Here is a 44871-nt window from a genome sequence, read left to right as displayed (position 1 = left end):
CACCGCCATCCCCGGCTTTCCAACAAAACAAACATTAAGGCTAAGCTTTACACGGCAAACAGCCTTAATTATCCCCCAGACCCGGCCTTACATAATATAGCGCCTATATAGGGGTGGCATTTACTCTGGCAAAAAAACAGGTAAATCTCACTTCCGGCATAGTGCACCTATTTTTAAGGCTTTTCATGGTGGATTACTATTATTTTACACGAAATTCACATAAAAAACAGTCCTATTTCACATTTTTCACGAAATAGGACTGACCAGACTGCATTTACTTTGATAAAGTTGCATTAACCCTGAAATTCAACCAATTTTTTCAAATTTTTTTTCAAAAATTTATTTTAACGGAGGCACTTATTATGACACTTGTATCAATGTCTTAAATGCCAAAAATACACCTGCAAACAAATGCGCACCCTGGGGATTCATGATCTGGAATTATAATTCAGCCGGAACAATTGCCGATACAGCATTAACAGCATCCGCAGCTCCCGCCCGGATGCACCCAGCCTGTCCGGAATGCGGGACGCATGTCCGAAGCGGGAGCCCTACGGCAGCCCGGGAAACTTTCGTGCCCCTTTCCGGGGGCATAGAGAGCGCCGCTGGACTCACTTGGTAAAAACCGCATCGTATGGGGAGGCTAAAATCTGCTTCCGAAGCAGATTTTAAGACGGCCTGAGCCGCGCAATTCATCAGAATTGCACGTTGAATGCCGTCGATGCCTCCCCATACGATGCGGTTTTTGCCTAGTGAGTCCCGGCAAACGGAAAGCCCCCGGAAAGGGGCACGAAAGTTTCCCGGGCTGCCGCAGGGCTCCCGCTTCGGACATGCGTCCCACGTTCCGGACAGGCGTCCCTCCGCCCCTACACCCTCATCATATCAACCAGTACTTTTTTTGCCAGCACCCCGCTTGCCGCCGACACCGGCTTTCCTCCCTTAAATACAACAAATGTCGGGACAATCTCAACCTCAAATTCTGCCGCCAGGACCTCGCTTTCATCAATCTCAATCTGACAAACTTTGACCCTGCCGTTATATTCTCTGGCGATCTCGTCCACAACATCTTCCATCATGGCGCACTTCCCGCACCAGACAGCAAAAAACTCAACCAATACAGGCGTTTCTGACTTCAGAACCTCCTGTTGGTAATTTTTCGCAGTCACTCTGATTTTCATAGACAACACCTACATTCCTTCGCAATTTATTTACCACGGCATTTACCGCCGTTATTCAATATTTCACACACCTCGTCAAGTGAACGCTTCAGACACATCAGCTTGCGGTTCAAATCGGGTCTGCAGTACATCTTGCCACAAACAAAATTCTTCCATCCTCTTCCTCGCATAATACTCCTGACGGCCTACTTAAGGCCTGCATCTCCTCACAGTTATAATATGTAAGATCCGCCGAAATGTGAAAGAGGACGTAACTTTTCCTCTAAGTTGCGTCCTCCTGTGATTCCATTACTTTATTTTCTCCTAGCTATCATCTTGTTGATCGGGTTCCCCTTGGCGGAAAACTTTTCCTCATACTCTGTCATTACATTTCCTTTGCTCATCAGTTCATGATGATGCAGATCATATGTATAATGCTCCAGGGTCCACGATGATTCCCTTACCTGTTCCAGCGAAAAGTTAAACAGCTCGGTATTATCTGTCTTAAACTCCAGTACCCCTCCATGGATAAGAATCTGTTCGTAACGATCAAGATATTCCCGTGATGTCAGCCTTCTCTTCTCATGTCGTGCTTTCGGCCATGGGTCCGAAAAGTTCAGGTAAATCTTCTGCACTTCATTCTGCGCAAAAACGTCTGCCACATCGCGGGCATCCATGCAAACAAAACGAACGTTTTTCAACATATTAAACTCTTCCGTATCGAACTTTTCCACGGCCCTCAGCAGCACGCTGGTATACCTCTCAATGCCGACAAAATTAATGTCCGGATTCAGGGACGCCATCTTTAGCAGAAACCGGCCCTTACCCATACCGATTTCAATATGGATAGGATTCGTATTGCCAAATACCTGACGCCAGCAGCCTTTCTGTGCTTCCGGACGTTTAATCACTGCCGGATGGTTCTGAATTGTTCCATCCGCGCGCGGTATGTTCCTTAGTCTCATAATATATAGCTCCTTTTTCTTTGCTTCTTTTTCCGTTACTTCACCTAAATCATGTTTTTTATTTTCGTTTATGGTAAGTATAATACAGTACAGCCAAAAATCAATCCTCTTACTGCTAAAAATTTATTTTTTTCTATTCCTTATAAAAATTAAAATTTTTCTCTATTATATATAATATCATGCCTGATGGTGCAGGTCAAAGTGCACTTGCATTTACTGCCGAATTTTAAGCTGCATACTCTTAAAATCCGCATAAATCGCCAAAAACCAAGGAAATTTGCATCTTTTTAATCGCCCGAAAACGACATTTGCTTAACTTGATTTTTTTTTTAAAAGGTGTATTATAAATACAACTACTATCAATAAATAACGGGAGGCAAATTATGGACTCTATTGTAAAGAAATTATCCGAAATAGAATCTGCCGCCGCTGCTATCGTAGAACACGCAGAAGCGCACAAAGCAGTCCTTGATGACGAATTCCAGGGAGCGCGCCGCAAGTTTGATAATGAGCTGGAGGCAAAAACGCAGACCAGGATCAAAAAGATACGGGATGAGCTGGAACGCAGCACGACAAAGCTTCTCGACAGCCAGAGCGGAGCAAACACTGATTCCATCGAGGCTCTTCAGAAAGAGTATGAAGAAAAGCATACGATCTACGCCAGGCAGATTTTAAAACGTATCACAGAGGTGTAGCCTATGGGAAATATATTAGTTTACAGCGGTATCGTGACTAAGATCCGCGCTATGGAAGCCAGACTTTTGACACCCGAACAATTTGAAGAGATTGCAAATCTCCACACCGTACCGGAAGTCTATTCCTATCTGAAAGATCATTCCGCCTATGCGGATGTCCTCGATGAGATTGATGAAGACCGGCTTCACCGCGGTGATATTGAGAAAGTCCTGATTCAGTCACTGTACAGGGATTATACTAAGATTTACCGTTTTTCCAGTCTGGAGCAGAGGAAGTTTTTAAAACTGTATCTTAAACGCTATGAGATCGATCTGATTAACTACTGTTTCCGAATTGTGATCAACCATTATGCCGAACCGTTTGATTTGAACTATAAACGGCCATTTTTCGATCGCTATTCACAGATATCCATTGAGAAGCTGATTACCTCAAGAACCACCGATGAGCTTGTGGAGAATCTGAAGAATACGGAGTATTATGAACCTCTTCATAAACTGCGGGATTCGCAGGCTGTAACATTGTTTGACTACGATCTGGCCCTGGACTTATATTATTTTACAACCTTGTGGAAAAACAGAAAAAAAGTATTGCGGAAAAAGGAACTCGCCATCTTTACAAGGGACTGTGGTTCTAAGATAGACCTCCTGAACCTGCAGTGGATATACAGGGCAAAGAAGTATTATAAGATGGCGGCGGCTGATATTTACTCTCTTTTAATTCCAATCCACTACAAGATTTCCGTGGATCTTATTAAGGAACTCGCAGAGGCTGCTGATTTAGAAGAGTTTTATACAGCCGTACGCAAATCTTCGTATACACGCCACTATGATTTCGAACAGAAGCTGACCATCGAGCAGATGTATGCAGACTGTCTTTATCATCTATATACTGTTGACAGAAGACGCAATCCTTATTCTATTGCTGCAGTTAATACGTATTTATTCCTGAAAGAAGAAGAGCTTAGAAAGCTGACTACCGCCATGGAGTGTATCCGTTACAGCCTTTCTCCGGGCGAGACGTTAGCGTACGTTGGAGGTAGAACTCAATGATAGTGAAAATGAAATTTGTCAATATCTCCGGTCCAAGGGATGATATTGACCGTGTAACAGACCTCTATCTTTCCAGATATGAGATTCAGCTGGAATCCGCTCTTTCTGAGCTTAAGACAGTTGATAATCTGAGGCCTTTCGTGGAGCTCAACCCCTACCGGGATGCTCTGAACAAGGCCATACAATTTGCCGGATTTCTTCAGAATGCAGATGAAGTTAAACCAGACGAATCCATGGGCCTGAATGATATGTTTGACATTGTTCGCAGATCAAATATCAGCTATATGGACATGCAGGACCAGAAAGAGAAACTGAAACGAAATATTGAGGATCTTCGGAAAAGACAGCAGATTATTGCCCCCTTCAGGCCTCTGGAATGTGAATTAAATGAAGTCCTTCAGTATAAATATATAGCCTACCGGTTCGGCCGGATTGCCGTAGAGTATTACCACAAGATGGAAAAGTACCTGATGGATGACCTGGGAGCTATTTTCGTGGAAGGCGAACGTGACGAGAGTTATGTGTACGGGGCATACTTCGTATCTCCCGGTGAAGCTCAGAAGGCAGATGCTGTTTTCCGATCCCTGCATTTTGAAAAAATAGATCTGCCCCCGGATTTCCAGGGAACACCCGCTGATGAATACCGTAAGCTGGTCCGCGAGATCTACAATATGGGGCAGAAGATTGAAGAGCTGGACAACAAGGCCGGAGAAATGCTCGCCAAACGGGCGCCTCAGCTGATTGCAGCCAGAAACCGGCTGGAAGAGCTGGCCAATAACTTTGATGTCCGCAAAATGGCCGCCCGCATGGAGGACAAGAAAGAAGATTATTACATCCTGTGCGGCTGGATGGCCGAGGACGATATTGAAATGTTCCTGGATGAAATCAAGGACGATGAGAAGATCTTTGTTGTTGTCGAGGATGACCACGATACTTACTTCGGAGAGCCTCCGACCAAACTGGAGAATCCGAAGATATTCAAGCCTTTTGAGATGTTTGTTCAGATGTACGGCCTTCCATCTCATAATGAGATGGACCCAACCGTATTTGTGGGGCTGACCTACTCCTTTATATTCGGCGTCATGTTCGGAGATGTGGGACAGGGGCTTCTGCTTTTAATCGGAGGCGGTCTGATCTACCACTTCAAGAAGGCACCACTGGCCGGCATTATAGCAACGGCAGGAATCTTCTCTGCCATTTTCGGATTCATGTTTGGCAGTATCTTTGGATTTGAAGATGTCATCCCCCCATTGTGGCTGAGGCCCATTGACCATATGACTACGCTTCCTTTCATCGGAAAGCTGAATACCGTCTTTATCGTTGCCGTTGCTTTTGGTATGGGAGTCATCCTGGTGGCCATGATCCTGCACATCATTAATGCTGTGCGGTCGCACGATCTGGAGAATATATGGTTTGACTCAAATGGAGCCGCCGGATTTGTATTTTATCTCTCCGTGGTGGTCACAGTCGTGTTATTCATGACAGGACATAAGACTCCGGGCGGAATCATTCTGGCCGTAATGTTCGGTATTCCGCTGTTGTTAATATTATTTAAGGAACCCATCACAAGAAAGATCCAAAAACGAGCGGATACCATGGAGGCAAACGCCGGGATGTTCCTTGTCCAGGGATTTTTCGAATTGTTTGAGACTTTGCTCAGCTATTTTTCCAATACGCTGTCCTTTGTCCGTATCGGAGCTTTCGCCGTAAGCCATGCTGCTATTATGGAAGTTGTCCTGCTCCTGTCGGGCGCGGAAAGCGGCTCACCCAACTGGGTAGTAATCGTTCTGGGCAATTTATTCGTATGCGGTTTTGAGGGGCTGATCGTGGGTATCCAGGTATTGCGTCTGGAATACTACGAGATGTTCAGCCGTTTTTATAAAGGAAGCGGAAGAGCTTTTGATCCATATACTAAAAAATCCAAAAATACCAAGAAGAAGTAGGGAGGACCTTAATTATGACTTTAGCAACAAAAATCGTTTTTATCGCAGCTTTAATTTTAAGTATTATCATTCCATTTGGCTATTATTTAATTGGACAGAAGAACAAGAAGCGTTATAAAAGGACGATTGGGGTAAATGCATTCTTTTTCTTTGGCGCATTTGCAATCGCATCCATTATGATGCTGGGCGGAGAAGTCCATGCAGCTGAGGCAACGAATGCTGCCAATTTTACCGCAATAGGACTTGGCTATCTCGCAGCCGCACTGGTTACCGGTTTATCCTGTATCGGCGGAGGTATTGCCGTGGCAAGCGCTGCCAGTGCAGCCCTCGGAGCGATCAGCGAAGATTCCAGCGTACTTGGTAAGTCCCTGATTTTCGTAGGTCTTGCAGAAGGTGTTTGTCTTTATGGATTAATCATCTCCTTCATGATCCTGGGTAAACTGTAATATGAAGATGTATTTAATCAGTGATAATGTCGATACCTATACAGGAATGCGTCTTGCAGGTGTGGACGGCGTTGTTGTCCACGAGCGCACAGAGCTTCACGAAGCGCTCCAGAAGGTTCTGCAGGACAAGACAGTGGGCATTGTTCTGCTGACGGAAAAGTTTGGAAGAGAATTCCCTGACATAATCGACGAATTCCGCCTTGAAAGAAAGATGCCGCTGCTGATCGAGATTCCTGACAGACACGGAACCGGCCGTAAAAAAGACTTTATCACATCCTATATCACTGAGGCCATAGGTCTGAAGCTGTAGACCAGTATTGAAACAAATGGATATTAAAAAAAGAAGGAGGTACCCTCTTGACTCTGGAAGAAAAATTTGCACACCTGCAGTCTACCTCCATGGAGGAAGCAAGGGCTGAGGGCAATGCTATCATAGACACTTACCGTGAGGCGCTGGAAAAAGTTTTAGAAGATCACAAAGAAGAGGCGCTCCGCCAGTCCGAGACCCGTATCAAGGCTGAAACAGTCAGCGCCAAACAGCAGCTGAACCAGGCCATGGCCAAATCACAGCTGGAATTGAAGCGTATGCAGGGTAAGGTCCAGCAGGATTTAAAAGATAAAATCTTTGCAGAGACCGTTGCGTTAGTTCATGATTTTATGAAAACAGAAACGTACGAAGACTATCTTATAAAATGCATCCGCAAGGCAATCAATTTTGCTGACGGAGAAGCAATGGTCATATATATCAACCCCTCTGATGAGAACCGCCGTTCCGATCTGGAGGACGCTTTAAGTACTAGGCTTACGATCAGCGCCGAAGATTTTATCGGCGGTATGCGTGCGGTCATCAGAAGCCGTAATATTCTGATCGACAATTCATTTAAGACAGCACTTCGGAATGAATATGATAAGTTTGTCTTTTTAGGAGGTGACGGCATTGCTTAATACTGGAGCTATATACGGAATCAACGGTCCCGTCATTTATCTGAAGGGCAATACGGGTTTCCGCATGTCGGAGATGGTATACGTAGGTAAGGAAAAGCTGGTCGGTGAGGTAATCGCCCTGGATAAGGACCTGACGACAGTACAGGTTTACGAGGAGACAACCGGGCTTTGTCCCGGAGAAGAGGTTGTCGCAAGCGGCAGCGCCGTTTCCGTCACGCTGGCTCCCGGCATCCTGAATAATATCTTTGACGGCATTGAACGTCCCCTCGAGAAGATCGCCGAGAACGGCGGCGCGTTTATTACCCGTGGTGTCAGCGTAGATTCGCTGGACCGCACAAAAAAATGGCCCGCACATATTGTTGTCTCAAAAGGTGATTATCTCCATGCCGGGGACATTATAGCGGAAGTACCTGAAACCCATGCTATTACACATAAGTGCATGGTTCCTCCCAATATGGAGGGTACCGTAACGGACACCGCAGAAGACGGGGAATATACAATCGACGAAACGCTGATTACTCTGGAACTTGCTGACGGAACGCGCAAAAAACTGACCATGACGCAGCACTGGCCGATCCGCGTGGCCCGCCCTACTCATCACCGTTTTCCCGCATCCACACCGCTGATTACAGGCCAGCGTATTATCGATACCATGTTTCCTATCGCAAAGGGCGGTACAGCTGCCGTTCCCGGCGGATTCGGAACCGGTAAGACTATGACGCAGCATCAGATAGCAAAGTGGTCAGATGCCGATATTATCATCTACATCGGCTGCGGCGAGCGCGGCAATGAGATGACCCAGGTTCTGGAAGAGTTCGGACAATTGACCGACCCCAGAACCGGCAATCCGCTGATGGACAGAACCACGCTGATCGCCAATACATCCAACATGCCTGTGGCTGCCCGTGAAGCCAGTATTTATACAGGCCTCACACTGGCCGAATATTACCGGGATATGGGATATGATGTGGCAATTATGGCAGACTCCACTTCCCGCTGGGCTGAAGCCCTCAGAGAGCTCTCAGGACGTCTGGAAGAGATGCCCGCAGAGGAAGGATTCCCCGCCTATCTTGCATCCAGGCTTTCCGCTTTCTATGAGCGTGCCGGCATGATGCACAATTTAAACGGAACCGATGGTTCTGTAACGATTATCGGTGCGGTTTCTCCCCAGGGCGGCGACTTTTCCGAACCGGTAACACAGAATACCAAGCGGTTTGTCCGCTGTTTCTGGGGATTGGATAAAAGTCTTGCCTACGCCAGACATTTCCCGGCCATCCACTGGCTGACCAGCTACAGCGAGTATCTCGGGGATCTTGCGCCCTGGTATCAGGATCATGTCTCCCCCAAGTTTGTAGATTACCGTAACCGCCTCATGGCACTCCTGAATCAGGAGAGCAGCCTGCTGGAAATCGTAAAGCTGATCGGAAGCGATGTGCTGCCCGATGATCAGAAGCTGGTTCTGGAGATCGCCCGTGTCATCCGCCTTGGGTTCCTGCAGCAGAATGCATTCCACAAGGATGATACCTGCGTATCTATGGAGAAGCAATTTTTGATGATGGACATTATTTTATATCTTTATAAACAATCCCGTGCACTCGTAACTATGGGGCACCCGATGTCCGTACTGAAATCAGAGAACATTTTCGATAAAATCATCTCGATCAAATATGATGTGCCTAACGACAGGCTGGAAATGTTTGCCCAATACAGACGTGACATCGATGCTTTCTATCAGCGTGTACTGGAAAAGAATGCTTAAAGGGGGAAAACAATCTCATGTCAATAGAATATTTGGGACTCAGCAGTATTAACGGCCCTCTGATAGCACTGGAGGGCATCCAGGATGCCTTTTTCGATGAAATCGTAGAATTCGTCGTGGACGGCACAGAACGCAAAATTGGACGTATCGTAGAGATTTATGAGGACAAAGCTGTCATACAGGTATTCGAAGGTTCCGAAAATATGTCCCTGAAGAATACCCATACCCGCCTTACCGGCCATCCGATGGAAATCGCTCTGTCCCCGGATATGCTGGGACGTACCTTCAACGGGATCGGGCAGCCTATCGATGATCTGGGTCCGATTACATCCACATTAAAGAGAGATGTAAACGGACTCCCGCTGAACCCTGTCATGCGGGAATATCCGCGAAACTACATCCACACAGGAATCTCCGCCATCGACGGGCTGACCACTCTGATCCGGGGACAGAAGCTTCCGATATTTTCAGGAAACGGACTTCCCCACGACCAGCTGGCGGCTCAGATTGTGAAGCAGGCTTCCCTGGGCGAGAATTCCGAGGAACAATTTGCCATTGTATTTGCCGCCATGGGCGTCAAGCATGACGTTGCCGACTTCTTCAGGCGTACCTTTGAAGAAAGCGGTGTTGCAGACCACGTAGCCATGTTCCTGAACCTGGCAAACGACCCGGTCGTAGAACGTCTGATCACGCCAAAAGTAGCGCTCACCGTAGCAGAATACCTGGCCTTCGAGCAAAACATGCATATCCTGGTTATCCTGACCGATATGACCTCTTTTGCCGAAGCCATGCGTGAAGTCTCCTCCTCCAAAGGAGAGATTCCCAGCCGTAAAGGCTTTCCCGGATACCTCTACAGCGAACTTGCCACCATCTATGAGCGGGCCGGCATCGTGCAGGGTGTGAACGGTTCTGTAACCCAGCTGCCGATCCTGACCATGCCCAACGATGACATCACCCATCCGATCCCCGACCTGACCGGATATATCACGGAGGGCCAGATCGTACTGGAGAGAGAGCTGCACGGACAGTCCATCTACCCGCCGATCAACATTCTGCCGTCCCTGTCCCGTCTGATGAAAGACGGCATCGGAGAGGGCTACACAAGAGAAGACCACCAGGACCTTGCAAACCAGCTCTTCTCCGCCTACGCCAAGGTAGGAGACGCCCGAAACCTGGCTTCCGTCATTGGTGAGGATGAACTTTCCCCCATTGATAAAAAATATCTGGAATTCGGAAAAGCATTTGAAGAAAGATACATCGGCCAGGGGCAGAACGAAAACCGCAGCATGGAAGAGACTCTCAACCTGGGCTGGGAACTGCTCGGACTGCTGCCGAGAGAAGAACTCGACCGCGTCGATACCAAGATACTCGACAAATATTATTAGGGGTCAGACCCCTTTGCCAAAGGGGTCTGACCCCAATGAGCACCGTATTCAGAATATTCTGACTAATCAAACGTAAAAAGGAGGAGTTTCATGGATCCGCGTACCTTCCCAACAAAAGGAAACCTTATGCTGGCAAAGAATTCTCTTGCCCTGGCAAAGCAGGGTTATGACCTGATGGATAAAAAAAGGAATATCCTCATTCGGGAACTGATGGATTTGATCAATGAGGCCCGCGATATACAGGATGAGATCGACACCACGTTTACCTACGCGTACCAGTGCCTGCAGCGAGCTAATATTGAGCACGGGATCAATATGGTCGCTCAGCTTGCTTACACCGTGCCCATTGAGAACTCCATTACAATACAGACCCGCAGTATTATGGGCACTGAGATTCCCCATGTTAAGTATACCCCAGGAAATAGTGCCCCCACGTATTCCTTCAGCACAACCCGGGAATCCATCGACCTGGCAACGGAAGCATTCCGCAAGGTAAAAGACCTGACCGTAAAGCTTTCTATGGTTGAAAATGCAGCCTACCGCCTAGCCTCTAATATAAAGAAGACTCAGAAGCGTGCAAATGCCCTGCAGAATATTACGATTCCGATGTATTCGCAACTTGTTTATAATATCACCAATGCACTGGAGGAGAAGGACCGCGAGGAATTCACGCGCCTGAAGGTTATAAAGCGAATGAAACAGAGAAAAGGAGCCTGACGTCGGTCAGCGCTCCTTTTTTTGTCTTAATACTTTTAAAACTCCCATCCTCTCTTTGCACTTATTTGGTATTTTTCCACTCTTCCTAATGCTGTATTAATCTGTTTTTTCCATTGATAAGGACTTATCCCGACAATCTTCTTAAAGTTCCGGTTAAAAGTAGAAATCGTTTGATAGCCTACCCGGGAAGCCACTGTCTCCATATGACAGTCATCTTTTTTCATGTAATCACATGCCGCCTGCACACGTATAAAATTAATATACTCTACAGGTGTCATATTCATATCCGCCTGAAAAAGCCTGCGAAAATGTGTTTCACTCAAATGACTGCATTCTGCAAGACCGCAAATCGAGATATCCTCCCGATAGTGATCATGAATGTATTCCAGTGCACACGCAATCCTGCTTATGTTCTCCAAATCCATTGGCGGTGCATCTTCCCCCTTAATCCGTAATACCTGCAGCATAATATTAACGAGTGCACATCGTATAGAATCTTTCGCATAATTCCCTCCCTGACTGATCAACTCAAAAATCATCAATACCAAATTTCCCACATGAGGCGTCTCTATCGCAGAAAAAATAAATGCGCTCTTATTAATGCCTGTCCTTATTTTTTCCCCTTTATATATGTTTCCACTGAAAGTCTCCAGTATAAGTTCTTCTGCGTCAAAATACAGGAACTCCCAATGACTGCGTATATCACTGTTCGTAGTATGCGGAAAGTTCTGAGGAATAAAAGTAAATGATCCGTCTTCGTAATCATAACAGTTTTTATTTAATACCACCTGTCCTTTTCCGTGGCGGCAGTACCCAATCTCAACCATATTATGAAAGTGAAGACCGCCGTTTCCTTTCCCGTAGTCACGGTTCCAGCCTTCCCCCATCAATGCAAAAACCGGCTCCTTCCCCGGCTTTTCATAAAATCGAAATTCAGCATATTCTTTTTTATTCTTCCCCATAATAAAATCCCTCCGAACGCCTTAAAACACCTGCCATTACATATAAAGAGGTACCGCACAATAACTGCAATCAGATATTTTGCGGCACCAAGATAAAACTTTATAAATTCAATTTTACTTAAATCCCTTAGAATTCAAATACAGCAACTCCATATCCCGGCAGAGAATATGCAAAAGAGTATTTTCTGCCATCACAGTCCTGCTTCTCAGCCTTGTAAATCAGAGGTCTCTCCTCACCGCTTCCGCCGTACTGCTCATCATCACCGTTCAATACAAGTTTATACTGCTTCCGCCTCGGCACTCCAACCCTGTAATCCGGCCTGTCAACCGGCGTAAAATTGCACACAAACAGCAGATTCTTCTTATTATCCTTTGAATGCCTTACAAAACTGAAAATACTGCGGAATGTATCATCCTTATTGATCCATTCGAACCCTTCCGGATCTGTATCCAGTTCATAAAGCGCTTTATTCTTTCTATACAAATGAAGCAGATCCCGGTAGAATCGCTGTATCTGCTGATGCGGTTCCTCCGCCAGCAAAAACCAGTCCAGTTCCCGTTCCTCGCTCCACTCTCTGAGCTGCGCAAAATCCTGCCCCATAAAGAGCAGCTTCTTCCCCGGATGACCGATCATAAAGGCATAGGCCGCCTTCAGGTTCGCAAACTTGTCAAACCCTTCTCCCGGCATCTTATTGACCATGGAGCACTTCAGATGCACCACCTCATCATGGGAAAGTACAAGAATATAATTCTCACTGTAAGCATATTCCATAGAGAATGCCATCTGATAATGTGCGTTCTTTCTAAACAGCGGATCCAGCTTCATATACTCTGTAAAGTCATGCATCCATCCCATATTCCACTTCAGGCTGAAGCCCAGCCCGTCATCCTCGGGAGCACCTGTTACCTTCGGCCATGCAGTGGATTCCTCTGCGATCATCATTGCACCATGATTCCTGCCCAGCACGACGGAATTCAAATGTCTAAAAAACGCAATCGCCTCCAGATTCTGATTGCCTCCAAACTTATTCGCAATCCACTGACCGTCCTGCTTGCCGTAATCCAGATACAGCATGGATGCCACAGCGTCCACTCTCAATCCATCCACATGATAATGCTCAATCCAGAACAGTGCATTGGCAATCAGGAAATTCTGAACCTCCAGCTTCCCATAATCGAAGATTTTCGTACCCCAGTCCGGATGCTCTCCCTTTTTTGGATCTGCGTATTCAAAAACCGGCGTGCCATCAAAATCAGCCAGCCCATGCGCATCTTTTGGAAAATGTGCGGGTACCCAGTCCAGGATAACACCGATCTTATTCCTGTGGAGATAGTTGATCATATATGCAAAATCTTCCGGTGTACCGTACCTGCAGGTAGGTGCATAGTATCCCGTCACCTGATATCCCCATGAACCGTCAAAAGGATGTTCTGCCATCCCCATCAGTTCCACATGAGTATATCCCATCTCTTTGACATACTTCACAATTGCCCTGGCAAAATCTCTGTAGGTATAAAACCCTTCATCTTCCCTGCCCGGGTGTCTCATCCAGGATCCCAGGTGCACCTCGTATATTGCCAGAGGATTCTCCTTACTGCTCCATTCCTTCCTGGCTTCCATCCATTCCCCGTCTGTCCATGACAAATGTGAAATATCGGTAATCCTGGAAGCTGTTCCGGGGCGCAGCTCTGCATAATTTGCAAATGGATCTGCCTTGAAAAGCCGTTTTCCCTGCATCGTTTCTATACAGAACTTATATAAATCCCCGTCCTGAACCCCTGGAATAAAACAGGTATATATACCCTCAGGATCCTGACGTTCCATATAATTCTCTTCGAAATCCCATTCGTTGAAGTCTCCCACAACAGACACGCGCCTTGCATTGGGAGCCCATACTGCAAAGTAAACTCCGTCTTTTCCCCTTACTGTCACCTTGTGGGCACCAAGCTTCTTATAGATCTCATAATGTGTCCCCTGGCCGAACAGATACTGGTCCAGTTCCCCAATTTCATAAGGCTTTACTTTCTTTTGTACGGTTTTTTTATTTCCCATAAGCCCACCTCACTGCTCGTATTTTATATGTACAATTATACTTGATATGTCCTGAAAAAGAAAGGGAAATCCGCCTCATGGCATAAAATAGACAGACTCCGCAGAATCTGTCTATTACATCACATTTTAAATATTAAAGTCCTTTTCCGAAAGGATAATTCTGTCCGCATCATCCGTATTTTTTCCAAATACACGTTTTACCAATTTCTTTGCTGATGCCTTCTGAGAATGCTCCATAGCCTCATCCATGACTTCCTTCACTTCCGCAACTGTCACGGCATGGTCCTCTCTCTGAAGCGCGTCAATCCTGCTGTAGAGTGCAAGAATTCCCATCTCATCGATGCGGTATCCATTTTCCTGAGCATATGTCTGGCCGAATGTTACAAGTTCATCATTAATGAAAATCGGTACTTCCAGACGGCTCGTAAACTTCCTGCGGAATTCCCTGTTGGAGGAAAGCAGTCTGTCCAGAGGCTTCCTCTGCTCTTCAAGAACAACCATCATCTCGCCTGTATCTCTTTCCATCGCCTTATTCAGCCTTGCCACGGTCTTTTCATTCAGCTTTCCAGCCTTCTCGATAATCAGAGCGCCGCCGTATAATTTATCAAAAATATCGCTGATCTTTTTCTTATTCAGAGAGTCGCCCGTTACAATTGCGACCTTTCCCTGCCTGATATTCCTCTGCTTCTGGATTGCTTTGACAACATCCACAGCCAGAACAGTCTTACCATTTCCTTTATTACCAATGATAAGGAGGTTGCCGGTTTTGGAAGTGCCGTTCCGGTTCGTGCAGTTATTGTCCTGCTCAAGTACATCCACAAGCTGCTCACTCATACCGCGTACCGGCACAAAGTATGAGAATAACTTTTTCTGCTCATCTGTAAGCCCGGCCCGTGTCCCGATACCGCTCTGTGTCTCCAGATCGTATCTGCCATGGACAACAAATCCCGTGTCTGACATGGAAAGCGCATCTGAGATCTCGTTCAGCGGAAGAGGTGCTGTCTTACCTGTTGCAATCAGCTTTGCCGTTTCCTTACGGCTCAACGGAGTTGTAGCCGACATGATATCTATATCATCATCTTCATCCGGGATCTCTCTATCGTCAAATTCTTCCACTTGTTCCGGGTTCGGTCGGAACTCTTCCTCGAAACCAGCTGCTATATCTTCTATATCCTCGGCAGGCTCCTCGGTATCATATTCAGCAAGTTCCTCTTCCTCATACTCATCGTAGTAATCCTGGTCATATTCCTCTTCATATGATTCTTCCTCGATCTCATCGTAGTCTTCCTCATACGCTTCGCCATCATCATACTCATCTTCCAGATATGTTTCTTCTTCGTATTCCTCTTCACCATATCCGTCATCATAGAATTCTTCGTCAGCTTCTTCATATTCTGCCGTAAATTCTTCCTCAGCTTCCGGTTGAGACTCTTTTATATCATCATACTCTTCATCATAAGATTCTTCTGCATCGCCGTACTCCTCGTCATAAGAATCCTCATACTCGTCTGCATAATCATCTTCATATACTTCTTCGTCTGACGCTTGAGCATATTCGTCTACTTCCTCCGGAAGGTCATCAATGAAGCCTTCCAAATCTTCTTCAATACCATCGTCTGAAGCATCAAGGAACTCCGCGATATCATCAATTCTGAGCTGCTGCGTTATTGCCCCCATATTTTCACGAGGTTCTTCATCCCTTCTGGCAGGTGTCCTCACAGTTTTGGGTTCCTCAGGCAGCACTCCTTCAATCTCGTCAATCAATCTCTGAATATCCGGCGGCAGTATCGGCTCCGCACTCTTTTTCTTTTCTTCCATCTTGTCCTCTTCTGCCGGTTCATCCTGCTCGTCATGCCCTAATCCCATTAAAATGTCTTCAATGCTGAGCTGACCTTGTATCTGGTCGTCATCCACCGGCTTTTTATTCTCCTGCTTTATATTATCTGCTGCGGCTGCATCTTCTATTCTCTCTGGTACCTCTTCGAAAGGTTCCTCCTGCAGCTCTTCTTTACTGTCTGCCAACTCTTCTTCCTCTGGCAGTTCCTCTTCTGATTCTGCTAGAGGTTCTTCCACAAACGTCTCCTCTTCGGAATCCACTATCTGTTCTGCCCCGTTATCTTCCAGCAGTTCTTCCACGTACAATAACTCTTTTGAATCTTCTGTCACTTCTTCCTCGTACAGTTCTTCTGCGGAATCTTCTGCCGGTTCTTCCTCTGGCAGTTCTTCTTCGATATCTTCCAGGGATTCTTCCCCGTACAATTCCTCTTCAGTGTCTTCTGCCGGTTCTTCCTCTGACAGTTCTTCTTCGATATCTTCCAGGGATTCTTCCTCGTACAGTTCCTCTTCAGTGTCTTCTGCTGTTTCTTCCTCCTCTTCTTCCAGCGGCTCCTCGTCCCACAATTCTTCCTCTGTTGCTTCAAGTACTTCATTGAGAAGTTCGCCGTCAATACCTTCTGTCTCTATTGCAGATTCTGAAAATTCCTCTTCCATATCTTCCGGGAGTTCCTCAGAAAATACCTCACCGATAATCTCTTCCACTTCCTCCAGCGATTCACCTTCCAGAAGTTCTGTCTCTTCCACAGTCACCTCTTCTGCAGGTTCTTCCGCTGTTTCCGGGGACAGTTCTTCATCCGGGATCTCATCCTCAAGAGGTTCAGCTTTCAACTCTTCCAAATCTTTATCAAATTGAATTTCTCTTTTTTTCTTTCCTGCATATTCATTTACAAGTTCCAGATCTATCACGGATTCGATTTCTTCTATTGCTGCTTCCAGCTCAGGGATCTCTTCTTCGTTAAGTTCATCCTCTTCCGTCTCTGGTTCTATTTTTTCATCTTTATTTTTGGGCCGCAAAAGACTCTGCAGGGCATCCTCCAGCTTCATCCTGCTGCCGATTCCTTTTTGCTCCAGTTTTTGTACGGTCTCATCTACTGGCAAGTCATCCGGCTCGCTATCAGCCTCCGGAGTCTCCTTCGCTTCTTCTGCCAAAGGCTCCTCTTTCAATGGAGTCTCTTCATCTGAATCTTCTTTAGCAGCGGCTTCTGACTGATCCGTATCTGTTTCTTCCGGTGAATAATCATCCCCAGAATCATCACCGTCCAGCTCTTCTGCAGCAGCAGCTTTTCTAGCCTGATATTCTGTCAAATCCGGAAGCTCTTCCGTCTCTGATTCAATCTTCTCATACCTGTGGTCATACTTTTCCTGCTGTGAAGGTGTCAGCTGTTTATACTGCATCTTAAGTTCCATCGCTTTAAATACGAACTTTCCTTCACTGAACCAGAGGATCAAATCGTCACACTCCTCCAGACACTCGGCAGTCATACCGGCTTCCTGATATAATCTTGCCAGTTCATATGCCCATTCTTCAATGTATTCTGCCTTCTTAAACTCCTCCAGCGCTTCAATCTGCTGTTCAACCGGAGCTCTCCTGGCCCTTAATATCTTATATCGCAAAATATGCTGGTTTGGATCCTTAGGAGCAACCTGCATAAAATCGTCATAATAGTCGATGGCTTCATCAACATTTCCTGTTTTAAGTGCAAGAGCGCATAAACGATAGATAACCTTCCTGCTGCCTTCCGCACGATGATAAGCAATATTCAGAACCTCGTAACTCTTCTGATAGTCCCCGTTTCTCTCATATATGTCACTGACATTTGTCAGCATAGTGGCATTTCTGACTCTCTTCCAATCGATGGTATCCGCAATCTCGGCCGCTTTATTATATGCACCGCTTTCCATAAGTTCAAGCATCTGTTCTGTCTTTAACTTATATTCGTACTTGTCCACTGCACTCACCTCGTTAATATAATATTATTTATATCTTTTATCCGGCATACGCCCGTTTATACGCACATGTGCAGATAATTCTGTCCTTAGTTTACCATAAGCACTTCCCAATGTCAAAAAAATGCATCCTCAATTGACATTGAAGATGCATTTTAACACTTATTTAATTTTCTCATTCTATATATTTTATAAATCGGAGGAATCTTTTGATTTTCGTTCCTGTAAGACCTTTACCGCTTTGTTTATTGATGCTTCAATCTGTTCACTAAGACTTGCTTACTAAACCTCCTGTCCTTCAATATACAAATCGATTATATAACTAGAATCCAATCGCTCTCGCTCCTGGTACCGATTCATAATAGTAAAGTATAACCTTAGGTTATTCATCCTATAGCCTTTCAGTTCCCGCAGTATTGTATAACAATATTCCAGCAGCCTATTAAGCTATTTCTTCTATAACTATGTACACTTTTTATGAAATGATATCCTGTTAATGTTTCTTTACACATATCAGGAACTCTGTTATACGTGGTATCTATATTCAATACGTTTGCAAATGTTAAATCTTTGATTTTAATCCAGTTTCCGAACTCTCCGATTAAATCCTTTTCATTCTTCTTTTGTACTGGATTCCTTTATCTTATATCAGTAAAGGTCTCTTCTTCACAGGAACTTCCATTTGCCGTACCACTAACATATTGAACTATAAATGACGATACATTGTCCATTGGACCTTTGCCTCCTTGATCAAATATTTTAATCTAATTGAACATTTTTATTATGTTCGTTCAGATGATTTCCTTTGAGATATCTTTTTCTTTTTTATTTATCTCGTTTGGATTAGTTAGATAATATCATACAAGCTTTCATTTGTCAACGCACTTTATTCTTTTTTAATAAATAAATATATAATTGTCCAAATTACACATATTTATCAGATTATTTCGAAAGTCAGAATTTTTTGGTGGTTGGTATGGGGCCACTGTGTGGAATTGGAACAGGCCCCTCCTCATCCCCTCGCTTCCTAAATCTTAACTTGTACGGTGTAGATCCCCCCTTCATTAAGTACATACAGTTCTCCCCCATGGCGTTCCACCATTTTTCCTACGCTTTTGAGTCCGATCCGGTTGCTGTCGGTCTCATTTACTTCTTTTTTAACTGTATTTATCAGAGTTATTTTCATCTGCTGTTTTTCTGTTTTGAAGGTCAGACTGACAGGGATTTTCTTGTCTCCGTATTTTAATATATTGGAAAACAGGTTGTTGAATATTCTCTTGAGCATTGTTGCATCGCCGATGACCGTTCCCCGGCTTTCTTCCATTGTCACTTCCGCCTCAAATCCGGCAAGCTTAAGGAAGTCCAGGTTTTCCTGCAGGATTTCCAGGACGGCCTGTACTGGTACCTTCTCCATGTTAACTTCCTCTGTTTCTTCAAATACAAGCGCATACTCGAACATTTTATCTGTCATCTCTTTGATGTCACTTGTTTTCTGAAGACATCTGGAAAGATACTCCTCTTCCATTGACTCCGGTATCTTTTTCAGCTGCAGTACTTCCAGATATCCGTTGAGAATCGTCAGCGGTGTCCTCAGATCATGGGATATGGCCGTGATGAGGTCCTGATTGGCCTTCCGGCTTTCTTCCTCCTGCCGGATGTTCTCATCCAGCGCAGTACGGAGCTTGTCCAGCTCTTCAGCCAGAATGCCGATTTCATCCTCCCCGCAGTCTGGTACCGGATGCTTTAAATCGCCTGAGGCCATCTGCAGCACCTCATCCTTCAGGCAGAGAACCTGTTTCATTCTTCGGTTGATAAACAGCAGATTTATTGCCAGGAATACACCGACACTGATCAGCACACTGATTAAAAGGTATGGATAAACCATTTTCATGGCATGATAGGAGTAAATCATCACACTGTATGTTCCATTACGGAATTCTATTGCGACCTCATCGTAGTTTTCAATTTCTCCTGATGAGACCTTGTATCCTGCATCCAATAGGCTGCCGTATACTACCCGTTCCGTAATCTCAGGATATGCACCGGCCCTGTATAGGCCTTTTCCTCCGATTTCATAAATATATATTCCGGTATATTCATCCTTGGGAGCAAAAAATGACTTGATTTCTGCCTGTTCTTCCTTATTTTCTTCCCGTTCCGGGACATCATAATATTTTGCATTCACTTCGAGCTCTTCAATCAGTGCCTGTTCATCCCAGGTGATCGAAGGGAATCTGCACAGAAATTTCCATACATTGCCCATGTTTGACCAGACAAACCAAAAAAGAAAAAGACTTACGATCGCAGAAGCCAGCATAAGTATAGAAAGCTTCGTGCGTATTTTCCAGCTTTTTACTGCGGACTTCATTTTCTTAATCACAGCGGTACCCCTTTCCCCATATGGTTTTAATGAGTACTGGATTCTTTGCATCTTTTTCAATCTTTTTACGCAGATTTCTAATATGGACCATAATCGTATTGTTGGCTCCGTAATAGTAAGGTTCGTCCCAGACCGCTTCATACAGTCTTTCCGCCGAAAATATCTGGTGCCGGTATTTTATAAGCAGATGGAGCATGGCATATTCTGTGTCCGTAAGTTCTATCTGCCGGCCTTCTGCATACACCGCCTCCTGCTCTTCATCTATCTCCAGATCATGGAAATGCAGGCGCTGCTTTTCCTGGGTATTACCGGTGCAGATCACTTGTTCCGACACCGTCTCACTGTTCTCTTTCCCTTTATAAATCTGATACCGCCTGATAAGAGCTTTGGCACGGCTGACAAGCTCATTGTAGGAAAATGGTTTTACCAGATAATCGTCCCCGCCGCTGGAAAATCCCAGCGTTTTATCGCTTTCCTGCCCCTTTGCGCTTAAGAATAAAATGGGTGCATTGCTCTGCTTCCGGATTTCCAGACAGGTCTGGTATCCGTTCATCCCCGGCATCATGATGTCCAGGATGATCAGGTCAAACATTCCCTGTTCCAGCATTTCCAGAGCCTCCATACCATTCCTTGCTTCTTCGATGTCATACCCTTCACCCTGAAGTAATATACGGATAATCTCACGGATTTCCGGATTGTCATCTACTATTATAATTCTGGCTGTTTCCATGTTTCTCATCCCCCTTGTTTCCAGTTCCATTATACATGATTTCAGAAAAAATATAGTTACTCTTAAGAATTCTTCAGATTCACTTTGGGAATTCTTTAAGAAACGGGTTGTATAATTCACAGATGTAAACAATAAAACTGTTAAATTACATCCCCGCGGCAAACTGCGGGGCATCGAATTCACACTACAGCGGAATATGAGGCTTTTATACTGTGTGCTGCCGCCGGATTTCCATCCAGGCATGCCCGCCTGCCCTGTTATTTCTGCACGTATAAAAAGGAGAGAGTATGACGCACAAAAAGTATTTCTACCCCGCACTGCTGGCCGGGCTCTTCATTATTCTGGTACTTTTGACCATACCGGGGGGATATTTCTATGGTTCTTATACGGACTGGCTGAGCCAGCATGTCCGGCTGGCTGAGACAATCCGCAATGCCTGTCTCGAACAGAAGACCCTGGTTCCGGCTTTTCTGCCGCTGGGAGGAGGCAGCAACGGCTATCAGTTTTCTTATTATGGCTACCTGCGGCCGGATATCCTTATTGGATGCCTGTTCCCGGCTGTCCCTATGGTATATTTACTGATCGGATACATGCTGACAGGATATTTCTGTTCCGTTATGCTCTGCTATTACTGGCTTGGGGAACACACTCAGGATAAGGTATCAGCCTTCCTCGGCAGCCTGTTTTTCCTGACGGCGGCTTGTTTTTTTCAGACGCACCGGCAGATTATGTTTGTAAATTATATGCCGTTTTTGTTGCTTGCGCTTATATGCGTTAAGAAAAAGCGCTTCCAGTTTCTTCCTCTTTGCATGCTTATGATTTACCTCAATAGCTTTTACTACTCCATTGCCTGCCTGGCAGTGATTGGCTGGTACTGGCTCAGGCAGGAAGGGAAGGGGTTCTGGAAGCATGGATTTCTTCAATATCTGAAAACTGCATTTCTTTCCATTGGCATGGCTGCGCTTCTTCTTGTTCCAACCGCGCTGGTCATTCTGGAGCACCGCCGTTCTTCAGACAAACTAAACCTTTTGGAGATACTGGGGGCCAATGCGGATATGCACTACCTTCTGTACAGTCCGTATGGAATGGGACTGACTGCCATATGCCTTTATCTGCTGCTCCTTGGGCTCTGCCATAAAAAATACCGGATGGACAGTGCCATGCTGCTCTTTGTTTCTTTCTGCGGCGCTGCTGCATGGATACTCAACGGGACTTTATATGCCCGGGCAAAGATTTTGATTCCATTTGTTCCGCTTGTTGTCCTTCAATGTGCGAAACTATTAAATGAACTGCGACAGAAAAACCTTGACTGGAAGCTCTGGCCCTGTTTCATTGCAGCCGTATTTTTGTACTTTTTCCGTACTAAAAGTACATTTCCATGGATGGCTGCCGATCTTGGGATTCTGATATTTGTTGTTCTGATTCATAAGGTTAGATGTAAAGAAACCTTACTGCAGGCCAGATATACCGTCAGCCGGATACTGCTGTGCATTATGCCCTGTATCCTGTTTTATCAGACGATGCAGAGGGAACAATTTGTGAGAAAAGAAGATGTTTTCACAAAAGACCTGGCTCTGGACAGTAATCTGTTAAAAAACGGATCTCCGCTCTACCGCTGTGATAACCTGACTAACATACTGAATACAGGTAATCTCGTGTTAGATGGTAATGAACAGAAAAGTGCCATGTATTCTTCTATTTCTAATGAAGAATACTCAAGTTTTTACTATGATACGCTGCTGTCCCCCGTTCAGATTAATAACCGGCTGGCGATTCTGCCCTCTTCCAACCCGTTTTTGCTGAATTTTCTGGAGGTGCGTTATATCGAAACAACCCAGGGCAATGTTCCTGCCGGATACCAGACCGTTAAAACAGCTGAGACAGAGGATGAAAGCACAAACGATGGCAGAAATAACGACACCCGGCATGTACTGGCTGAAAACAGGAGTGTTCTGCCTGTTGCCTATACGACCAGCTCCTGCATGAGTGAATCACAGTTTGAGAAGCTGGGAGCATATGATCGGCTTGATGCTATAACGAGATTTACGATTATACCGGAAGGAGACACTGTCAGTGACCCGGATGCTGTTAATGATAAATCTGAAGCAGGAAACAGCACTTCCGATCCCTTGGCAGCTTCTGTGGGCAATACCCGTGGGGAACACTCCGTCAATAATTCCACTGATACGGAATCTAAAATGAAGAATTATGCACCTGCATTTGAAGATCTTCAACTGCCGGACACTGTTCAGGCCGAAAAGATGGATGAAGGATGGCTGCTGAATGTTAAGAAGGATACCAATATTACACTAAATCTGAACCAGAGCTTGAAGGATCAGATTCTGCTTCTGGATTTTGAAGTTGAGAATCTGGGGAAACACGCAGTTGTTATTGATATTAATCAGATGAGAAATAAACTGTCCGGTCCGAGCGCCCCTTACCCCAATGGAAACAATACTTTTCATTATCAGTTTTCCAGTTCTTCTCAAAACGGGATCGATGCTCTTGATATTACATTTTCCAAGGGGAAATATCTTTTAAAGAATATCAACTGGCATACCTATGACATGCAGAATCTTTTTGAAAAGCAATATACATCGGTAGAAAATCAGACGACTGAAACCGGTGAAATATTATCCTGCCAGGCCACTCTTGATGAGGACGGTTATTTTGTAACCTCGATTCCGGTACAAAATGGTATGGAAATATGGGTTGATGGGAAAAATGTTCCTATCCTCACCCTGAACCAGGCCTTCGCCGGAGTTCAGCTGACGAAAGGCGCTCATGATATCAGAATCCGCTTCCATGCACCGGGACAGATGGCCGGGTTTATAATTACTATTATCAGCTTCCTGATGTATCTTCTTTATGCTCTGCGGGTTCCAGTACTGTTTCTTCTGCGTATGCTGAAATTGAAGAAAGAACTTGTACTCTACTGCCTGAGTGGAGGTGCAACAACATTTGTAAACTATTTAATTTACTTTATACTTTTAAAAACACATGTGGAATATCTTGCTGCCAATACATTAGCATGGGCAGGAGCCGTTGTCACAGCCTATCTGCTCAACCGCAGGCTGGTATTTCACTCACGTAAACATATCCTGCAGGAGTTCTGTTCCTTTGTTTTTCTCAGATTTCTGACCTTGCTGGCGGAAAATATCCTTCTGTGGATTGCGGTAGATTCTCTTGGCATACTGCCTCTGCCCTCAAAAATTATGGTAAGTGTAATAACCGTGTTATCTAATTATGTACTTTGCAAATATAAGATTTTCCATAAGGAGGAAGTAAAACATGGATAAAATCAGCATTATCGTGCCCTGCTACAATGAAGAACAGGTACTTACCATGTTCTATCAGGAGACCGGGAAGGCAGTCGGGGAAATCGAGACTGCAGAATGTGAGTTTATTTTTATTGATGACGGAAGCCGGGATCATACACCGGAAATACTGCAAAGTCTGGTGTACCGGGACAAGCGCTGTAAATACCTGTCATTCTCCCGGAATTTCGGCAAGGAAGCCGCAATGTATGCCGGGCTGCAGTATGCTTCCGGAGATTACTGTGTATTTATGGACGCGGATCTCCAGCACCCTCCTTCACTATTAAAGGAAATGTACAGTGTCCTCAAGAATGAGGGTTATGACTGCTGTGCCGGTTTCCGGGAAGACCGCCAGGGTGAAGGGAGGGTCAGAAGCTTTCTTTCCCGCGGATTTTATAAGATCATCAATAGGATCTGTGATATAAACATAAGTGACGGCGCCGGGGATTTCCGCATGATGAATCGGGCAATGGCAGACTCTATACTGGAATTCAAGGAATATAACAGATACATGAAGGGGATTTTTTCTTTCATCGGATTTGACACAAAGTGGATCCCGTTCCGTAATGTGGAGCGTGCCGCTGGGAACAGCAAGTGGGGCTTCAAAAGCCTGTTCAAGTATGCTCTGGATGGAATCTTCTCTTTCTCAACCGCCCCGGTAACATTGGCAGGTACAACTGGCAGCCTTCTGCTGGCGGCCGCACTGATTCTGGGTATTGTAACGGCTGTACGTACATTTATCTTAGGCTACGCAGCCAGTGGAATCATGCTTGTGGTGCTGCTCATACTGGGACTAAATGGGATACAGCTGTTGTTTATATCCATATTGGGGCAGTATATCTCAAAAGATTACATGGAAACAAAAAAGCGTCCTCTTTATATCGTTAAGAGGGAAGAAGGGTTTCGATAGTTCAAAGGGGTCAGACCCCTTTGCCGGAGGGGACAGTCCCCTCTGCAAAAGGGTCTGACCCCTTTTCACGCATTACTGCATTGAAGTACGCTATAATTAGCAGATTTCCGCACCTGCCGGCATGTCTTTTTCAGGGGTCATCAGTGCCAGATTGCCGTCTGCATCTTCTGCGCAGAGCAGCATTCCTTCTGACAGGACTCCCGCCAGTTTTGCCGGCTTCAGGTTTACAAGTACCATTACTTTTTTGCCTACCATTTCTTCCGGTTTGTAATATGCCTTAATTCCTGAAACGATCTGTTTTACCTGGCTTCCGACTTTTACCTGGGAGCAGAGCAGCTTTTTGGATTTTTTGACTTCTTCACAGGCTATGATTTCACCTACCTGGAACTGCATTGCTCCAAATTCATCAAATGTGATTTCGGGCTTTGCTTCTATGTCGATCACGGCTTCTTCTGCCGCATCTTCCGACTCGGCTGCCTGTGGATGAAACTCTTCTACTTTTTTCATCACTTCCTCCAGATCCAGTCTCTGGAACAGGATTTCTGGTTTGTCTGTTACATGGCCGTCATTTAACTGTTCCAGAATCTTTTTGCTTGTGGACGGCATGAAGGATTCCAGAAGTACAGCACCCGCGGAAATACCCTGGATCAGGTTCCACAGTACGGTTTCCAGCCTGTCTTTCTTTGCCTCATCTTTTGCAAGTACCCAGGGCATAGTCTCATCGATGTACTTATTGCAGCGTTTGAAAAGATTGAAAATCTCCGTAATGGCATCGGCTACACGCAGCTCATCCATCTTGGCTTCGACTTTCTTTGGTGTGCTCTCCATTACCGCCTTAAGATCGGCATCCACTTCCTCGGCAACCCCCTTGTCGCATACGGTTCCAGCAAAATATTTATTGGTCATGGAAACTGTACGATTTACCAGATTGCCCAGCGTATTAGCAAGTTCAGAATTCAGACGTTCCACCATCAGTTCCCAGGAAATGACACCATCATTTTCGAAGGGCATTTCGTGAAGGACAAAATAGCGAACCGCATCTACTCCGAAGAAATCAACAAGCTCATCGGCATACAGAACATTTCCTTTGGATTTACTCATCTTGCCGTCGCCCTGCAGCAGCCACGGGTGTCCGAAAATCTGCTTCGGCAGCGGTAGATCCAGCGCCATCAGGAAAATTGGCCAGTAAATGGTATGGAAACGGATAATATCCTTGCCGATCAGGTGCAGATCAGCCGGCCAGTCTTTTTTGAACTGCTCTGTGTTGTTTCCGTCACAGTCATATCCAATACCGGTAATATAGTTTGTAAGCGCATCCAACCATACGTACACGACGTGCTTCGGATCGAATTCTACCGGAATTCCCCATTTAAAGGAGGTTCTGGATACACACAGATCCTGCAGGCCCGGAAGCAGGAAATTGTTCATCATCTCATTTTTACGTGACACCGGCTGAATGAATTCCGGATGTGTATTTATATGCTCGATCAGGCGGTCCGCATATTTGCTCATTTTGAAGAAATATGCCTCCTCCTTTGCAGGCTGTACCTCACGGCCGCAGTCGGGACATTTTCCGTCTGCCAGCTGGGACTCCGTAAAGAAGGACTCGCATGGAGTGCAGTACATGCCTTCATAATGCCCTTTGTAAATATCTCCCTGGTCAAACAGCTTTTTGAAAATCTTCTGAACCTGTTTCTCGTGATCCTCATCTGTTGTTCGGATGAATTTGTCGTAGGAAGTGTCCATCAGATCCCAGATTCTCCGGATGTCTGCTGCCACATCGTCTACGAATTCCTTTGGCGTGATTCCAGCCTCTTCTGCCTTCAGTTCGATCTTCTGGCCGTGCTCGTCCGTCCCTGTCTGGAAGAACACATCGTAACCCTGGCTTCTTTTGTACCTTGCAATTGCATCTGCAAGGACAATCTCGTAGGTATTCCCAATATGCGGTTTGCCTGATGTATAGGCAATCGCAGTCGTAATGTAATACTTTTGTTTTTCTGACATAATCCTCTCTCCTTTGAGGACACCGCCCAGTCTGTGTAAGGGGCATCCAATTTAATCGTTGACCTGTACCAAAACGCTGTCAGACCTGTACTTTAGTGACACTGTTGTTATTTTTACATATAAAATGGTTTGTGAAATGAAATAGAGTTTCGCTTGCGAAACTCGCGCCTGCGGCGGTCGCATCGCGACATCCACAGCTTACGCCGCAGTGCGCATCCCGCCGGGAGGGCCTTTTATTTCATAGGAGTAGTTTCCTATGAAATAAAAAACCGCCTTCTTAATAAATATAAGAAGACGGATCAGTTCCGTGTTACCACTTCCAGTTCGCTCCGGCCTCGCGGACAGAGCCTCAGTAAGTGCCAGCCAGCACTTCTTCGCTGTAAAGGGCGAACCCATCGCAGCCTAGCACAAAACTTCCGGCATGATGTCTGCAAATCCCGTCGGATTATCTACCGTCCGTTTTCTGTTCGGTGCGCCACTCGGAAGCCATATTCATCTGCCCTTCATCCATCCCTCTCAGCATCCGTCCTCTGTGAGGCACCATGGGAATTCTCTGTGGAATGTCCTGCAGACTACTCTCTTCGTCACTGCGTTTTTCGTTTCTGTTGGTCTGTTAAAAAGCGTATCACAGCATTTTCTTAATGTCAAGGGCATGACTTCATAATTTCTAAAGATACTTTCATAAAGTTTAAATGATTCTTTTACAAACTATTAATGCTGACAACACATTTTTGTCACATTCTTTGTTTATATTATAAACATACAAAGCAGAAGTGCTTTTTCAGATAAATTTTCTTTTTCATACCTTTCTCCGCCGGAGCTCACAGCCCCGGCTTTTTTAATTACGGCTCTATCAGATATCCCTTCCTGCGCAGCATATCTTGTATCATCTCCAGTGTCTCCTCATTGTCGGCCTCTACTTTGTGGTAATGATAATTTGATGTTATATTCTTGAGGGGGCTGGATTTTCCACTCTTAATATCCTCCAAAAACTCCATGACTTTTCTTCTGGAATTAATGTTAAGTTCCGCCTCCATGTGCCCGTATACCCGATGGTTAATCATAACATTTACCACTCGGCCGCCCAGATCCACGATGGAGCACAGTTCATTTTCCAGGTCATCATCTGTATGGTTCACTTTAAACACACGGCTGAATGTCCGCGGTGTATTCAGAATGTACCCCCGGTTTGTGGAAATGATATCATGTCCGGAGGCCCGGATCAGGGCAATATCCTGTACAATAACCTGACGGCTCACTTCATACTCCTGCGCCAGCGTCTTGCCGGAAACCGGAACCGCACTGCTTTTTATATGGCTCACTATAGCATTCCTGCGTTCAGAACCTGTCATCATGTGATGCGCTCACCTGCCTTTCTTTCCAACCGATTTATACTGCATGAAGATTTTTCAGGGAAATATCCAGGATCGGTGCGGAATGTGTCAGCGCTCCGCTGGAAACGTAATCCACCCCAAGAGCGGTGATTCTGCCGATATTTTCTTTCGTCACATTACCGGAGCACTCGGTTTGGGCTCTGTGGTCAATGATTCGAATGGCTTCCTGCATCTCTTCTGCTGTCATGTTGTCCAGCATGATTATATCTGCTCCCGCCTCGACAGCTTCCTTTACCATGTCCAGGTTCTCAACCTCGACCTCAATTTTTCTTACAAACGGTGCGTAATCTTTTGCCAAATGAACAGCCTTTGTCACACTGCCGGCTGCACCGATGTGATTATCTTTCAGTAAAACACCATCTGAAAGGTTGTATCTGTGATTAAAACCGCCGCCAACCCGCACGGCATATTTTTCAAATATACGCATATTCGGCGTTGTTTTCCTGGTATCCAGCAATTTTGTCTTTGTTCCTTCAAGTAGCGCCGCAACAGAATGTGTATAAGTAGCAATTCCGCTCATTCTCTGCAGGTAATTCAGCGCTACCCGCTCACCGGACAAAAGAACCCGGATATCTCCGGTTACCTTTCCCATAAGCTGTCCCTTCTGAACTTCATCGCCGTCTTTACAGTAAAATTCTACAGAAACCTGGGCATCCAAAAGCTCAAAGACTCTTTTAAATACATTGAGACCCGCTATAATCCCGTCTTCCTTGCAGATCAGCTCCACCTCTCCTTTTACGGATTCCTTCATCACGGCGTTCGTGGTCACGTCCTCGCTGGAAATGTCCTCCTTTAAGGCCTCTAAAATCAGGTGGTCCGCCTGTAATGTCATTGTGATATCATTCATTGATCCTGTTCTCCCTTCTATATGCTCAGTTGTAATAAATTCTTTTTCTAAACAGTATTTGATCATTCTTCACGCAAGTCTGATTTTTTCACTCATAAGGGGCGCACACTTTTCTTGCTGCAGCTCATTTCTCAGGCTGTCTCTTCGCCTTTGATGTCTTCCCCGTACATGGCTTTGATCTTTGCCGCCGCTCTTTTTGCGAATACCAGGCTCTCCAGGAGCGAATTGCTTGCCAGGCGGTTGGCTCCGTGAACGCCGTTGCAGCTTGTCTCACCCACAGCAAACAGGCTGTCCATGGAGGTCAGACTGTCGGAATCCACCCAGATGCCGCCCATGAAATAGTGCTGGGCCGGAACGACCGGAATCCATTCTTTTGTTACATCATACCCCTCTTCCAGACAGTGCCGGCAGATATTCGGGAAATGACTCCGTATGGTTTCTTTCTTTATATTATCCATGGAAAGCCACACATAGTCTGTTCCATCCTTTTCCATCTGTTCATGAATCGCCTTTGTCACAATATCCCTGGGAAGGAGTTCATTTACAAAGCGTTTGCCTTCTTTATTGTAAAGAACGGCGCCTTCTCCCCTGACTGACTCGGAAATCAAAAAACGCCTGCCAGGTTTTTTGGAGTACAGCGTGGTCGGGTGAATCTGCACGTAGTCCAGATGCTCCAGACGGATGCCGTGCTTTCTCGAGATCTCGATGGCATCCCCGGTTAAATGAGGATAATTGGTGGAATGCATGTACGTTCCGCCGATTCCACCGCTTGCCAGGATCGTATAGTCCGCACGGATTTCCATGCTGCCGTCCGTCTCTGACTCCGCCAGAATACCTGCACATATTCCGTTTTCTTCTATAATATCAGTCATGGTCGTATATTCCAGTATTGTAACATTTTTGAGTTTCTTAACCTGGGACAGAAGCCGGCTTGTTATCTCTTTTCCGGTAATGTCCTCATGATACAGAATTCTGGGCCTGGAGTGGGCCCCTTCCCGTGTGTACGCAAATCCATCTTCGCTGCGCTCAAACTCCACGCCGTAACCTACCAGATCTCCTATAATTTCCCGGGAACTCCGAATCATAATATCCACAGATTCCTTCCGGTTCTCGTAATGCCCCGCCTTCATCGTATCCTCAAAATAACTGTCGTAATCATCCTCGTCCCGAAGAACGCAGATCCCGCCCTGCGCCAGGAAGGAATCACTGCTCTTAGTGTCTGATTTTGTTATCATCAAAATCTCTTTATCCTGCGGCAGATTCAGCGCGCAGAAAAGCCCTGCCACGCCAGTCCCTACAATTACGATCTCTGTTTTCATTTTCATAACAGCTCCCACAGCCTTTCCTATTTTGCCAATTCCAGCATCCTTTCCAGAGGTTTTCTGGAATTCTCTCTCCGTTCATCTGTTACCTGGACTTCATTGTCACCGGTCTCCAGCACGTGTCGGATTTTTTCAAGTGTGATCGTCTTCATGTCTTCACAGACAGGTTCGGTCTCTGTAAAGTAAAACTTTTTCTTCGGATAATCGTTCTCCAGTTTGTGGCGTACACCGTTTTCTGTGCAGATGATGAACTCCCTGCTGTCACTTTTACCTGCATAGTCTATGATTCCAGTGGTGCTTCCTATGTAATCCGATATCTCCAGCACCGCTTTTGGGCATTCCGGGTGGGAAAGAATCTCTGCCTCCGGATACTTTTCCTTCGCCTTTTTAATCTCCTCTACACTCATTTTTTCATGAACCGGACAGTAGCCCTCATTGTATACAAAATTCTTTTCCGGTACCTGCTCAGCCACAAAATGGGCCAGATTTCTGTCCGGGATAAAGAAAATATTTTTATTTGGCAGTGCTCTGACGATTTTCACCGCATTTGCTGATGTCACACAGACATCGGAATGTTCCTTAAGTTCTGCTGTGGAATTAATGTAACAGACCACGGCCAGATCCTCATACTGTTCCCGCACCTTTCTGATTGCAGCGGGGTCTGCCATATGTGCCATTGCACAATCCGCGGAAGCATCCGGCATCAGCACCGTCTTTTCGGGATTCAGAACCTTAGCACTCTCTCCCATAAAAGAGACTCCGCAAAATACAATCGTCTGTTCCTTCAGGTCTACCGCGACCTTGCTTAAATAAAAAGAATCCCCTATGTAATCCGCGATATCCTGCACTTCCGGGTTCACATAATAGTGAGCCAGAATCACAGCATTCTTTTCCTTTTTCAATCTGTTAATCTCGTCAACTGTTGTCATCTTTTTCACACCTCTCCCTGTCCCTTAGGACTGTCTGTTGTAAATTCTCACCATTATAGCACATAACTTTACAGGTGACAAGACAGTAATCATTGGGGTCAGACCCCTTTGCAAAGGGGTCTGACCCCAATGACCACCGTTTACCAGCAATTCTGAAAATTTAATTTCCTCCCCAATCTCCTTATCCTGCCATCCCCCGGTAAATCTGGATTTGACAGAACTCCTGGGTTTCCCCCTTCATATAACGCAAAAAGATGCCGGATAATTCCCGCATCTTTTCGCTATTATCTGCCAATGGATCGCAAAGGGGTCTGACCCCTCTGCAGCCCACTCAGCCAAGTACTACCGGTACTGATTTATATCCTACGCCCATCCTGTCAATTCCCATGTCTATCAGCTGAAGGAAATGTTCCCTGGTCCGTATGCATCCGCTTCCTTTTACTTTTGCCTTTCCATCCACTTCCTCCAGAATTACCCGGATGATTTCCGGTGCAGCGCCGTGGGCTTCAAATCCGGTGAGAAAACCGGTGCTGGTTTTCACAAAATCCACTCCCGCATCCATACAGCAATGGCATCCACGCCTTATCTGCTCCTCGCTTAAAGCATCTGTTTCCAGAATGACTTTGATTTCTCTGCCATATTTGTGGGCCGCTTCTGCACACTTTTTCAGGTCTTCTGTGACTTTATCGTATAATCCTGCTCTGAGCCAGCCGAAATTTGCTACTATATCCACTTCTTTTACAGTATCGTATTTTGCTGCGTCTTCAATCTGCTGTACACGGGATTCTGTTGAGCTTGTTCCAAATGGAAAATCTGTTACCGGGCAGAGCATGGTGTCCGTTCCCTTTACGTATGGTTCGCACAGTTCCATATAACCGGGGTTAATGCAGATCGTTGCACAGCCGAGCTTCACCCCGTCTTTCGTCAGTTCAATAATCTCTTCCTCTGTGAATTCCGGCTTTAACACGGAATAATCAATGTATGCGGCCAGCTCTCTGGTTGTCATTTCACATGCCTTTTTATCAGGTTTCATTTTGTCTCCTCCTATTGCCTTTTTTATCATTTATTATCAACTCTTATTGAGAGTTAATTTCTATATCAGCATACTGAATGCTTATAAGATACCAGGAATTTCCCTTTATGATCAGCCCCGGAACCACTGATCAGTAAATATCCGTAATCATCAGTTACACAATCATCCCCTGCTTCTCTAAAAACTCCCTGATCTCCGGTAAAGACGGTGAGCCGTTTGTGCCGCCCCGCTTTGTGGCAGCCAGCGCACCAGCAGCATTCGCGAATCTCAGGATCTCCGGAAAATCTTCTGGGATAATCCTGTCGATACCGCCCTTCTTCTTAATCCCGAAGAGAAGCCCTGCAAAAAAACTATCCCCCGCGCCCGTAGTATCTACTGCTTCGATCTTATAAGACGGAATCAGCCCGGATCTTCCATTCATATAGTAAAAAGAGCCTTTCTCACCCAGCGTAATAATTATGATTCTGCATCCAAACCCCGCGAGAATTTCCGCCGCTTCCCGCCAGTTTGCACTCCCTGCAAGCAGGCACGCTTCCTCCTCCGATGATTTATAAAGCGTGACATAGGGCAGTGTCTCCCGCATAATACGTATCATTTCCTCTTCACTGTTCCAGAGATTATATCTGTAATTTACATCCAGCACGATGGGAATATTTTTATCGTACACCGCGCGCAGAAGCCGCCATGTTGCGGACCGAACAGGCTCATCTGTCATACTCATTCCCGAAAAACCGGCCATGGAAGATTCCATCACCTTCCCGATTGGCACTTCACTCTCCTGCAGCCAGAGATCCGCACCGAACCGCCTGGAAAAACTAAAACTTCTCTCTCCGTCTTCCCTCAGCGTCACAAATGCCTGTGTCGTAAAATGCAGCGGATCCATGACACATCCGTCCATACTGACGCCGTGCCCCTCCATTTTTTCCCGGATCAGCCGGCCCATACAGTCCTCGCCGATCTTTCCCACAAACAACGTATTCAGCCCCAGCTTGCTTCCTGCCGTCAGAAGATTGGCCACCGTTCCGCCCACCTCACACTGGTAAACGGGAGCCTCCGGAGTATACTGAGGCGCCGGGATAAAATCAATCAGGGCATCCCCGATTGCACATAAATCATACATACTGCCACCTCGTCCTTAATTTGTTGCAAATGTCATCAGCGTTTCTTCCGAGCATTCGTCAATATCAAACAGCCCTGTCTGACGTCCCTCATTCATCACCATAATGCGGTCGCAGGTTCCCAGAAGCTCCGGAAGTTCCGAAGAAACCATAATAATCGAAAGCCCTTTCTCAATCAGCTGGTTTAAAATCTCATAGATCTCTTCCTTCGCTCCCACATCCACGCCTCTGGTCGGCTCATCCACCAGGAGAATCTTGCAGTCTGCCGCAATCCATTTGGACAGCACCACCTTCTGCTGGTTGCCGCCGCTCATAAAATTCGTAATCGTATGCGGTGAACCTGGCCGTATGTGAAATGTCTCAATATACTTTCTGGTTACTTCCGCTTCTTTTCCCGGCGTCAGCCTGCCGAAACGGTTCTTATACTTCCTGAGCGCAGGCACAGTCATATTGAAAATCATATTCTGCTGGAGCATCAGCCCCTCCGCCTTCCGCTCCTCAGGAACGATTCCCAGCCCCGCCAGGATACCTTCTTTAACATTTTTGAAATTCACAGCTTTGCCTTCCAGCTCCACAGTACCTTCATCTATGGGATCCGCGCCGATAACCGCCCTCAGAATCTCCGAGCGTCCGGCCCCGGCCAGGCCTGCAATCCCCAGAATCTCGCCCTTATGCAGGTCAAAATTAATATTCTCAATAACCCCTTTTCTGGTCATTCCTCTGACCGAAAGCACGACCTCGCCCATATTTCTCGTTCTTTTCGGGTAAATATCCTTCACATCGCGCCCTACCATCTTGCTGACCAGTAACTCCGTTGTGTACTGCTCTGCCGGGCCACTCTCCACCAGCCTTCCGTCCTTCATAATGGTCAGGTTCGTGCACAGCTCAAAAATCTCCTTCAGCCGGTGTGATATGTAGATAAATGTGACTCCCTCCGACGCCAGCCGCTTCACAATATCAAATAACCCCTCCAGCTCACTGTCTCCCAGAACCGCCGTAGGTTCATCCAACACTACAATCTTGGCATTGCGGGACATGGCCTTGGCAATCTCCACCATTTGCCTTTTAGCAACACTCAGATCTTCCACCACCGCACGGGCATCCAGATCCAGCTTTAATTCCTCCAGAACCGCTTTTGCATCCTGTTCCATTTTCTTATAATCAATCTTTCCCATACGGGTTTTCGGATATCTGCCCAGAAAAATATTCTCAGCTACAGTACGGTGAGGCAGCAGCATCAGCTCCTGATAAATAACCGCAATCCCCTTTTCAATCATTTTTCCAGGTGATGTATTCTCAATCTTTTCTCCGTCCAGCAGAATCTCCCCGCTGTCCAGAGAATAAGCACCCGATAAAATCTTCATCAGAGTAGACTTTCCGGCACCGTTCTCGCCGACCAGCGCATGGATCTCACCCTTTTCAACAGAAATCGATATATCGTCCAGCGCCTTCACCCCCGGAAAACTTTTTGAAATATGGTTCATTTTGAGCATCGCTGCCACCTCCTGTGCCTGCTTACAGTCCTTTTCCTATCCAGTCTTTTACATTGTCCTTATCAACAATCGTCGTATCCAGTTCCCAGCGGGTATCCACTCCATCGCCCTCAAGAATCTCATATGCAGCCTGCATTCCTTCAGGTGCACAGTATGGATAAACAACAGTAAAGAACATATTACCGTCTTCTATCTCTGAAAATGCAACTTCCGTTCCGTCCATTCCAACAATCAGAATGCCTTCATCATCACGCCCTGCCGCACGCAGCGATTCCAGTGCGCCCAGTGCCATCTCATCATTGTGGCAGTAGATCGCGTCAATCTCGCCAGGTCCGAATCTCTGCAGAGTATCATCCATAAATGCCATCGCATCTTCACGGAGATAGTCGCAGTACTGTGTTGCAATCACTTCCATGTCTGGGTATTCCTTTTCCAGCTGTTCTGCAAATCCGTCGTGACGGTCGATTGTTGCCGAAGCCCCTGCCGTTCCCTGAACCTCTACGATCTTACCCTTCTTATCCAGCGCCTCTGCCAGCTTATCCGCGGAAGCTACGCCCATGGGTTTATTCTCCGCACCTATAAAGCAGGTCACCTCACACTCTACATTTCTGTCCAGAGTGACAACCGGGATCCCCTGCTTCATCGCCTTCTCGCATACTGGTGTCAGCGCGTCCGAAGTCAGCGGAGAGATCAGCAGTAAATCAATCCCGCGGGCCAGAAGGTCTTCCACATCCTGTACCTGAGTCGCCGAATCATTCTGACCATCCGTTGTAATACATTCAAATTCCGGATAATTTTCCTCTGCATATTTTACATTTTCATCCACCATCGCTACACGGAAGGGATGATTCATGGTCCCCTGTGAGACACCGATTACAAACTTCTTGTCTCCGCTGTCAGAAGCTTTGTCCTTATCTGCCTTCTTGTCCGCCTCTTTTGTTTCCTTTGTCTCTTTGGATGCCCCATTGCTGCACCCTGCCGCCATCGTTACCGCCATTGCCATACACAACATTACACTGAATATCTTCTTTTTCATTCACCTTTCCTCCTTTTGTGAATTTGATATGTACTAAAGCACCCGTGTGCTGTTAGTCCTTACTTGTTCTTCTTCGTCCTTCGCTCCAAAAGAACTGCAAGAATAATGATGACACCCTGTATAACCTTCTGGATGAACGGGGAGATTCCCATCAGGTTCAGAATATTATTAATAACAGAGATTAGACATGCACCAATCAGCGTACCGGCTACGCTTCCGCTGCCCCCTGCGGTACTTGCACCGCCGATATAAACCATAGCCAGGGCGTCCAGTTCATAGCCCTCGCCTGCTTCCGGCTGTCCGATCCCAAGCCTGGATATAAAAATGATGGCAGACAATGCGGACAAAAAACCGGTAATCACAAAGCACAGCGTCTCCACTTTTTTCGTGTTAATGCCGCACAGCCTGGCCGCCTCGCGGCTGTCTCCCAGCGCATAAACGCTGCGCCCGAACTCTGTGTACTTCAATACGTAAAATGCAACTGCAAATACCGCCAGAAATATGTACACTGGCACCGGAACTCCCAGAATACTGCCCTGTCCCAGGAAGGAAAAGTCTATACCGGAATCCCGCCAGTTCTGTGGAGAACCATTTGCAATGTATCTGGCTACTCCGCGCAGAGCCGTCATCGTGCCCAGCGTCATAATGAATGGTGCCAGCTTGCCCACAGTAACGCCGATTCCGTTGATCAGACCAAGGACAACTCCGATCAGCAGGCTTGCTGCCACAGTCACCACCGGGTTTATCCCCTTCTGCATCATAATGGCAGCGGAAACGGCTACCACGCCGACAGTGGAACCGACGGACAAATCTACGCCTCCGGTCAGAACAACAAATGTCATTCCCATCGCAATAATTCCGTTCAGGGAAACCGAACGCACCACATTCACCATATTGGCCGGCCTCAGAAAATTAGGGGAAATAATAGCTGCAATTATACAAATTAAAATTAACGCCCACAGAATTCCCATTGCCTTTAAATTTTTAATAAGCGAACTATTTTCGCTTACTTTCGTTGTCTTACCTTTCCCCATAATCAACCTCCTGTTTATTTGTCTCAAATGTATGATACATTTAATATATATTATTCATTTAATATTGTCAATAATTTTATAAAATTCCGCTAAAAACTAACATTTTGCACAAAAATCGTGCAGCAGTTTTTACTAAAATGACGTTTTTTGTTTGCTGCGGAGGGCGGGAAGACGCAGGCAGAAGTTAGAATCCCTTTACAACCGGGTAAAAAATGGCGATCGCCCAGCTAAATATAGCCCGAACGACAGCCCCTGATTTTAAATGCATTAAGAAACTATTGGTATTTATTTAAGTGATCGCAAGACCTGCACTTGCATACCCTGTGACTGTATTAACCAGATTCAGTCCGGTTGCTGTTGCCGAAAATACGAGCATCAGCCGCGTTTGTGGCGTTACATTGATGTTTAGTCCAGTAACAGATCCCGTCAGTAATGTTCCGATTGATAGGGCCCCACTCAAAGACGGTGAGAGATTTAGCAGGGTTCCAGCTATCGGTGAAAAAGTATTATTTGGTACCGTCGACTGGTATATCTGAGCTCTTACAATAACTGACGTACCAACTAATGACAGTGCTACAGTAGTGCTGAAAAATGCACTTAATGATGTTATTGTACCGGACTCTTGGTATCTGAAAAGCGTTTTAATGAGAATGGAGACATATAATCCCAGAACGAGAAGTAGTCGTATTTATCTACCTCAAGAATACCCCAATGAATTTTTGAAATACAGTAATTTCAAACAGCGAGGCTTGGAATGACAAAAAATTTACTGATTATTTACGATTCTCTTACTGTTTCCTTACAGAAAAGGCATAGATTGTGGTGGATCTAAATACATCCTCCTTGCGAAACACCGGCGAATAAAATCCGGGATAGTTCACAGCATTAGGGACAAACTGGGTTTCCAGGCTCAGGCCGCAGTACCCCTCATACAGGATTCCGTCTTTTGCTGCTGCCATCTTTTAAGTATCAGGTTCATTATAGAAAGAAATCTTTCCCCCTCACAGCAGGCATATTCTAGAAAATGTGTAATAATTTAATAGAAATTTTCTTGAATTCACAGGCAGATCATGTTAAATTAAATGCACCTGGATGGAAACCAACCAGGCACATTTCAAACATTCTTTATATCTAATCATAATGGAGATTTTCATTCTTTTGGGCAAATTCGTCCGATAATTCAATGTTTGAAAAAGAATAAAGGCTTACAGAGGCAGAAACAGGTGATGCTTATTGGCAGAGTAGATACTAGAGCGTGTTTGAAAATTCATTGCTGCAATATGCCGCCCCACTTCACGGTCTATTTACTGCCGAATCCAGTCAACGTAGCCCACTACGCCTCCTGAATTTGGCAGTAAATACCCCGCAAACTGGGACAACATCTTGCAACAAGCAATTTTCAAACACGCTCTAGTACATCAGTATGTAATGATATTTTTATGCAGACAAATAAGACCAGGAGAAAATAGAATATGGGAAAAAGTGATGTATATATGAAACGCTGGCTTTCCAATAAACAACGCTTTGCAGATTTGATAAACGGTTCTCTTTTTCAGGGAAGACAGATCTTTTCGGGTGAAAATCTGAAGGCTGAAGGCAAAGAACAGGGGGTTGTTATCCGAAATCCTGACGGTAAAGAAATAGCAGTTCAAAGATACCGCGACATTATAATGATGGCCAAGGATCACACAAGGATCGTCGTGCTGGCATGTGAAAACCAGGAGGAAATCCACTATGCCATGCCTGTGCGCGGAATGCTCTATGATGCTTTGAGTTATGCAGACCAGGTGAATCAAATAAAAAAAATCAGGAGTAAAGATAAAACTTTTGCTGGTGCAGCAGAATTTCTGTCGGGATTGAACCAGACAGACCTTCTGTTCCCTGTCATAACGGTTATCTTTTATTATGGTGAAAAAGAATGGGACGGAAAGCAGGAATTACACGGACTGTTGGGGATGGACAGAGAAGAGTACCAGATACTAAAACAATACGTGCCTAATTATAAAATTAATCTCATTGATGCAGGCAATCTGGATGAACAAATGTGTTTTCAAACTGATTTACAGATTGTATTCGGGATGCTAAAATGTAGAAAAAGTAAGAAAGAACTGCTGGAATATGTGATCAAGAATCAGGAATATTTCGGTAATATAGATGAAGAATCTTATAATGCACTGCGGGTAATGCTTAGATCCGAGCTGGGTTTGAAAGAAGCAGAGAATAAGACAGGAGGGATAGATATGTGTAAGGCACTGGATGATTTATACCAGGATGGTGTGAATAAAGGAGTGGAGCTCGGGCGCGAACAGGGAACTGAGCTGGGCCGGGAGCAGGGAATTAAAGCTTTTATCCTTGACTATCGGGAGGAAGGTTTCAGTGAAGAAAAGATAAGATCCAAGCTTGTCAGACGGTTTTTCATAACGCCCGAACAGGCACAGGATTATTGTAAGGCAGATCTTACTGGCACAGCTCCTTGAATGTCAAATAAATATAAGCGAAGCCATTGCCACTATAAACTATGTACTGGCAATGGCTTTGCTTTTACTCCTTAATTACAAACCGCCGGCTCTTCCACCGCCCGAACTTATAATAAATGATCCCAATAACAAACGGCGTAAAGCTGGCAAGTGCATCTCCCAGCCAGAATCCCATGTACTCCATCTTCAGAGCGACTCCGAACAGTAGGCTCAGTCCAATCCGCAGTACAATCCCGTCCAGGATTGCCACAGCAAAGTTAACCTTATAATTTCCGCTGCCGTTCAGCAGTGCATTCATCGGACAGCGGAACGCGCTTTCAAGGATTACCAGAATGACAATACTCAATTCCGCCCACAAGGTATATGTTACGGTGTGCCTTCTGGACTTACTATTATATTAGCACCTATTTTTTATCTATTCTGTAGCTAAAATTTAGAATTTGTGCAATATCTGATTCCTGCAGAACTCAAAAGTCTCAAAGGGGTCAGACCCCTCCATCTTCTTTATATTCTTTCGGTGAAATTCCTGTATATTTTTTAAAAAAATAAGAAAAATATGTTGTATTCTCAAATCCCAGGGCTTCCGCAACTTCATAAATTTTCATATCGGTCCTTCCCAGATACTCTTTTGCTTTTTCAACTTTTTTCTCATTTATGAAGTTAATAATCGTATTTCCCGTTGCTTCTTTAAATATTCTGCTTAGATAACTTAAGCTAACCCCTATGCTTCTGGAAACCTCAGATACAGTAATACATTTTTCATAATTTTCTTCTATATATTTTTCACACTCATATACTATAATGTTCTTTTTACTCACAGCTACTGCAATATATTTCGTTGTCACACCAATAACTTTCTCCAGAATCTCCGTATATTCACTTACATGCCTGCATTGATATATCATTTTAGAAAAGTCTGTCTGGCCGCCCATCAGATCATCCAGTGTCTTGTCAAAATCCGCCAGAACTTTCCTGCACCACGTTAATATACTGATTCCCGAATCGAGAGCTGTGTTTGTATTCCCTTCCATTGCTTTCTGATAGGCAATCAGCTTATGGAATGCTGCCAGAGCCTCTTCTGTTTTTCCTTTTTTTATCAGATATCGTAACTCTTCCTGATACTTATCCACCTCCGTCAAATACTTCCTGCTTTCTTTTTTATATTCTTTATAGTAGTTGATTTTGCTCTCTTCATTGAAAAAGCTTTCCCTGACCGCGTATTCTGCTTCCTCATACATTTCTTTAAGTGCTAAGACGTTTTCACTCCTTTTACTGATCCCAATATATACATACATCTTCATGAAGTTATCCATCATCTCTATAATTTGCAGGCATTTATTCTGGATATCTTTCTGAAATGGCTCAGATACATCCCTCAGTACTACTATGTACATATTTTTCTGTACAGCTGCACCATATACCATGTGCGTTTCAAATACCATCTTCAGAAAATTCTGCAGGCTTTTATATGTATAATCCCTTTTTTTATCTTCACTCATACGGAAATGAAGCGCCATAACCACGTAACCACTGCCTAAATCTAATCCGGTACCCTGAAATTTTGTCTCTATTTCATCTTTTTCATACAGCGATTCATCAAAAACGGCATTAAAAAAACTTTCTATTAAAATACTCTGATCCTGCTCTGTCTGTTTTGATTCTTCTTCCCTTATCTGATCTTTTGCTTTATCAATTGCCTGGAGCAGCTCCTCAAAAGCACCTGTCTTTATTACGTAATCCACAACATTATACTTGATTCCTGACTGGGCATAAGAAAAATCCGCATATGCAGTCAGCAAAATGACCTTGACCGGCAGTCTCTGCTCCCAGATATACTTTGCAATTTCAATACCATTGACTCCCGGCATCTGAATATCCAAAATCAGGATATCCGGTGTTATAACATCTAACTCCCGCATTACTTCCTGGCCGTTGGTCGCAGAATATACAAGCTCGCATTCGAGCTTGTCCCAGTCTATTAATGTCTGCATTGCCTTTTTCATAATTGGCTCGTCATCTGCTATAATTACTTTATATGCCATCTCAGTACCAAAACCTTTCCTGATTTTAAAGTCAAAACCCGCGGACAGTTTTCAGATATACATCCAAACATTTCCGCCAGGCCCGTTTCTTACACTTAAGTCAAATACCCCGCAGCGAGCTGCGGGGTATTTAACCCTCGCGGCAGTCGCCAAATGGACATGCAAGCATGCCCGCCTGGCTCATTGCCCGCGGAAGTAAATAACATGGTACATGTTCGTTTTATTATATCATTCCAAAATTTTGTTAGCAATGCATATCGTCTGAAGCCATTATTCTTCTGCCCCTTTTGAAGTGTTACCCTTCTGAAAGCTCCAGTTCAATAACATTATCTCTGGTTTCTTCTACATGAAAAGAATAGTATTCCGGATTCCCATAATTTACAAACTGGCAATCCGGAAATTCCCTGGCTACCCATGGTGTCAGCAATAACATCTCACTTCCATCGCTAAGCCTTCTGGCTTTCTTTACCCTGCCCTTTACCCCGGGTAAAGCGATTGCACCAATACTTTCTTCCATTACATGGGCATACAATTTATTTCCTTTTTGTGTATAACGCCCCCACTCCGGCTTTTCAAATTCGGACATTCCACACCCGTAGATGCTGTCTGAATTTTCGTGCATCCATTCTCCCACTTCTTCCAATATCTGAAGCTGCCATTTCGGTATTTCTCCCTTTGCAGTTGGTGAAACATTAACAATCATATTACCATTTTTGCTGGTGCACTCTACTAACTTTCTGATAATCTGTGCTGCCGTTTTATGATGCAGATCCATCGGAGTATAACCCCAGTTGTTGTTCAGTGTAAAACATGCCTCCCATGGGATCTCCTGCCCTGAAGGTGTCTTAAGTCCCTTCGGAGGTATAATCATCTCGGGGCATGCAAAATCTCCGGAAAAGATTGTAGGCTGGTCTGTCATAACCGAGCCATAAGATTCGCCATTTGCTTCCAGCCTGCCATTCATGACAATATCCGGCTGCAATTCCCGGATCATGCGGATCAGTTCTGTACCGCCCCAGTCTTCCCCCAGATGCCCTTCATAAGAGAAATCAAACCAGAGCAGATCTATCCTGCCATAATTGGTCAGCAGTTCTCTTACCTGATTGTGCATATAGGTCAGATACTTATTGAAGTCTCTTTTCTCATCCCTGATTTCTTCATTATTTCTATCCGGATGATACATATCACCGTAAGCCGGATATTCCGGATGGTGCCAGTCCAGAAGTGAATAATAAAATCCAACCTTTAATCCCTCAGCCCGGAATGCATCTGCAAACTCTTTTACAAGATCTCTCCCACATTTTGTATTTGTACTCTTATAATCCGTGTACTGACTGTCAAACAGACAGAACCCTTCATGATGCTTTGTCGTGAGAACGGCATATTTCATTCCTGCATCTTTAGCTGCTTTTGCCCACTTTTTCGGGTCATAATGAACAGGGTTCCATTCATCAAAATATTTTTCATATTCCCTCTGGTTAATCTCTTCGTCTCCCAGTCCCCATTCTCCACGTCCTGGAATTGCATATAATCCCCAATGGATAAACATTCCGAATCTGTCTTGCATAAACCATTTTGTCCGTTTTTTTCTTTCTTCAAATATATTCATTCTGTATCCCCTTTTTTAATAAATTCATAAATCTTTGTCATTCTTGTACCATAATGAGTTTTGCCCAGTTTCCCTGGCATAGTTTAGTAAAATCATATCTCACGATATGAAGTCCTTTCCAGAACCGTACGTGCGGCTTTCCCGCATACGGCTCTTCATAATAACGTTTACAGTTACATGCTACGCATAGAGATTGAAGTATTTCTTGGGATAAGCTAGTGGGTAATATTCCAACATCTGCCTGAATCCCTCCCAATTGTAGCTTTTCTTCTGACTTCTGCGGTTCATCCAGCGATATAGCAACTGTGTTGTGTAGTAGTGATATTTTACCAGTGACTGGATGTTATAGGTCAAACCATAGTATCTGTAGTGCCCCAGCAACTTAAGATTTAGTTTCGGCATTAGCACTTTTAGCGGCGTTGTCCGGTTATATTTCAACCACTGTTTCATTTCCTTTAACTTTGTTGCTAACCGTTTTCCATTGGTCTTCGGCTTTACACAGAACTTTCCTGCCTGGTTTTCACCGCAATAGAATGTGAATCCTAAGAAGTCAAAAGTCTCGGGTTTCCCCTCTCCTCTTCGCTTTCTTCTTTCTTGCGCATATCTCCCGAATTCCAGAAGTCTGCTTTTACTCGTCTCAATCTCTAACCCATATTTTCTCAATCGCTCTTGCATTTCTTCGTAATACCGCTCCGCTTCGCTCTTATGTTCGAAACCTGCCAAATAATCATCCGCGTAAATTACCAGAAAACTCTTACCTGAACCTCGCTTCTCAAAATACGCTTTGTACCACAGTACCAATACATGGTGCATATAGATATTTGCCAATATCGGACTTATGATATTTCCCTGAGCTGAACCCACCTCATTCGTTTGGTACTTTCCGCTTTCCAGCACTCCTGCTTTCAGATATTTCTTTATCAGCCAGAGTATATTTGGGTCTTTGATATAGTACTCTACAAATTTCAGTGTCCATTCATGACTCATATGGTCAAAGAATCCCTTTATATCTGCATCCACAACGTAATTGATTCGTTTGCGTACGATACTGATACACAACTCTTTGATTGCCATATGACAGTTCCGGTTTGGCCGAAAGCCATACATATTCTCTTGAAACTTTGGTTCGTACACTGCTTCCAGTATCTTCTTCAATCCTAACTGCACTATCTTATCTTCATAGGACGCTATTCCCAGAGGACGTTTCTTTCCATTTGCTTTTGGGATGTATACCCGCAACGTCGGCTTTGGCTTATAAGCTTTATTCTTTAGCCTTTTCACCAGATTCCTGATGTTTATCCTAAGGTTCTGTGCGTATTCTTCTTTGGTTATTTCG

34 protein-coding genes are annotated in these 44871 nt (G+C 45.1%); 12 read left to right on the top strand and 22 right to left on the bottom strand.

Features of this window, described 5'->3' with window-relative positions; genetic code table 11:
• Positions 1 to 866 precede the first annotated feature (866 nt).
• Positions 867 to 1178, bottom strand: a complete 312-nt coding sequence (locus HMPREF0240_RS17440) for a thioredoxin family protein (protein WP_035313963.1) — start codon at positions 1176 to 1178, stop codon at positions 867 to 869.
• A gap of 293 nt (positions 1179 to 1471) precedes the next feature.
• Positions 1472 to 2122: a tRNA (guanosine(46)-N7)-methyltransferase TrmB gene (gene trmB, locus HMPREF0240_RS17435; protein WP_009004738.1), complete on the bottom strand. Its 651-nt coding sequence runs from the start codon at positions 2120 to 2122 to the stop codon at positions 1472 to 1474.
• 383 nt (positions 2123 to 2505) lie between these two features.
• Between trmB and HMPREF0240_RS17430 the strand changes: the two genes are divergently transcribed.
• The 9 genes from HMPREF0240_RS17430 to HMPREF0240_RS17390 all read left to right on the top strand — a co-directional run bounded on the left by HMPREF0240_RS17430 (position 2506) and on the right by HMPREF0240_RS17390 (position 11062).
• A complete protein-coding gene (locus HMPREF0240_RS17430) occupies positions 2506 to 2817 on the top strand; it encodes a hypothetical protein (RefSeq protein WP_009004737.1) in 312 nt (103 codons plus the stop codon).
• 3 nt (positions 2818 to 2820) lie between these two features.
• Complete coding sequence (locus tag HMPREF0240_RS17425; protein WP_009004736.1) at positions 2821 to 3867, top strand: V-type ATPase subunit; 1047 nt, start codon at positions 2821 to 2823, stop codon at positions 3865 to 3867.
• Entirely contained in the window at positions 3864 to 5810 is a 1947-nt protein-coding gene (locus tag HMPREF0240_RS17420; RefSeq protein ID WP_009004735.1) for a V-type ATPase 116kDa subunit family protein, read from the top strand. Before HMPREF0240_RS17425 ends, HMPREF0240_RS17420 begins: the two co-directional genes overlap by 4 nt.
• Before the next feature lie 14 nt (positions 5811 to 5824).
• Positions 5825 to 6256: an ATP synthase subunit C gene (locus tag HMPREF0240_RS17415; RefSeq protein WP_009004734.1), complete on the top strand. Its 432-nt coding sequence runs from the start codon at positions 5825 to 5827 to the stop codon at positions 6254 to 6256.
• A gap of 1 nt (position 6257) precedes the next feature.
• Positions 6258 to 6566 carry a V-type ATP synthase subunit F gene (locus HMPREF0240_RS17410; RefSeq protein ID WP_009004733.1) on the top strand — a complete coding sequence of 103 codons (309 nt, stop codon included), beginning with the start codon at positions 6258 to 6260 and terminating at the stop codon, positions 6564 to 6566.
• A gap of 47 nt (positions 6567 to 6613) precedes the next feature.
• Complete coding sequence (locus HMPREF0240_RS17405) at positions 6614 to 7201, top strand: V-type ATP synthase subunit E (RefSeq protein ID WP_035313961.1); 588 nt, start codon at positions 6614 to 6616, stop codon at positions 7199 to 7201.
• Positions 7194 to 8960: a V-type ATP synthase subunit A gene (locus HMPREF0240_RS17400; RefSeq protein WP_009004731.1), complete on the top strand. Its 1767-nt coding sequence runs from the start codon at positions 7194 to 7196 to the stop codon at positions 8958 to 8960. The genes HMPREF0240_RS17405 and HMPREF0240_RS17400 overlap by 8 nt, the downstream gene beginning before the upstream one ends.
• Before the next feature lie 17 nt (positions 8961 to 8977).
• Positions 8978 to 10345, top strand: coding sequence for a V-type ATP synthase subunit B (locus HMPREF0240_RS17395; protein ID WP_009004730.1), 1368 nt, complete (start codon positions 8978 to 8980; stop codon positions 10343 to 10345).
• Between the two features lie 90 nt (positions 10346 to 10435).
• Positions 10436 to 11062 carry a V-type ATP synthase subunit D gene (locus tag HMPREF0240_RS17390; RefSeq protein ID WP_009004729.1) on the top strand — a complete coding sequence of 209 codons (627 nt, stop codon included), beginning with the start codon at positions 10436 to 10438 and terminating at the stop codon, positions 11060 to 11062.
• 35 nt (positions 11063 to 11097) lie between these two features.
• On the opposite strand, the gene HMPREF0240_RS17385 is transcribed toward HMPREF0240_RS17390, so the two are convergent.
• The 5 genes from HMPREF0240_RS17385 to HMPREF0240_RS17365 all read right to left on the bottom strand — a co-directional run bounded on the left by HMPREF0240_RS17385 (position 11098) and on the right by HMPREF0240_RS17365 (position 20970).
• A complete protein-coding gene (locus HMPREF0240_RS17385) occupies positions 11098 to 12024 on the bottom strand; it encodes an AraC family transcriptional regulator (RefSeq protein ID WP_009004728.1) in 927 nt (308 codons plus the stop codon).
• A 127-nt stretch (positions 12025 to 12151) separates the two neighbouring features.
• Positions 12152 to 14077: a 1,4-alpha-glucan branching protein GlgB gene (gene glgB / locus HMPREF0240_RS17380; RefSeq protein WP_009004727.1), complete on the bottom strand. Its 1926-nt coding sequence runs from the start codon at positions 14075 to 14077 to the stop codon at positions 12152 to 12154.
• 126 nt (positions 14078 to 14203) lie between these two features.
• Positions 14204 to 17863 carry a hypothetical protein gene (locus HMPREF0240_RS17375; RefSeq protein ID WP_242833356.1) on the bottom strand — a complete coding sequence of 1220 codons (3660 nt, stop codon included), beginning with the start codon at positions 17861 to 17863 and terminating at the stop codon, positions 14204 to 14206.
• Positions 17864 to 18887: 1024 nt separating this feature from the next.
• Entirely contained in the window at positions 18888 to 20240 is a 1353-nt protein-coding gene (locus tag HMPREF0240_RS17370) for a HAMP domain-containing sensor histidine kinase (protein WP_050794565.1), read from the bottom strand.
• Positions 20233 to 20970, bottom strand: a complete 738-nt coding sequence (locus HMPREF0240_RS17365; protein ID WP_009004724.1) for a response regulator transcription factor — start codon at positions 20968 to 20970, stop codon at positions 20233 to 20235. The genes HMPREF0240_RS17370 and HMPREF0240_RS17365 overlap by 8 nt, the downstream gene beginning before the upstream one ends.
• A 287-nt stretch (positions 20971 to 21257) precedes the next feature.
• Between HMPREF0240_RS17365 and HMPREF0240_RS24075 the strand changes: the two genes are divergently transcribed.
• On the top strand, positions 21258 to 24269 hold the full coding sequence (locus tag HMPREF0240_RS24075; protein ID WP_083806306.1) for a YfhO family protein: 3012 nt from the start codon (positions 21258 to 21260) through the stop codon (positions 24267 to 24269).
• The gene (locus tag HMPREF0240_RS17350; protein WP_009004722.1) at positions 24262 to 25197 is read left to right on the top strand and encodes a glycosyltransferase family 2 protein; all 936 of its coding nucleotides are present in this window, start codon (positions 24262 to 24264) and stop codon (positions 25195 to 25197) included. The genes HMPREF0240_RS24075 and HMPREF0240_RS17350 overlap by 8 nt, the downstream gene beginning before the upstream one ends.
• Before the next feature lie 96 nt (positions 25198 to 25293).
• On the opposite strand, the gene metG is transcribed toward HMPREF0240_RS17350, so the two are convergent.
• The 11 genes from metG to HMPREF0240_RS24070 form a co-directional block, all read right to left on the bottom strand.
• Entirely contained in the window at positions 25294 to 27201 is a 1908-nt protein-coding gene (gene metG / locus HMPREF0240_RS17345; protein ID WP_035313958.1) for a methionine--tRNA ligase, read from the bottom strand.
• Between the two features lie 842 nt (positions 27202 to 28043).
• Positions 28044 to 28556, bottom strand: a complete 513-nt coding sequence (locus HMPREF0240_RS17335; RefSeq protein WP_009004720.1) for a transcription repressor NadR — start codon at positions 28554 to 28556, stop codon at positions 28044 to 28046.
• A 34-nt stretch (positions 28557 to 28590) separates the two neighbouring features.
• A complete protein-coding gene (gene nadC / locus HMPREF0240_RS17330) occupies positions 28591 to 29442 on the bottom strand; it encodes a carboxylating nicotinate-nucleotide diphosphorylase (RefSeq protein ID WP_035313949.1) in 852 nt (283 codons plus the stop codon).
• A 131-nt stretch (positions 29443 to 29573) separates the two neighbouring features.
• On the bottom strand, positions 29574 to 30767 hold the full coding sequence (locus HMPREF0240_RS17325) for an L-aspartate oxidase (RefSeq protein WP_035313948.1): 1194 nt from the start codon (positions 30765 to 30767) through the stop codon (positions 29574 to 29576).
• Between the two features lie 20 nt (positions 30768 to 30787).
• A complete protein-coding gene (gene nadA, locus HMPREF0240_RS17320; RefSeq protein ID WP_035313947.1) occupies positions 30788 to 31693 on the bottom strand; it encodes a quinolinate synthase NadA in 906 nt (301 codons plus the stop codon).
• A gap of 331 nt (positions 31694 to 32024) precedes the next feature.
• Positions 32025 to 32726 (bottom strand): deoxyribose-phosphate aldolase, encoded by a 702-nt coding sequence (gene deoC, locus HMPREF0240_RS17315; RefSeq protein ID WP_009004716.1) that lies wholly within the window; start codon positions 32724 to 32726, stop codon positions 32025 to 32027.
• 154 nt (positions 32727 to 32880) lie between these two features.
• A complete protein-coding gene (locus HMPREF0240_RS17310) occupies positions 32881 to 33846 on the bottom strand; it encodes a carbohydrate kinase (RefSeq protein WP_009004715.1) in 966 nt (321 codons plus the stop codon).
• A gap of 15 nt (positions 33847 to 33861) precedes the next feature.
• On the bottom strand, positions 33862 to 35337 hold the full coding sequence (locus tag HMPREF0240_RS17305) for a sugar ABC transporter ATP-binding protein (protein WP_035313946.1): 1476 nt from the start codon (positions 35335 to 35337) through the stop codon (positions 33862 to 33864).
• Positions 35338 to 35359: 22 nt separating this feature from the next.
• Positions 35360 to 36373, bottom strand: coding sequence for a substrate-binding domain-containing protein (locus HMPREF0240_RS17300; protein WP_148486367.1), 1014 nt, complete (start codon positions 36371 to 36373; stop codon positions 35360 to 35362).
• Positions 36374 to 36432: 59 nt separating this feature from the next.
• Entirely contained in the window at positions 36433 to 37407 is a 975-nt protein-coding gene (locus tag HMPREF0240_RS17295) for an ABC transporter permease (RefSeq protein ID WP_009004712.1), read from the bottom strand.
• 289 nt (positions 37408 to 37696) lie between these two features.
• Positions 37697 to 38053, bottom strand: a complete 357-nt coding sequence (locus tag HMPREF0240_RS24070; protein ID WP_278245609.1) for an exosporium glycoprotein BclB-related protein — start codon at positions 38051 to 38053, stop codon at positions 37697 to 37699.
• An 826-nt stretch (positions 38054 to 38879) separates the two neighbouring features.
• Here HMPREF0240_RS24070 and HMPREF0240_RS17290 point away from each other — a divergent pair.
• The gene (locus HMPREF0240_RS17290; protein WP_009004709.1) at positions 38880 to 39884 is read left to right on the top strand and encodes an Rpn family recombination-promoting nuclease/putative transposase; all 1005 of its coding nucleotides are present in this window, start codon (positions 38880 to 38882) and stop codon (positions 39882 to 39884) included.
• 64 nt (positions 39885 to 39948) lie between these two features.
• Here HMPREF0240_RS17290 and HMPREF0240_RS17285 read toward each other — a convergent pair whose 3' ends face one another.
• The 4 genes from HMPREF0240_RS17285 to ltrA all read right to left on the bottom strand — a co-directional run bounded on the left by HMPREF0240_RS17285 (position 39949) and on the right by ltrA (position 44867).
• Positions 39949 to 40230: a hypothetical protein gene (locus HMPREF0240_RS17285; protein ID WP_148486366.1), complete on the bottom strand. Its 282-nt coding sequence runs from the start codon at positions 40228 to 40230 to the stop codon at positions 39949 to 39951.
• 139 nt (positions 40231 to 40369) lie between these two features.
• The gene (locus tag HMPREF0240_RS17280) at positions 40370 to 41926 is read right to left on the bottom strand and encodes a response regulator (protein ID WP_009004707.1); all 1557 of its coding nucleotides are present in this window, start codon (positions 41924 to 41926) and stop codon (positions 40370 to 40372) included.
• 295 nt (positions 41927 to 42221) lie between these two features.
• Positions 42222 to 43535 (bottom strand): alpha-L-fucosidase, encoded by a 1314-nt coding sequence (locus HMPREF0240_RS17275; RefSeq protein ID WP_009004706.1) that lies wholly within the window; start codon positions 43533 to 43535, stop codon positions 42222 to 42224.
• A 180-nt stretch (positions 43536 to 43715) separates the two neighbouring features.
• Positions 43716 to 44867, bottom strand: a complete 1152-nt coding sequence (ltrA, locus tag HMPREF0240_RS17270; protein WP_083806316.1) for a group II intron reverse transcriptase/maturase — start codon at positions 44865 to 44867, stop codon at positions 43716 to 43718.
• Between the last annotated feature and the right edge of the window lie 4 nt (positions 44868 to 44871).

Origin of the sequence: Clostridium sp. D5, from assembly GCF_000190355.1 — a bacterium.
GTDB lineage: Bacteria > Bacillota > Clostridia > Lachnospirales > Lachnospiraceae > Faecalicatena > Faecalicatena fissicatena_A.
Note: the sequence above shows the minus strand (reverse complement) of the source record. Positions and strands in the feature narration are given on the sequence as shown.

What these genes read in the sequence shown, in the direction of transcription:
- HMPREF0240_RS17440 (WP_035313963.1), bottom strand. Translation starts at nt 1,178, where the DNA reads ATGAAAATCAGAGTGACTGCGAAAAATTACCAACAGGAGGTTCTGAAG.
- trmB (WP_009004738.1), bottom strand. Translation starts at nt 2,122, where the DNA reads ATGAGACTAAGGAACATACCGCGCGCGGATGGAACAATTCAGAACCAT.
- HMPREF0240_RS17430 (WP_009004737.1), top strand. Translation starts at nt 2,506, where the DNA reads ATGGACTCTATTGTAAAGAAATTATCCGAAATAGAATCTGCCGCCGCT.
- HMPREF0240_RS17425 (WP_009004736.1), top strand. Translation starts at nt 2,821, where the DNA reads ATGGGAAATATATTAGTTTACAGCGGTATCGTGACTAAGATCCGCGCT.
- HMPREF0240_RS17420 (WP_009004735.1), top strand. Translation starts at nt 3,864, where the DNA reads ATGATAGTGAAAATGAAATTTGTCAATATCTCCGGTCCAAGGGATGAT.
- HMPREF0240_RS17415 (WP_009004734.1), top strand. Translation starts at nt 5,825, where the DNA reads ATGACTTTAGCAACAAAAATCGTTTTTATCGCAGCTTTAATTTTAAGT.
- HMPREF0240_RS17410 (WP_009004733.1), top strand. Translation starts at nt 6,258, where the DNA reads ATGAAGATGTATTTAATCAGTGATAATGTCGATACCTATACAGGAATG.
- HMPREF0240_RS17395 (WP_009004730.1), top strand. Translation starts at nt 8,978, where the DNA reads ATGTCAATAGAATATTTGGGACTCAGCAGTATTAACGGCCCTCTGATA.
- HMPREF0240_RS17390 (WP_009004729.1), top strand. Translation starts at nt 10,436, where the DNA reads ATGGATCCGCGTACCTTCCCAACAAAAGGAAACCTTATGCTGGCAAAG.
- HMPREF0240_RS17385 (WP_009004728.1), bottom strand. Translation starts at nt 12,024, where the DNA reads ATGGGGAAGAATAAAAAAGAATATGCTGAATTTCGATTTTATGAAAAG.
- glgB (WP_009004727.1), bottom strand. Translation starts at nt 14,077, where the DNA reads ATGGGAAATAAAAAAACCGTACAAAAGAAAGTAAAGCCTTATGAAATT.
- HMPREF0240_RS17365 (WP_009004724.1), bottom strand. Translation starts at nt 20,970, where the DNA reads ATGGAAACAGCCAGAATTATAATAGTAGATGACAATCCGGAAATCCGT.
- HMPREF0240_RS24075 (WP_083806306.1), top strand. Translation starts at nt 21,258, where the DNA reads ATGACGCACAAAAAGTATTTCTACCCCGCACTGCTGGCCGGGCTCTTC.
- HMPREF0240_RS17350 (WP_009004722.1), top strand. Translation starts at nt 24,262, where the DNA reads ATGGATAAAATCAGCATTATCGTGCCCTGCTACAATGAAGAACAGGTA.
- metG (WP_035313958.1), bottom strand. Translation starts at nt 27,201, where the DNA reads ATGTCAGAAAAACAAAAGTATTACATTACGACTGCGATTGCCTATACA.
- HMPREF0240_RS17335 (WP_009004720.1), bottom strand. Translation starts at nt 28,556, where the DNA reads ATGATGACAGGTTCTGAACGCAGGAATGCTATAGTGAGCCATATAAAA.
- nadC (WP_035313949.1), bottom strand. Translation starts at nt 29,442, where the DNA reads ATGAATGATATCACAATGACATTACAGGCGGACCACCTGATTTTAGAG.
- HMPREF0240_RS17325 (WP_035313948.1), bottom strand. Translation starts at nt 30,767, where the DNA reads ATGAAAATGAAAACAGAGATCGTAATTGTAGGGACTGGCGTGGCAGGG.
- nadA (WP_035313947.1), bottom strand. Translation starts at nt 31,693, where the DNA reads ATGACAACAGTTGACGAGATTAACAGATTGAAAAAGGAAAAGAATGCT.
- deoC (WP_009004716.1), bottom strand. Translation starts at nt 32,726, where the DNA reads ATGAAACCTGATAAAAAGGCATGTGAAATGACAACCAGAGAGCTGGCC.
- HMPREF0240_RS17310 (WP_009004715.1), bottom strand. Translation starts at nt 33,846, where the DNA reads ATGTATGATTTATGTGCAATCGGGGATGCCCTGATTGATTTTATCCCG.
- HMPREF0240_RS17305 (WP_035313946.1), bottom strand. Translation starts at nt 35,337, where the DNA reads ATGCTCAAAATGAACCATATTTCAAAAAGTTTTCCGGGGGTGAAGGCG.
- HMPREF0240_RS17300 (WP_148486367.1), bottom strand. Translation starts at nt 36,373, where the DNA reads ATGAAAAAGAAGATATTCAGTGTAATGTTGTGTATGGCAATGGCGGTA.
- HMPREF0240_RS17295 (WP_009004712.1), bottom strand. Translation starts at nt 37,407, where the DNA reads ATGGGGAAAGGTAAGACAACGAAAGTAAGCGAAAATAGTTCGCTTATT.
- HMPREF0240_RS17290 (WP_009004709.1), top strand. Translation starts at nt 38,880, where the DNA reads ATGGGAAAAAGTGATGTATATATGAAACGCTGGCTTTCCAATAAACAA.
- HMPREF0240_RS17280 (WP_009004707.1), bottom strand. Translation starts at nt 41,926, where the DNA reads ATGGCATATAAAGTAATTATAGCAGATGACGAGCCAATTATGAAAAAG.
- HMPREF0240_RS17275 (WP_009004706.1), bottom strand. Translation starts at nt 43,535, where the DNA reads ATGAATATATTTGAAGAAAGAAAAAAACGGACAAAATGGTTTATGCAA.